At 64.7% G+C, this 44597-nt stretch carries 35 protein-coding genes, 2 other RNA genes and 2 pseudogenes; 18 read left to right on the plus strand and 21 right to left on the minus strand.

Annotated features, from left to right (window positions below):
* The 3 genes from WJW29_RS15540 to grxC form a co-directional block, all read right to left on the minus strand.
* Window positions 1-230, minus strand: a 230-nt coding sequence (locus WJW29_RS15540; RefSeq protein ID WP_146033557.1) for a transposase, incomplete at its 3' end; no start/stop codon positions are given.
* A gap of 150 nt (window positions 231-380) precedes the next feature.
* Complete coding sequence (locus WJW29_RS15545; RefSeq protein WP_011260099.1) at window positions 381-776, minus strand: carboxymuconolactone decarboxylase family protein; 396 nt, start codon at window positions 774-776, stop codon at window positions 381-383.
* Window positions 773-1081, minus strand: coding sequence for a glutaredoxin 3 (gene grxC, locus WJW29_RS15550; protein WP_012445944.1), 309 nt, complete (start codon window positions 1079-1081; stop codon window positions 773-775). The genes WJW29_RS15545 and grxC overlap by 4 nt, the downstream gene beginning before the upstream one ends.
* An 89-nt stretch (window positions 1082-1170) precedes the next feature.
* Here grxC and WJW29_RS15555 point away from each other — a divergent pair, with 89 nt between their 5' ends.
* From WJW29_RS15555 to lpxH, 8 genes are all read left to right on the plus strand, one after another.
* Entirely contained in the window at window positions 1171-2877 is a 1707-nt protein-coding gene (locus WJW29_RS15555) for a M48 family metalloprotease (RefSeq protein ID WP_027703647.1), read from the plus strand.
* Between the two features lie 180 nt (window positions 2878-3057).
* The gene (phoB, locus tag WJW29_RS15560; protein WP_011260102.1) at window positions 3058-3747 is read left to right on the plus strand and encodes a phosphate regulon transcriptional regulator PhoB; all 690 of its coding nucleotides are present in this window, start codon (window positions 3058-3060) and stop codon (window positions 3745-3747) included.
* 72 nt (window positions 3748-3819) lie between these two features.
* Window positions 3820-5148 carry a phosphate regulon sensor histidine kinase PhoR gene (gene phoR / locus WJW29_RS15565; RefSeq protein ID WP_012445946.1) on the plus strand — a complete coding sequence of 443 codons (1329 nt, stop codon included), beginning with the start codon at window positions 3820-3822 and terminating at the stop codon, window positions 5146-5148.
* A gap of 115 nt (window positions 5149-5263) precedes the next feature.
* Window positions 5264-7366, plus strand: a complete 2103-nt coding sequence (gene ppk1, locus WJW29_RS15570) for a polyphosphate kinase 1 (RefSeq protein WP_011260104.1) — start codon at window positions 5264-5266, stop codon at window positions 7364-7366.
* A gap of 177 nt (window positions 7367-7543) precedes the next feature.
* Window positions 7544-9064, plus strand: coding sequence for an exopolyphosphatase (gene ppx, locus WJW29_RS15575; RefSeq protein ID WP_012445948.1), 1521 nt, complete (start codon window positions 7544-7546; stop codon window positions 9062-9064).
* Between the two features lie 204 nt (window positions 9065-9268).
* Window positions 9269-10405 carry a glycosyltransferase family 1 protein gene (locus WJW29_RS15580; protein WP_011260106.1) on the plus strand — a complete coding sequence of 379 codons (1137 nt, stop codon included), beginning with the start codon at window positions 9269-9271 and terminating at the stop codon, window positions 10403-10405.
* The gene (locus WJW29_RS15585; RefSeq protein ID WP_011260107.1) at window positions 10386-10928 is read left to right on the plus strand and encodes a phosphatase PAP2 family protein; all 543 of its coding nucleotides are present in this window, start codon (window positions 10386-10388) and stop codon (window positions 10926-10928) included. The genes WJW29_RS15580 and WJW29_RS15585 overlap by 20 nt, the downstream gene beginning before the upstream one ends.
* 647 nt (window positions 10929-11575) lie before the next feature.
* On the plus strand, window positions 11576-12319 hold the full coding sequence (gene lpxH, locus WJW29_RS15590; protein WP_011260108.1) for a UDP-2,3-diacylglucosamine diphosphatase: 744 nt from the start codon (window positions 11576-11578) through the stop codon (window positions 12317-12319).
* A gap of 179 nt (window positions 12320-12498) precedes the next feature.
* Here the strand turns inward: lpxH and WJW29_RS15595 are convergent, their stop codons facing one another.
* Both WJW29_RS15595 and WJW29_RS15600 read right to left on the minus strand, forming a co-directional pair.
* Window positions 12499-12918 carry a hypothetical protein gene (locus WJW29_RS15595; protein ID WP_011260109.1) on the minus strand — a complete coding sequence of 140 codons (420 nt, stop codon included), beginning with the start codon at window positions 12916-12918 and terminating at the stop codon, window positions 12499-12501.
* Window positions 12919-13184: 266 nt separating this feature from the next.
* Window positions 13185-13310, minus strand: a pseudogene (locus tag WJW29_RS15600) (peptidyl-Asp metalloendopeptidase); the annotation flags it as partial.
* A 564-nt stretch (window positions 13311-13874) separates the two neighbouring features.
* Between WJW29_RS15600 and WJW29_RS15605 the strand changes: the two are divergent.
* Window positions 13875-13952: non-coding RNA, sX9 sRNA (locus tag WJW29_RS15605), on the plus strand.
* Window positions 13953-13986: 34 nt separating this feature from the next.
* Here WJW29_RS15605 and WJW29_RS15610 read toward each other — a convergent pair.
* The 5 genes from WJW29_RS15610 to folC all read right to left on the minus strand — a co-directional run bounded on the left by WJW29_RS15610 (window position 13987) and on the right by folC (window position 19856).
* Window positions 13987-14811, minus strand: a complete 825-nt coding sequence (locus WJW29_RS15610; protein WP_011409297.1) for a ferritin-like domain-containing protein — start codon at window positions 14809-14811, stop codon at window positions 13987-13989.
* Window positions 14812-14949: 138 nt separating this feature from the next.
* Window positions 14950-16416: an amidophosphoribosyltransferase gene (gene purF / locus WJW29_RS15615; RefSeq protein ID WP_011260111.1), complete on the minus strand. Its 1467-nt coding sequence runs from the start codon at window positions 16414-16416 to the stop codon at window positions 14950-14952.
* A 30-nt stretch (window positions 16417-16446) separates the two neighbouring features.
* Complete coding sequence (locus WJW29_RS15620; RefSeq protein WP_011409299.1) at window positions 16447-17193, minus strand: CvpA family protein; 747 nt, start codon at window positions 17191-17193, stop codon at window positions 16447-16449.
* A 214-nt stretch (window positions 17194-17407) separates the two neighbouring features.
* Window positions 17408-18490: an SPOR domain-containing protein gene (locus WJW29_RS15625; RefSeq protein ID WP_011260113.1), complete on the minus strand. Its 1083-nt coding sequence runs from the start codon at window positions 18488-18490 to the stop codon at window positions 17408-17410.
* A gap of 67 nt (window positions 18491-18557) precedes the next feature.
* On the minus strand, window positions 18558-19856 hold the full coding sequence (gene folC, locus WJW29_RS15630; protein WP_011409300.1) for a bifunctional tetrahydrofolate synthase/dihydrofolate synthase: 1299 nt from the start codon (window positions 19854-19856) through the stop codon (window positions 18558-18560).
* A gap of 182 nt (window positions 19857-20038) precedes the next feature.
* Here folC and WJW29_RS15635 point away from each other — a divergent pair.
* Window positions 20039-20115: non-coding RNA, sX9 sRNA (locus WJW29_RS15635), on the plus strand.
* A gap of 712 nt (window positions 20116-20827) precedes the next feature.
* On the opposite strand, the gene WJW29_RS15640 is transcribed toward WJW29_RS15635, so the two are convergent.
* The 3 genes and pseudogenes from WJW29_RS15640 to WJW29_RS15650 form a co-directional block, all read right to left on the minus strand.
* Window positions 20828-21472, minus strand: a complete 645-nt coding sequence (locus WJW29_RS15640) for a histidine phosphatase family protein (protein ID WP_041182256.1) — start codon at window positions 21470-21472, stop codon at window positions 20828-20830.
* Between the two features lie 91 nt (window positions 21473-21563).
* Complete coding sequence (locus tag WJW29_RS15645) at window positions 21564-23639, minus strand: S46 family peptidase (protein ID WP_027703644.1); 2076 nt, start codon at window positions 23637-23639, stop codon at window positions 21564-21566.
* 241 nt (window positions 23640-23880) lie between these two features.
* Window positions 23881-25870 (minus strand): annotated as a pseudogene (locus WJW29_RS15650) (phospholipase C, phosphocholine-specific); the annotation flags it as partial.
* A 55-nt stretch (window positions 25871-25925) separates the two neighbouring features.
* Here WJW29_RS15650 and WJW29_RS15655 point away from each other — a divergent pair.
* Both WJW29_RS15655 and tdh read left to right on the plus strand, forming a co-directional pair.
* Window positions 25926-28259 (plus strand): TonB-dependent receptor, encoded by a 2334-nt coding sequence (locus tag WJW29_RS15655; RefSeq protein ID WP_012445964.1) that lies wholly within the window; start codon window positions 25926-25928, stop codon window positions 28257-28259.
* A 502-nt stretch (window positions 28260-28761) separates the two neighbouring features.
* Window positions 28762-29796 (plus strand): L-threonine 3-dehydrogenase, encoded by a 1035-nt coding sequence (tdh, locus tag WJW29_RS15660; RefSeq protein WP_011260119.1) that lies wholly within the window; start codon window positions 28762-28764, stop codon window positions 29794-29796.
* Window positions 29797-29865: 69 nt separating this feature from the next.
* Here the strand turns inward: tdh and WJW29_RS15665 are convergent, their stop codons facing one another.
* The 5 genes from WJW29_RS15665 to WJW29_RS15685 form a co-directional block, all read right to left on the minus strand.
* Entirely contained in the window at window positions 29866-30579 is a 714-nt protein-coding gene (locus WJW29_RS15665; RefSeq protein ID WP_011260120.1) for a TorF family putative porin, read from the minus strand.
* 353 nt (window positions 30580-30932) lie between these two features.
* Window positions 30933-31967, minus strand: coding sequence for a sulfate/molybdate ABC transporter ATP-binding protein (locus tag WJW29_RS15670; protein WP_027703808.1), 1035 nt, complete (start codon window positions 31965-31967; stop codon window positions 30933-30935).
* Window positions 31968-31974: 7 nt separating this feature from the next.
* Window positions 31975-32928: a sulfate ABC transporter permease subunit CysW gene (cysW, locus tag WJW29_RS15675; protein ID WP_011260122.1), complete on the minus strand. Its 954-nt coding sequence runs from the start codon at window positions 32926-32928 to the stop codon at window positions 31975-31977.
* Entirely contained in the window at window positions 32925-33785 is an 861-nt protein-coding gene (gene cysT, locus WJW29_RS15680) for a sulfate ABC transporter permease subunit CysT (protein WP_011260123.1), read from the minus strand. The genes cysW and cysT overlap by 4 nt, the downstream gene beginning before the upstream one ends.
* A 3-nt stretch (window positions 33786-33788) precedes the next feature.
* Window positions 33789-34886 carry a sulfate ABC transporter substrate-binding protein gene (locus WJW29_RS15685; protein ID WP_011260124.1) on the minus strand — a complete coding sequence of 366 codons (1098 nt, stop codon included), beginning with the start codon at window positions 34884-34886 and terminating at the stop codon, window positions 33789-33791.
* 90 nt (window positions 34887-34976) lie between these two features.
* On the opposite strand from WJW29_RS15685, the gene kbl reads away from it, so the two are divergent.
* Both kbl and WJW29_RS15695 read left to right on the plus strand, forming a co-directional pair.
* The gene (gene kbl / locus WJW29_RS15690) at window positions 34977-36185 is read left to right on the plus strand and encodes a glycine C-acetyltransferase (RefSeq protein ID WP_011260125.1); all 1209 of its coding nucleotides are present in this window, start codon (window positions 34977-34979) and stop codon (window positions 36183-36185) included.
* A gap of 2 nt (window positions 36186-36187) precedes the next feature.
* On the plus strand, window positions 36188-36580 hold the full coding sequence (locus tag WJW29_RS15695) for a hypothetical protein (protein ID WP_011409307.1): 393 nt from the start codon (window positions 36188-36190) through the stop codon (window positions 36578-36580).
* On the opposite strand, the gene WJW29_RS15700 is transcribed toward WJW29_RS15695, so the two are convergent.
* From WJW29_RS15700 to WJW29_RS15710, 3 genes are all read right to left on the minus strand, one after another.
* Window positions 36531-37391 carry a pseudouridine synthase gene (locus tag WJW29_RS15700; protein WP_011260126.1) on the minus strand — a complete coding sequence of 287 codons (861 nt, stop codon included), beginning with the start codon at window positions 37389-37391 and terminating at the stop codon, window positions 36531-36533. The two genes, WJW29_RS15695 and WJW29_RS15700, sit on opposite strands and share 50 nt — an antisense overlap.
* A 19-nt stretch (window positions 37392-37410) precedes the next feature.
* Window positions 37411-37920, minus strand: a complete 510-nt coding sequence (locus WJW29_RS15705) for a hypothetical protein (protein ID WP_011260127.1) — start codon at window positions 37918-37920, stop codon at window positions 37411-37413.
* Between the two features lie 192 nt (window positions 37921-38112).
* The gene (locus tag WJW29_RS15710; RefSeq protein WP_011409308.1) at window positions 38113-39210 is read right to left on the minus strand and encodes an OmpA family protein; all 1098 of its coding nucleotides are present in this window, start codon (window positions 39208-39210) and stop codon (window positions 38113-38115) included.
* Between the two features lie 415 nt (window positions 39211-39625).
* On the opposite strand from WJW29_RS15710, the gene WJW29_RS15715 reads away from it, so the two are divergent.
* The 4 genes from WJW29_RS15715 to WJW29_RS15730 form a co-directional block, all read left to right on the plus strand.
* Window positions 39626-40648 (plus strand): zinc-binding alcohol dehydrogenase family protein, encoded by a 1023-nt coding sequence (locus WJW29_RS15715; protein ID WP_011260129.1) that lies wholly within the window; start codon window positions 39626-39628, stop codon window positions 40646-40648.
* A gap of 207 nt (window positions 40649-40855) precedes the next feature.
* Window positions 40856-42895: an NADPH-dependent 2,4-dienoyl-CoA reductase gene (locus WJW29_RS15720; protein ID WP_011260130.1), complete on the plus strand. Its 2040-nt coding sequence runs from the start codon at window positions 40856-40858 to the stop codon at window positions 42893-42895.
* A 161-nt stretch (window positions 42896-43056) separates the two neighbouring features.
* Window positions 43057-44364: an MFS transporter gene (locus WJW29_RS15725; RefSeq protein ID WP_041182257.1), complete on the plus strand. Its 1308-nt coding sequence runs from the start codon at window positions 43057-43059 to the stop codon at window positions 44362-44364.
* Window positions 44365-44412: 48 nt separating this feature from the next.
* Window positions 44413-44597: transposase (locus WJW29_RS15730; RefSeq protein ID WP_143679512.1), on the plus strand; the 185-nt coding region annotated here is incomplete at its 3' end.

Here is a 44597-nt window from a genome sequence, read left to right on the forward strand (position 1 = left end):
TCCACTTCGCTCCACTTGGCAAAGTAGGAATGCACCGTGCGCCACTTCGGAAAATCACTGGGCAACGCACGCCACGGGCAACCTGTCCGTAGCAGATACAGCACTGCGCACCACACCTCATACATATCCACTGTCACAGGCTTGGTGCGCTTGCGGGCTTGCTCCAGAATCGGGCGGATTTGCTCGAACCGCTCACGGCTCACGTCACTTGGATAGTTCTTCTCGCGCATTCGTGGAGTTTGCATGGTTTGAATAAGATCGTGAACAAGTTCTAAGGGCAGCAAGCGCCCAAGCGCAACGCGCCGTCTCGATGGTCGGCGCGCGCGTCCTGCCGGCTCTTACAAATCCCGAATACCCACCCCCAGGCCTCGGCTACACACTCAGTCGTGCGCGTGCGGGGCCGGCGCCTGCGCGCCGCTTTCGAGCTGGTCGAGGAAATCCACTGCGCGACGCAAGTGCGGGATCACGATGGAGCCGCCGACCACCAGGCCGACCGAAAAGGTTTCGAAGAACTCTTCGCGGCTCACGCCGGCTTCCTTGCACTGGGCCACGTGATAGCTGATGCAGTCGTCGCAGCGCAGCACCATCGAGGCGACCAGGCCGAGCAGCTCCTTGGTCTTCACGTCCAGGGTGCCGGCTTGATAGGTCTGGGTGTCCAGCGCAAAGAAGCGCCGCACCACTTGGTTCGGCTCGGCCAGGATGCGCTGATTCATGCGCTGACGGAATTCGGTGAATTCGCGCAGGCGGTCGGCGCTGCCTTCGTCGGAACCACTCATGCCTGACCGCCCGCGCTGCCGGCCAACAACTGCTCGAGCTTGCCGGCCCGGTGCATGGCCATCATGTCGTCGTAGCCGCCCACATGGACGTCGCCGACGAAGATCTGCGGCACGCTGGTGCGCTTGGCCAGGGCGACCATCTTGTCGCGCTCGGCCGGATCCAGATCGATCCGCACCTCGGTCCAGGTCTTGCCCTTGCTCTTGAGGAAGTTCTTGGCTGCCACGCAATACGGGCAAATGGCCGAGGAATACAGGGTGATCTGCGGACCGGAGGCCGCGCCCTGATCGGTATGGTCTTGGCTCACGGGAAACTCCGTGGTTGGTATGGGGTCTGACACATGGTACCGGGCGACTGGAATTTCCATGTCCTCACCGCAACACTGCGGGTTAACCGATGATTCACGCCGTCGCGCCGTGCTGCCCGCATGCTCCGCGAACTACCTGGGAGTTCCACTTGCGCCTGCTACCGCTCGCCACTGCCCTCACGCTGGCTGTTGCCATGGGTGTGACACCTGCGCAGGAAAACCGCCTGCCCGACATCGGCTCGTCGGCCGGCGAGTTGCTGACCCCGGCGCGTCAGGCCGAGTACGGCAAGATGATGCTGGCCGAGTTGCGCAACTACGACTACGTGCTGGACGACCCGCTGATCACCGACTGGCTGCAGACCATGGGCACCCGGCTGGGCGCCAACAGCGACCAGCCGCAGCAGCCGTTTACGTTTTTCATGCTGCGCGATCGCCAGATCAATGCGTTCGCCACGCTCGGCGGCTATGTCGCGGTCAATGCCGGGCTGGTGTTGACCGCCGAGCGCGAGGACGAAGTGGCGGCGGTGCTGTCGCATGAAATCGCCCACGTCACCCAGCAGCACGTGCTGCGTGCAGTGGAGCGCGCGCAGCGCGACCAGATCCCGATCCTGCTCGGCATGCTGGCGGCGGTGGTGGCGGCGCAGCAGGCCGGTGGCAACTCCAAGGGCGACGCCACCATGGCCACCATCACCAGCGCGATGGGGCTGATGCAGCAGCGGCAGATCGACTACACCCGTTCCAACGAATCCGAAGCCGACCGGCTGGGCATCCGCACGCTGGCGCGCAGCGGTTACGACGTCGATGCGATGGCCGGGTTCTTCGAGCGCATGTCGGTGGCGATGCGGGCCAATGAGGGTGGCTACAGCGCGCCGGATTTCCTGCAGACCCACCCGGTGACCGTCACCCGCATCAGCGAAGCCAAGGCGCGCGCCGAGCAGATGAAAAAGAACACCGTGGTGCTGACCACCTCGGTGCCGGGTGGAAGCCGCCAGGAACGCGTGGACCCGGCCGACCCGTCGCTGTCGGAGCCGCTCAGCCACAACGGCAACGCGCTGCTGCCCTACGCGCTGCGACTGCCGGTGGACGCGCTCAGCCGCGGCGCCGACCAGCAGGGCTTCGATTGGGCGAAAGAACGCCTGCGCGTGCTCAGCGCAGCCACGCCGGATGCAGCCATTCGCGAATACGAAAACCTGCGCCGCAGCGCAAAGCAAGGCTTGAGCGATGCGCAACGTTATGGCCTGGCGCTGGCAAAGCTGCGCAACAGCGGCGGGCGGCCAAGCGAGCCGGTGGCCGAGCTGAGCAGCCTGCTTGAGGCTCATCCGGATAATCTGTGGCTGGCGCTGGGCCTGAGTCAGGCGCAGGCGCGCGTGGGCCAACGCGAGGCGGCCAATGCACGCTTCGATGCGTTGCTCAAGCAATTGCCGAACAACCGTGCGGTGGCGCTGACTTATGCCAGCGCACTCAACGAGCAGGCCAGCAAGGAGTCCGGCCAGCGCGCGCGCCAGGTGCTGGAGCCGTTGGTGCACCGGAGCAGCGACGACCCGCTGCTGCAACAGAGCTACGCCCGTGCCTGCGAGCTCTCCGGCGACCAACTGCGCGCCAGCGAAGCGTATGCGGAAGCGGCGTTCTTGAACGGTCGCGCCGAACAGGCACTGATCCAGCTGGAAGCGCTGAAAAAGAAAGATCTCGACTATGTGACACGGGCGCGCGTGGATGCGCGCATCGCCGCCATCACGCCGACCGTGCTAGAGCTGCGGCGCCAAGGCATTCGCGACCCGGATTTATCCACCCGCTGATCGCTGATGCGCGTTGCCGGCTGTGGGCGGCCGAGCGACCATCTGCCGGCAATGGAACTGCCGAGCCCGCTTCGCCAGGCCATCCCCATCGCCATCGCATAAGCGGCGCGAGCGACGTCACATTAGAGTCACAAAACCGTAGTCTACTGACGATCACCAAAACCAGACGGTAAGCCCCGCGTGCAGAAACGCATTCTGATCGTCGATGACGAACCCGCGATCCGCGACATGGTGGCGTTCGCGCTACGCAAAGGCGAGTTCGAGCCCATCCATGCAGGCGATGCCCGCGAGGCGCAGACCGCCATCGCCGACCGCGTGCCGGATCTGATCCTGCTGGACTGGATGTTGCCGGGCACCAGCGGGCTGGACCTGGCGCGGCGCTGGCGCAAGGAGCAGCTGACCCGCGATATTCCGATCATCATGCTGACCGCGCGCGGTGAGGAAAACGACCGCGTCGGCGGCCTGGAAGCCGGCGTCGACGATTACGTGGTCAAGCCGTTCTCGGCACGCGAGCTGCTGGCACGCATCCGCGCGGTGATGCGGCGCACCCGCGAAGACGACGAAGACGGCAGCGTGGCGGTGGGACGCCTGCGCATCGATGGCGCCGCGCACCGCGTGTTCGCCGGCGATGCGCCTGTGCCGATCGGCCCGACCGAATATCGCCTGCTGCATTTCTTCATGACCCACCCGGAGCGCGTGTATACGCGCACCCAGCTGCTGGACCATGTCTGGGGCGGCAGCGTGTATGTGGAAGAGCGCACCATCGACGTGCATATCCGCCGCCTGCGCAAGACGCTGGAACCATTCGGCCTGGAAAACATGGTGCAGACCGTGCGTGGCTCGGGCTATCGTTTTTCTTCGGCGACCTGACGTGCCGTAAAGCCCCCCGGCCGCGTTCTGGCCGGGTGGCTGCCTACCTGACGCTTCGTGCTAACGCCTTCCATGCCTCAACACATCCGTTCCGCCTGGCTCAAGACGCTTGGCACCCTTGCGCTGTTGTTGGGCGCTGCCGTCTTCGCTGGCGTGCTGATCGGGCATGTGTGGATGGCGCTGACGCTCACCGCGCTGGGCGTGCTGGCCTGGCACTACTGGCGGCTGCGCCAGGTGCTGCGGCGGCTCACCGCGCGTCAACGGGCCGAGCCAGCCGCCGGTATCGGCGCCTGGAACGAACTGGACCGTCTGCTGTATCGCAGCCAGGCCGAAATGCGCGGGCGCAAGCGGCGCCTGATCGAAATGTTGCGCACCTACCGCGCCGCGGCGCAGGCGCTGCCGGATGCGGTAGTGGTGGTGGATCGCAACAGCCAGCGCGTGCAGTGGTTCAACAAGGCGGCGGGCGGTTTGCTCGGCTTGCACCATCCCGGCGACATGGGCGTATCGGTGGTGGAGCGGCTGCAGCCGTTGCCGCTGGCGCATTGGCTGGCAGCCGGGCGCAACGCCGAACCGATGCTGGATGCCGCCTCGCCGGCGGACCCGGATCTGCGCCTGAATCTGCGCCTGATTCCGTATTCCGACGACTACTTGTTGCTGGTGGCACGCGATGTCAGCAAGTTGCTGCGGCTGGAGCAGGTGCGCCGCGATTTCGTCGCCAACGTCTCGCATGAACTGCGTACCCCGCTGACGGTGGTGCATGGCTATCTGGACATGCTCGACCCGGAAGACTTTCCGGAGTCGGGCCCGATGCTGGCGGAGATGCGTAAGCAGTCGCAGCGCATGGCGCAGCTGGTCGAAGATCTGTTGACGCTGTCGCGGCTGGAATCGCAGGAAGAACTCGGCGAAGAGCATGTGGCGATGGCGCCGATGCTGTCGACCCTGCGCCGCGAGGCCGAGGCGCACAGCCAGGGCCGCCACACCGTGGAGGTGATCGACGAGGCCGGCGTGGATCTGCTCGGCTCCAACAAGGAACTGCATAGCGCGTTTTCCAACTTGGTCACCAACGCGGTGCGCTACACGCCCGGCGGCGGCACGGTGACGATCCGCTTTGTGCGCGAAGGCGATGGTGCCGCGCTGGCCGTGCGCGACACCGGCTACGGTATTCCGGCCTCGCATCTGCCGCGCATCACAGAACGTTTCTATCGCGTGTCCAGCAGCCGTTCGCGCGAGAGCGGCGGCACCGGGCTCGGTCTGTCGATCGTCAAGCACATCCTGGGGCTGCATCAAGCGCGCCTGGACATCGAAAGCGAAGTGGGACGCGGCAGCGAATTTTCGTGCCATTTCGTCGCTGCGCGCGTCGTGCAGCGCGAGCCATCGGTGCCACTGTCACACTCGGCGTAATATGTAGTCAGTACGCGTCCAGCGCGACGCAATGGTCGCGTCCCGCGCGCGCCGCATCGCCTGCGCTGCAGTTGCGCGGTAACCACGCACATACTCCGTCTTGATGATCGATTCCATGGGCCACGCCAAAGAACTGCACGACATCACACCCGGCGACGACATCGCCACCGATCCGTTGCGTGATACGGCGCTGTACATCAACCGCGAGTTGTCGCAGCTGGACTTCAACTTCCGGGTGCTGGCGCAGGCGCTCGATGAGCAGGTGCCATTGCTGGAGCGGCTGCGCTTCCTGTGCATCTCGTGTACCAATCTGGACGAGTTTTTCGAGATCCGCGCGGCCACCGTGCGGCATGCGCAGGAGTTCGGGCTGCCGCCGGCACCGGACGGGCTGAGCCCAACCGCCATCCTCAACGCAGTGCACGATCGCGCCGCCAAGTTGGTCGAGCAGCAATACCACGCCTGGAATGAAGTGCTGCGCCCGGCGATGGAAGACGCCGGCGTTGCCGTGCTCAGCCCCTCGGCATGGACCTCGCGCCAGAAACGCTGGCTGCGTGCCTACTTCCGCAACGAGATCATGCCGGTGCTGTCGCCACTGGGGCTGGACCCGGCGCACCCGTTCCCGAAGATCCTCAACAAGACCTTGAACATCGTGGTGGTGCTGGAAGGCCAGGACGCGTTCGGCCGCGCCGGGCATCTGGCCATCGTGCGCGCACCGCGTTCGCTGCCGCGCATCATCCAGCTGCCGGCCAGCCTGTCGCCGGAGGGCGCGCAGAGTTTCGTGTTCCTGTCGTCGGTGTTGTCCGAATTCGTCGACGAACTGTTCCCGGGCATGCAGGTCATGGGCTCGTATCAGTTCCGTGTCACCCGCAATTCCGAACTGGTGGTGGACGAGGAAGAAGTCGAAAACCTGGCGCTGGCCTTGCGCGACGAGTTGGTCACGCGCGGCTACCGGCCGGCGGTGCGGCTGGAGATCGCGCACGACTGCCCGGCGCCCATCCTGCGCACCTTGCTGCAAAATTTCGGACTGAACGAGAACGCGGTGTACCGCATCATCGGGCCGGTCAACCTGAGCCGCGTCACGCAGGTCTATGACCTGGTGCAGCGCCCCGAGCTCAAGTACCACTCGTTCAATCCGCGCACCTTGCGCGACACCGAGGGCATTTTCGAGATCGTCAAAAAAAACGATGTATTGCTGCATCACCCCTTCGATGCCTTCACAGCGGTGCTGGATGTCATCCGCCAAGCTGCGGTCGACCCGAACGTGCTGGCGATCAAGCAGACGCTGTATCGCACCGGAAAGGATTCGCTGATTGTCGATGCACTGATTCTGGCCGCACGCAACGGCAAGGACGTCACCGTGGTGGTGGAGTTGCGTGCGCGCTTCGACGAAGAAGCCAACCTGGGCCTGGCCGACAAGCTGCAGGAAGCCGGCGTGCAGGTGGTCTACGGCGTGGTCGGCTTCAAGACCCACGCCAAGATGCTGCTGATCGTGCGACGCGAGGGTCGCAAGCTCAAACGCTACGTGCACCTGGGCACCGGCAATTACCACAGCGGCACCGCGCGCCTGTATACCGACATCAGCCTGATCACCGCCGATGCCGAGATCGGCAATGACGTGCACATGCTGTTTCAGCAGTTGTCCGGGCTTGCGCCGCGCATGAAGCTGGAGCAGTTGCTGCAGTCGCCGTTTACGCTGCATGCCGGTGTGCTGAAGCGGATCGATCGCGAAACGCGGCTGGCCCGCAAGGGTCGCCCGGGCCGCATCATCGCCAAGATGAATGCCCTCAACGAACCGCAGGTGGTGCGTGCGTTGTACACGGCATCGCAGGCCGGCGTGCAGATCGATCTGATCGTGCGCGGGGCCTGCACGCTGCGCCCCGGCGTGCCGGGCGTGTCGGACAACATCCGCGTGCGCTCGATCGTGGGGCGCTTTCTGGAACACAGCCGCGTGTACTGGTTCGGCAACGACGGCGCCGCCGAGTTGTATTGCGCCAGCGCCGACTGGCTGGAACGCAACCTGCTGCGGCGGGTGGAGACCTGCTTCCCGATCCTGGAACCGGACCTTGCCAAGCGCGTCTACCGCGAAGTGCTGCAGAACTATCTGGACGACAACGTCAGCGCCTGGGAACTGGACGCAGAGGGCGTGTACCACAAGCGCACGCCTGCCCCGGGCGAGCCACCGCATTCGGCGCAGATGACCTTGCTCGATCGGATCTGAGTAACGCTGCAGCAGGCACTGTGGGAAGCCGTTCGCAAAGGCGGGCGTCATGCTCGCACCTGCAGCCTGCAGGTGGCACCCAGCGATTCCGAGCACCGACCGCACCCTGACGCTGAGAGGCCCACGCAGGGCCTCTCACGGGGCCAACGGACCATCGGCTACCATGCGGCCATGCCAATGCCCTCCCCCACGATTCCGCCCCTGCGCGATGGCGATTTTCTTGCCGCCATCGACCTAGGCTCCAACAGTTTCCACATGGTCATTGCGCGCTGCCTGATGGGTCAGCTGCGCGTCGTCGATCGCCTGCGCGAAACCGTGCGCATGGCCGATGGCCTGGATGGCAAAGGTGGGCTCTCCAATGAAGCACGGCAGCGCGCGCTCGAATGCCTGGCGCGGTTCGGCCAGCGCATTCGTGACGTGCCTTCGCTGCGCGTGCGCGCGTTGGCAACCAACACGGTGCGTCAGCTGCGTTCGCCGCAAGCGTTTCTGATGCCGGCCGAAACCGCGCTGGGTCATGCGATCGAGGTGGTCAGCGGGCGTGAGGAAGCGCGCCTGATCTATCTCGGCGTGGCGCATGCGCAGCCGCCCAAGCCCGACCAACGCCGGTTGGTGATCGACATCGGTGGCGGCTCGACCGAGTTCATCATCGGTCGCGGGTTTCAGACGCTGGAACGCGAAAGTCTGCAGGCCGGCTGCATTGCCAGCACGCGGCGGTTTTTTCCCGGCGGTAAATTGTCGAAGAAAAAATGGAAGGATGCGCTGACCGAGATCGGCGCCGAGTTTCAGCAGTTCGCCGGCCAGTACAAGGCGCTGGGCTGGCACGAGGCGATCGGCTCGTCCGGCACGCACAAGGCCATCGGCGAGATGTGCGCGGCAATGAAGCTGACCAAGGGCGCGATCACGGCGCAGGCGCTGCCGGCGCTGCGCGATGAGTTGCTCAAGGCCAAACGCATCGAAGACATCCAGCTGGCCGGCCTGGCGGCCGAACGGCGGCCAATCATCGCCGGTGGCATCTTGGTGCTGGAAGCTGCGTTCCAGGCGCTGGGTCTGGAGAAACTGATGGTCAGCAAGGCGGCGATGCGCGAAGGCATCCTGTACGACATGCTTGGCCGCGGCGGCGAAAACGATCCGCGCGACAGCTCGGTGGCCTCGCTGGTGCAGCGCTACGGGATCGACGAAGTACAGGCAGCACGCGTGGAAGCCACCGCCTGCCGCTTGTTCGACCAAGTCTGCGAATCCTGGCAACTGGATGGCGACGATGCGCAAGTGCTGCGCCGCGCCGCACGCCTGCACGAGCTGGGGCTGATCATTGCGCACAGCCAGTACCACGTGCACGGCAGCTATATCCTCGAGCACTCGGATATCGCGGGGTTTTCACGGCAGGAACAGCAGGTACTGGCCGCGCTGGTGCGCACGCATCGGCGCAATGTGCCCAAGACCGCCTTCGACGCCCTGCCCGACCGCGTGCTGCTGCCGACCCGGCGCAAGGCCGCGCTGCTGCGGCTGGCGGTGTTGCTGCACCGCGCGCATGATCCGGACCCGATTCCGACCCTGGAACTCACCGCCGACGACACCCAGCTGTCGTTGATCCTGTCGCAAAGCTGGATCGACTCGCGCCCGCTGCTGCGCGCCGACCTGATCGGCGAAGTCGACAGCATGGCCGGCCTGGGAATTGCGTTCAAACCGTTTGTGACCTGAGGCCGGGGGCCTCAGGCGGGATTGGAGAATCGGGATTCGCTCGAATCCAAAACTCCACCGTCCTCGCGATTCGTGCTGAAGAAATAATCTTGCTTTTGCGAATCCCTAATCTCCAATCCCGTCGCACGTGTCACTGCCACGTCTTACTAGCGCAACATCAATGCCATCGCCCTCCCGGAAGCTAGCCAAAACGGGAGAACGGGCATGCGCTACGCGATCGTTACCGAAACCTATCCCCCCGAGGTCAACGGTGTTGCGTTGACCGTGCACGGCCTGGAAACCGGCCTGCGCGCGCGCGGACACCAAGTGGATGTCGTGCGTCCACGCCAGAGCGCCGACACCACAGCGACCGATGCGCTACTGGTACGCGGTGCATCGCTGCCGCGCTACCCGGGATTGAAATTCGGCCTGCCGGCCACGCACCGTCTCGTACGTCATTGGCGCAGCACGCAACCGGATGCGATCTATGTGGCCACGGAAGGCCCCCTGGGCTGGTCGGCAATGCGCGCAGCACGCCGGCTCGGCATTCCGGTCGCCACCGGCTTCCACACCCGCTTCGACCAATACCTGCCCGATTACGGCGCCGCGTGGCTGCAGGGCACCGCGCTGCGCTGGATGCGGCGCTTCCACAACCAGGCCGAAGCCACGTTGGTGCCCACGCGCGAATTGCAACAGTTTCTGCGCGAAGACGGCTTCGAGCGCGTGCGATTGCTGGCGCGCGCAGTGGACAGCCAGCAATTCGATCCAGGTCGTCGCGATCTTGCATTGCGCGCGGACTGGGGCATCGAGGGCGAAGGCGTTGCCGCCATCTACGTCGGGCGCATCGCCAACGAAAAGAATCTGCCGCTGGCCGTGCGTGCCTTTCGCAATTTGCAGCAGATTCGCCCGAAAGCGCGCTTCGTGTGGGTGGGCGATGGCCCGGCACGCGAGAAGATTGCCCACGACAATCCGGACTTCATTTTCTGCGGCATCCAGCGTGGCGATGCATTGGCGCGTCACTTCGCCAGCGGTGATCTGTTCCTGTTCCCCAGCCGCAGCGAAACCTTCGGCAATGTGACCCTGGAAGCGATGGCCAGCGGCGTGGCGACAGTCGCTTTCGATTACGGCGCCGCACGCGAGTATCTGCGCAACGGCCATACCGGCGCGGCGGTAGATACCGACGAGGCCTTCATCCAGGCCGCCGTCGCACTCACCGAAGACGATGCACTGCGCCAGCGCATGGGCACGGCAGCGGCACAGGCGATGAAAAAACTGCATCCGGACAATGTGGTGTCCGATTTCGAAGCCTTGTTGCTGGGAATCAGCGCTGCACGGGGGCGTTATGTCGTCAACGCGGCTTGAGGTCTTGCGCGGTCACGAAGCGCGCTGGTGCCGACGCGCCAATCTGTGGTGCCGACGCAACCCGGTACGGCGCGTCTTCGCCTCCATCAGCCGTCTAGGCGACGGCGTGTTCTGGTACGCCTTGATGGGGTTGCTGGTGGTGCTCGACGGCATGCATGGCGTGCGTGCATCGGCGCACATGGCCGCCACCGGCGTGCTTGCATTGACGCTATACAAGGCGCTCAAACGCTGGACCCGGCGTCCGCGCCCGTATGCGGCGGACGTGCGCATTCGCGCCTGGGTGGCACCGCTGGACGAGTTCAGCTTCCCCTCCGGCCACACGTTGCATGCGGTGTCCTTCAGCATCGTGGCACTGGCCTATTATCCCTGGCTCGCCCCTTTGCTGGTGCCGTTTTCGGCCGGCGTGGCGCTTTCGCGCGTGGTACTGGGGCTGCACTATCCCAGCGACGTACTCGCCGCCACGGTGATCGGTGTGCTGCTGGCGAGCCTGTCGCTGTGGGGGCTGCCGGTGGTGTTGGGCTAAGCGCCAGCCATGGCGAGGCGCGGCTGACTGACAGGCAGGCGGAAAGAGAGACCGACGAGCAACCCGGACGGAACCAAGCAGGCAGCAGCGCTTCTTCGCCTCACCCTTCTCCCTGCGGGACATTGTCCTACTTGATGGGGGAGAAGGCGCCCTGCAGGGACGGATGCGGGTAGGTGCGAGGCCTCATGCACTTGCCGTCGATTGGTCTGGCACGATCAATTGTTCTTGCACGGAGGTTGATAATGAAACCGTATGGCGCAGCGGTGCGACTTCAGCGTGTGGCTTCGCCCCGTACCTTCACTCCTACCCTCTCCCGCAGGGAGAGGGGCGAGCTGCGAGCTGCCTTTCGCTCTTGACGATAGCCGCTGCGCATGACGCTCTGGTGCCGAGTCATGCTCACGAGCGCCACGCCTGCGTGACCACTGATCAGAGGCATCAGACGTCGGGCATTGGGCAACTGACACGGATCGCCAGTCGCTTCGAAGCCAATGACTGACGCGTGCCACCAATAGCAGATCGACAAGCCCAACTTCTGATACCAAATCACTTATCAACCGTGATCCGCCAATCTCGACTCTCCACTCCCGAATCACAAATCTCGCATCCTTGCCCCTGACCGCCCCGCGCTGCCGCCGTACAATGGCGCAATGACCACCCTGTTCATTTCCGACCTGCATCTGGATCCGGCCCGGCCGGCGATTACCGAGTTGTTTCTGGATTTCCTGCGCACGCAGGTGCGGGGCAGCGACGCGCTCTACATCCTGGGCGACCTGTTCGAAGCCTGGATCGGCGACGACACCCCGTCCACGGCCGCCGATGCGGTGGCGGTGGCGCTGCATGCGGTCGCCGATGCCGGCGTGCCGGTGTTCTTCATGGCCGGCAACCGCGACTTCCTGGTGGGCGAAACCTACGCACAGCGCGCGGGCTTCCGCATCCTGCCCGACCCCACCGTGATCGATCTATACGGGCACACCACGCTGCTGATGCACGGCGACCTGCTGTGCACCGACGACACTGCCTACCAGGCGTTTCGCGCACAGACGCGCGATCCGGTATTTCAGGCGCAGTTCCTGGCCCAGCCGCTGGCCGCACGCGTGGCGTTCGCGCAGCAGGCGCGCGCGGCCAGCCAGGCGCGCCATGCAGAACTCAAGCAGGGCGACCAGTCGAACGTTGAAACCGTCACCGACGTCTCGCCGGCCGAAGTGGAAGCCACCTTCGTGCGTTACGGGCTGGATCGGCTAATCCACGGCCACACGCATCGCCCTGCCATCCACACCGTACAGGCCGGCGGCAACACCTGCACGCGCATCGTGCTGGGCGACTGGTACGAACAAGGCTCGGTCTTGCGTTTGGATGCCGATGGTGTGTCGCTGGAGCAGTTCGCGCTGTAAGGCAGCGCATCCACACGCTGTGCCTGCAACGCAAGACACCGTGACGCTGAATGACATGCGCGCGCCGGGTCATCTCAAGCGCGCCTTACGCGACCGCCTCGCCGCTACGCAACGGCTGTCGTGGCGCTTGCTGACATCTGCGCGCAGTCAGTCTGCACTGGATCAATGACCACAAAGCATCACTGCATGCTTCGCGCACGCTGCGCGTAGTCGAAGAAATCCGCATTTACTACGTCGTACCACAGCAACGTGCCATCGGCCTGCACGCGGAAACGGTCGCGTACCGGGCTGGTCTGCGGATCACCGGGGCAACCGTCGCCGTGGCGTTCGCGCACTGCAAAATCGAAAGCGTCAGGCGAAGGCGCATCGCCTTCCTCGGCCATGATCCCGATGCAGTTATCCGGGTACACATGGTCGCTCTGCAAACGGGCTTCAAGCACATGCAGCGCGCGGGTTTGCGCGTCCTCACTGGCGGGCGCTGCAGGCGCGGTAACGGCAGGCTTGGGCTGCGTGGCAACGGGCTCGGCCGGTTGCTGCTTGCATCCGGCAACCGCCAGTGCGGCCAGGCAGACAAGCGCATAACGCAGGGGCGTGGACATGAAGGCTCCGCTCGACAAGACAGGGCCGGCAGTGACCGGCGGTGCGCCTAGTCTGCGCGATCCACGCGCGTGGGTGTAGCGTAAAAACGCCCGGCACGTGCGGTGCCGGGCCAGGTTTGGATCACTCCACGAGACTGAACGGAAGCCGGCAATCGTGGCCTTGGTGTTGACCAGCGCGCGTTGGTTGTCGGCGGTGCTGGCATTGCCCATGGGCACGCCGTTGTAGCTGATGTTGGGGTTAGACCAACAGTGCAGCCGGAGCAGTCGGTGGCGGCGGCACTGCGGCTTGGCGCAGGCCCGGTTTGATAGAGCGGTTTGCCGGCAGCGACGGCCGAACCGGCCAGGCACATGACGATCAGACCCACCGCGGTGCACATCGACTTCGACTTCATCGTCTTTCTCTCCTAAGACATGAAAGTTACGGATGTGAAACTCCTGCCCCCTGCCCACGGGACGCCATCAGGGCGCGTTGCACCGGACCGAATGCAGGTTGTTGCAATAGAAAATTACGGTTCTGCGATGTTTGCCGACGCCTGGATGCGATTCCAGCAGCGATCACGCAGGATCCATCGCACAGTCCTGCGGAAAAAAACGCGGTCTATCTGGGCCATGTCGAACAAGCGCTAGCCGCATTGATGCGTAACACAGCGACATCGCGTCGTTATGGAGATCGCTCTGCATGGACCTGTTCGCCTTCGCCACGCGATGGGCTGCGCGAATCTTCCCTATGGTGCAAGACACCGCGGCGCCTGTCGTATCGGCGCCGGCGGCTCGCGCCGGGTCGTCCTGGAAGGATCGAACTCATCCGCCGAGCATCGCCAGGCGCGCTCAGGTGACACGGCGCCAGCGCACGAACGCGCAAGAAAAATTCAGGACATAAGCTACGACTGCTTAGAGCGGCGAATAAAACGACTGCGCTCACCGCCAAGCCGGCGCGGCCGGTGCTCGGAATCGGCATGTACCAACTCGTACACTGCGGTTCTGAGCGCGCCGTCCGCGCCCACCTGACAGCTGCTCGCTTCGTTTTGTGAGCCGCTCTTATTCGCTACGCAGACACCGCCGCCACGCTCAGCCAGCCTGCTCCACCAAATCGGCCAGCTCGTCTTCGTCGAAACCGGCAAGCAGGCGCGCCTGCAGATTGAACGGCCCATGCAGATAGCCGCCAGCGTATTGGCGCAGCAACGCCTTGAAACGTGCGCGTGGCTCGACGCCGGCCTGCTCGCAATACCACCGGTACCAGCGCGAACCCGCGGCGACGTGCGCCACTTCTTCGCGCAGGATGGTTTCGAGCACCTCGGCAGTGGCTGCGTCGCCGAGCAAGCGTAGTTTGACGATCATCGCCGGCGTCACATCCAGGCCGCGCGCTTCGAGCACGCGCGGCACCAGGGCCATGCGGGCCAGGCCGTCGTGCGCGGTTGTCTCGCACATTTCCCACAGCCCGTTATGTGCGGCGAAGTCGCCGTAGTCGCGGTCGTGCGCCTGCAAGCGCGCGCGTAACAGCATGAAATGCCGCGATTCGTCATCGGCCACCGCCACCCAATCGGCGTAGAACGCTTGCGGCAGACCGCGGAAGCGATACACCGCATCCCAGGCCAGATCGATGGCATTGAGTTCGATATGCGCAATGGCATGGATAAATGCGGCGCGCCCTTCTGGCGTACCCAATCCGCGGCGTGGCAACTCGCGCGGATGCACCAGCGGCGGCGTCGGCGGACGGCCCGGCATGCGAATCGGATCCGGCGCAGGCGCTGTCGGATTGATCGCAAGACGGCCTGCGCGAAAGGCTGCTGCGTAGTGTTGGGTCAACGCGACTTTCTGCAGCGGGTCGGCCTGGTCAAGACACAGGCGAGCAGCATCGAACACATCGGTGCTTTCGAATAGACCGATGCTCATGATGTCGGCCACAGCAGATGATGGCCCGCTGCAGAAACGCAGCGCACCGGCATGCGCTTACACGCGTTTTGCCTTGCACAGCCAGCCGGCAGCGCCAGCCCGGCGGGCGCGACCAATCGGCCGCGTCGCCGCGGTAATTCAGGCGCGACGACGCTTCTTGGCATCGTCCGAGCGCAGCTGCTGGATGCGTTCGAAATATCCCGGCTCGATGCCGGTGATGTACTCGCCGTTGAAGCACGAAGAGTCGAACTGCTTGATGTCCGGATTCCCTTCGCGCACCGCCACTTCCAGGTCTTCCAGATCCTGGTAGATCAGCCAGTCGCAGCCCAGAAACTCCTGGATTTCCAGCTCGCTGCGGCCATGCGCGATGAGCTCTTCGGCCGCCGGCATGTCGATGCCGTAGATGTTGGGGTAACGCACCGGCGGCGCAGCCGAGGCCAGGTACACCTTGCGCGCGCCGGCGTCGCGCGCCATCTGCACGATCTGCCGGCTGGTGGTGCCGCGCACGATCGAATCGTCGACCAGCAACACCACACGGTTGCGGAATTCCAGGTGGATCGGGTTGAGCTTGCGGCGTACCGATTTCTGCCGTTCGCCCTGCCCCGGCATGATGAAGGTGCGGCCCACGTAACGGTTCTTGACGAAGCCCTCGCGGTACTTCACGCCGAGCACGTTGGACATCTCCAGCGCCACATCGCGCGAGGTGTCCGGGATCGGAATGATGGTGTCGATATCATGATTCGGGCGCAGGCGCAGGATCTTTTCGCCCAGCTTCAGGCCCATGCGCATGCGCGCCTTGTGCACCGAGATGTTGTCGATCATCGAATCGGGACGGGCGAAATACACGTACTCGAAAATGCACGGCGCGTTGTTGGTCGGCGAAGCGCAGATTTCCGAAAACAGCTCGCCGCGCGCCGTAATCACCAACGCTTCGCCCGGGCGCACGTCGCGCACGCGCTGATACCCCAGGATGTCGAGCGCTGCCGATTCGGAAGACACGATGTATTCGGCGCCTTCGGCATGCTCGCGCTTGCCCAGCACCAGCGGGCGGATGCCGTGCGGGTCGCGGAACGCGACCAGGCCCAGGCCCAACACCACGCTGACCACCGCGTAGCCGCCCTTGCAGCGGCGGTGCACGCCGGCCACCGCGCGGATGGCCGCTTCGGGGGTAAGCATGCGCTGCGCGTCCAGCTCGTAGGCGAACACGTTCAACAGCACTTCGCTGTCCGAATCGGTATTGATGTTGCGGCGGTCGGCTTCGAACACTTGCTGGCGCAAGGCCTCGGTGTTGATCAGGTTGCCGTTGTGCGCCAGCGCGATGCCATAAGGCGAGTTGACATAGAACGGCTGCGCCTCGTCCATGCCTTCCGAACCTGCGGTCGGGTAACGGCAATGCGCGATACCGACGCGGCCTTCCAGCACCGCCATTTTCTTTTCGTCGAAGACGTCGCGGACCAGGCCATTGGCCTTCTGCACCCGCAGGCGCGTGCCATCTGCGGTGGCGATGCCTGCGGCGTCCTGCCCACGATGCTGCAGGACGGTCAGGCCGTCATACAGCTGCCCGGCGACGTTCTGGTTGCCGACAATACCGACGATGCCACACATGGTGCGCGTTCTCCGCTTCGGCTTGCGCCGTTACTGTGAAGGTGGCCGTGCCTGGCCTGGGGACTCGACCCGAGCCGGGTCGCTTTCTCCGCCGCGAACCTGCGCCGGATCGATGTTGGCCGGCATCGCCTGGGTCGAATCGCGTCCGTCGCGAGCCGTCTTGGCGGGTTTGCCGAGCGCACGCGTGATGGTGTCGCTCAGCCCGGAACCGCCAAGTGCCTTGCCCAGGTCCGTATTATCGCCTGCCGAATGCAACTTCCCCAACTCCGTTGGCAAGTCGCCGAGCTCCATTGATGGCATTTCCATCGACGGCATCCGCCAGGCCGGCAATTGCGCCCGCATCCAGCCTGCGCCCGGCTGCAGCATGGGCAGCAGCACCGACTGGCGCCATGCCGCCTCGCGCGGCAGTGGGGTGAAGCCCATCAGCAGCACCAGCACGCTGGCCAGAAACGCCCCGCGCACCACGCCCAGGACGAAGCCGAGCATGCGGTCGGTGCCGCCGAGCTTGATCGCCTCCACGCCCGCGCGGATCACCATGCCGATCACCGCAACGCTGATCAACACGCCGACGAACACCATCGCGTAACCGCCGAACGATTCGGTGGCAGAGGGATGCTTGCCATCGGCCAGCCAGTGCGCGGCCGCGCCGCCGAACATGAACGTGGCCCAGCCGGCCAGCAACCAGGACAAGGTGCCGACCACGATGGCCACAAAACCGCGCAGCAAGCCCAACAACGCCGACACCAGAATGATCACGCCCAGCACCATGTCGATCATCGGCAAGCTCTCAGCGCGGCGCGTACGCCGCTAGTGCAATCTGGCTCGGTAGTCATTGCCCTCCCCTCCATGGGTGCGAGGCGTTCGCAATTCCAGTGCCTGCGGGCTGCGCAGTGCAGGCAGTTAGCCGACACATGACGGCGCGCCAGCAACGCAGTGGACGGGCGGCTGCCACGTCCGCAGTGGCCGCGTGTGCTTGCAGCTGGTACAGACATTACGGATGTGGCCGCACCATGCCGGAAATCCCGACCTTGGCTGCCACCTGGGCACGCAACTGTTCGGCATCGCCGCGATTGGCGACCGGGCCGACACGCACGCGGTTGAGCGCGCCCTTGTCGGTCCGCACCTGTTCGACGAAGGCGCTGAAGCCGGCAGCGCGCACACGGTCGCGCAAGGCGTCGGCGTCTTCGGCGCGCGCGAACGCACCCAGCTGTACTGCAAAACCGACCGCACTGGCCGCAGGCGCTGCCGGTGCGGTGGCCACCGGCTTGGCAGGCTCAGGCTTGGCAGCCACTTCCGGCTTGGCGGCTGCAGGCGGAGCGGTTGAAGGCTTGGTGACTTCAGGCTTGGCCGGCACGGGCTTGGGCGCTTCAGCCGGCTTGGGCGCGGCGGCGATCGGCTTGGCAGGCTCCGGCGGCAGGCTTTCGGTCTTGGTCGGTGCCGTGGTGCTCGCGGCGGCTACGCTGCTGCTTGGCTTGGTGGCCGGTGCGTGCACGGGCGGGGTGGCCACAGGCGCCGGAGCGGCGGCGTTGGCATCCAACGTCACCACCTGGGCGTTCACGTCGCTGCGCACTTTCACTGCCTGCAGGCGCGCCGATTCGGCCTGGGCCTGGTCGGCGTACGGCCCAACGCGCACGCGCCAGGCCGGGCGGCCGTTGATCTGGGTTTTTTCGCTGAAGCCGGGCAACTGCGCCTGCTTGAGTCGCGCAATCACCGCATCGGCATCGGCACTGGTGGCGTAGGCGCCGAAATTGACCGCGTAATTGCCGGCGGCCACTTCCGGTGCGGAAGGCGTGCTGGACGGGGCGGCCAGATCGGCGGCATCGGGGTTGTTCTGCACCGACGCCGGCGCACCGGCCATGCCCAGCGCGCCACCGGCCGGCGCATTGCCAGGGGTGACCAGCGGCAATTCGTGGGTTTCGAACTCGCCCTTGGCAGGTGCTGCAGGTGCCTGGAGCGGCACATCGGCCACACCGCTCGACGGCGCGGGGCCCTTGACCAGCATCGGCAGGAAGATCACGGCAAGCGCCACCAGAACGATGGCGCCAATCAGTCGCTGTTTCAGAGCAGTATCCACGGAAGAGACGAGAGGCGGCGTGGCGGGGTGCCGCGGCGATTATAAGGCCGGCGCCACCTCGACGACCTCAACAGGCTGAATGAAGTGCGCTAAGCGCGTCGGCCACGGTGTGAAACGAGCCGAACACCAGCACGCGGTCGCCGGGGCTGGCTGTGGCCAGGACCGCCTCCACTGCGCTGGCAACGTCGCGGTGACACAGCGCCTGCGCGGCGGCAGTCCCTTGCAGGCGTGCGTGCAGCGCCTGCGCCGATTGTCCACGCGCGCCCTCCAGCCCCGCCAATGCCCAGTGGTCGATTTGCGCAGCGACTGCCTCCACCACGCCCACGACATCCTTGTCGGCAAGAGCAGCGTAGATCGCGTAGGTGCTGCCGGCGTGCGCCTGCGCACCGAGCGCGGCGGCCAGCGCGCGTGCGGCCTGTGGGTTGTGGCCGACATCCAGCAACACCTGAAGGCCATCGACCGCAAGGCGCTGCAATCGCCCGGCCACTTGCGCGTTGCCGATGCCCTGCACCCAAGCTGCAGCGGGCACCTCCACCGGCAACGCCTGCAATGCGGCGATCGCAGCGGCTGCGTTGGCCAGCTGTACCGGCGCGTGCAATGCCGGCATCGGCAATTCCAATGTCACTGCCACATCGCGCCAGCGCCATTGCGGCGCGTCGGATTGCGGGTTTTCGGGGTGCTGCACCTCAATCGGCTCGAAGAAATAATCGCTGCCGGCACGGATCGCATTGGCACCCAGCTGGTAGGCGCGCCGCAACACGCTGGATGGCGGGTCGATCTCGCCCAGCACCACCGGCTTCCAGGCGCGCATGATGCCGGCCTTCTCGGTGCCGATGGCCTCGCGGTCTTCGCCCAGCCAATCGGTATGGTCGATGTCGACGGTGGTGATCACCGCCACATCCGCATCGACGATGTTGACCGCATCCAGGCGCCCGCCCAGGCCGATTTCCAGCACCGTCAGATCCAGCGCGGCGCTCTGGAACAGCCACAAGGCCGCCAACGTGCCGAATTCGAAATAGGTCAGCGCGGTGTCGCCGCGCGCTGCCTCTACCGCAGCAAACGCATCGACCAGCTGCGCGTCGCTGGCCTCCTCGCCGTCGATACGCACGCGCTCGTTGTAGCGCAGCAGATGCGGCGAGGTGTAGGCACCGATCTTCCAGCCGGCAGCACGCCCGATCGCCTCGATAAAGGCCACGGTCGAGCCCTTGCCATTGGTCCCGCCCACGACGATGGCATGCTTGGCTGGCGCTGCGATCTGCAGGCGCGCAGCCACCTCGCGCACGCGCTCCAATCCCATCGCGATACTGCTGGGGTGTTGCTGCTCGATGTAGGCGAGCCACTCGGAGAGTGTGGTGGGGGTGGTCATGGGGTTACCTGATGCCGTGCGAGCGAGATTATCGCGCGCGTGACGCCAGCGTGGCCTACCAACGGTCGCAACACTGGATGCATTGCCTGGGCAGATGGCGCTGGCGAGGCAACGCACCTTAGAGCGGCTAACAAAGCTACTGCACAGCCGTCAGGCGGGCGCGGTCGGTGCTCGGAATCGGGATGGACCACGCGTCCACTGCGGTTCTGAGCGCGCCGCCCACACCCAACTGACGACTGCTCGCTACGTCCTGCCAGCCGCTCTTGGTTTGCTGACGGGCACTGGTGCGCATGAGGCAAAGATGAAATCGCAAGCCATGGCTTGAGCGACCACCTCACGCCATCCGTCAGGACGGCAGGTCACGACCCAATCACTGATGGGTGGCATTGAGATGAAGATTGCGCACTGTGGAGCCAGCAGCGGAGCGTTTTCCCTCGATCACTGCCTGTCCATGTCCGCCACCCAAATCAGGAGCTTCACCAACCAACATGCAAAGCCGTTGCGGGGCCCCACGCGGCAGGGGTCCACGGTTACCGCATGCGGGCATGGCAAACTCCCGGACGCCGAGCGGACCACGACATCTTCTGAGGACACATCGCCAAAGACTTCTGTCCATACCCAGGGACCGAGTCTGACGATCAATGCCCATCCCAGCATCGCAACGACGCTGCCCAGCAACGACCATCGGAACACGACGCTGCCGACACCATGTCCTTCGATCTGACGTTGAAGCCGGCCAGTTGCATTGGCCCAGAGCAACAAGGAAAAAACATCGCAACTGCAACACATGCGACCACAAAGGTCAGATCGACCAATGCATTCGTCGGCGGAAGAACCCTGGAGTAGTGGACCAACAGAAAAAAACGAGAATGCCAGAAAGAGGCAGACGCGCTGCAGACGTCCTGTGTCTCGCAACATGCCTATGATGACTCGTCTCCGTCCTGGTAGACCTGCGCTGAGGTTGCCAGAGGCTACAACGCCCGATGCTTGGCCTCACCAAAGAACGGTGTGTGGTGGGCGCAGTCGTTGAGGCGGACCACTTCGAGGTGCTCGACGTCATCGCCTTCGAGCAGATTGAGCGTGGTCGGGGCCTGGCGGAAGCTCCACAGCTTGCACAGCGGCAGCCCCAGGATATTGCACAGGATCACGCGATTGACCGCATCGTGTGCGACCACCAGCAAGGTGTCGTCGGCGCCCAGTCCATCGGCGGCGCGCACCAGGCCGCGCCAGCTGCGGTCCAGCACCTGACGCAACGATTCGCCGCCCGGCATCAGCACGGTGTCGGGCTCTTCGCGCCAGGCGCGCAAACGTGCTGGATCCTTGTCGTTGATCTCGCTGGCCAGCAGGCCCTCCCACTCGCCGTGCGCAATTTCCTGCAGATCGGCATCGGTCTGCAACAGCGCCTCGCGCGACGCGCCCAGCGCAGCCTTGGCAGTGGCCTGCGCACGCGACAGCGGCGACGCCACTGCGCGATCGATCTGCAGCGCGTGTAGCCGTTCGCCCAACGCGCGCGCCTGACCTTCGCCAACCGGCGACAGCGGAATATCGATCTGGCCCTGGTAACGGCCTTCGGCGTTCCACGGCGTCTCGCCGTGACGAGCAAGCAGGATGCGCATGCGCTGGGAGTTCCTTGGGGGGAGGGACCGGCTCGCCGCAGCGAAACCGGACCGCATCATACCCCTGACGCCGCCCCGCCGGCCGCCCGCGTCAGCGCACGCCGAGTTCCTTCAACAGCTGTGGCGCCGGGGCGACTTCGGTCATGATCCAGCGCAGATAACGACTATCTACGGCGATCATGCGGGTCATTGCCGGGTCGAAGACCCAGTTGCTGCTCACCGACTCCCAATTTCCGTCGAACGCCAGGCCGACCAGCTTGCCCTGCGCGTCCATGACTGGCGAACCGGAGTTGCCGCCGGTGATGTCCAGGTCCGACAGGAAGTTGACCGGCACCGTGCCCAGGCGCTTATCTTCCAGGCCGGCATAGCGCTTGGCCTTGACCGCATCCAGCAGGGCCTTGGGCGAATCGAACGGATCGGCGCCGGTGTCCTTGGCGGCCACTCCCTCCAGGGTGGTGAACGGCGTGTAGGCCACACCATCCTTGGGGGTGTAGCCCTTGACGTTACCGAAGGTGATGCGCAGCGAGGAATTGGCGTCCGGATAGACGAACTCACCCTGGCTCTTCTTGTAGTCCGCCAGCGCCTGCAGATAGCGCGGACGCGCCAGCAGTTCTTCGCCTTCACGGCGCTTTTCGTCGCGCTCGATCTGCAGTAGCGACGGCATCAGCGCCACCGCATAGCGCAGCGCCGGATCGTCGCTGGCCTCGAACGCGGCGCGGTCGGCATGCAGCCACTTCAAGCGTTCTTCCGTGCTGCCAAGCTTGGTGCCGGTCAGTCGCGCCGCAGCGGCCTGCGCGTCGGCGCCGGCCAGCCATTGGTCCAGCGCCGGCAAGCGCTGCGCGGCGGGCAGCTTCAGGTACTGATCGAACCAGTAGCGCTGCAACTGCCCATCCATCGAGGCAACGTAACGACGCTCCATCTGCTTCTGCGCGCCCTCGATCTCCGGCAAGTCGCGCGCTTGGTAGCCTGGTTCGCGCTCGGCGTCAGGCTTGGCGCGTTCGATTGCCAGGCGGTACAGCGACAGCGCGCTGCCGAGCACACCGGTACGGCGCATCTGGCGCAGGATCAAGTCGCGGTCGCGGGTGGCCTTGGCCTGCTCGTCCAGTGCCAGCAGTTGCGTATGTGCCTGCAGCGCGGCGCGGCCGTCGCGGCCCTGGCGCTTGAGCCAGGCCAGCACCGCGCGTTCTTCGGCCTGCTTCTGCCTGGCCGCGTCGATGCGCTTGAAACCCTGCAGCTGGCCTTCGTAGTTCTTGGCGGCGTTGTTCCAGCTGGCCATGGCTGCGGCGTACTTCACCTGGATGTCCGGGTCCTGCTTGCCGGCCTGCTCGACCAGCGCAATCAGCTCGCGGTACTGCCGTCCGGCGGTGGGATACGCCCAGTTGGCGGTGTTGTCGAATTCGGCGGCCAGCGCGTAGCGATTGGTGCGGCCGGGATAGCCGGCCACCATCACGAAGTCGCCAGCGCCCAGCGGCTGGTCGGCAAATTTCAGGAAGTGCTGGGGCCGGTACGGCACGTTGTCCTTGGCATAGGCGGCGGGCTTGCCGTCCTTGCCGACATAGGCGCGGTAGAACGAGAAATCGCCCGTGTGGCGCGGCCACATCCAATTGTCGATGTCGCCGCCGAATTTGCCGATCCCCGATGGCGGCGCGTAGGCCAGGCGCACGTCGCGGATCTCCAGGGTGCGGAACAAGCGGTAGGTATTGCCGCCTGAAAAGCTATACAGCTCGCAGCGGTAACCGGTCTCGGACTCGCAGGCCGCGACCTGTGCCTTGTCGAACGTTTCCAGCGCCTGGGTACGCTTGAGCGCATCGCTGCCGGCGCCGACGATCGCCGCCTTCGCCTGCGCGGTGACGTCGGTGATGCGGTCCAGCACGTAGATGCGCGCGTTCGGTCCGGCGCTCAGTTCCGCGCCGGCACTGGTGGCGCTAAAACCGTCGCGTATCAAATTCTTCTGCGCAGTGGAGTTGAGCTGGATCGCGCCGTAGGCGCAATGGTGGTTCGTCACCACCAGCCCTTGCGGCGACACGAAACTGGCGGTGCAGCCGCCCAGCGACACCACGGCGCCCATCGGATCGCCGGTCAGGTCGGCCAGTTGTTGCGGCGACAGACGCAGGCCGGCTTGCTGCAGTGGGCCGGCAATCTCCGGCAGTTGTTGTGGAACCCACATTCCCTCGCCGGCTTGTGCAGATGACGCCACTGCCAGCGTGGCCAGCATGGAAACAGCGAACAGGTTTGGACGCATCGAAAGCCCCAGAGTCATTTTCGTTACAGTGTAACGCCAGTGTCTGCGGCGCAACCCATGACTGATGGCAGGGTCTGCGCGCACGCTCTCGACACGCAGATACGGCGGCGCGCAGCACGCGCCAGTTGATCGGCCTGCAGCGTGCGGGGCTGGGCGTGGGCCGCGCTTAGACGCGGCAGAACGCGGGATCGCTGCGACCGGGCCTGCCGGTTTCCAGATGCCCGGCCAGCCGGCGACGGAAGGCGCTACCCGGTTGCTCGACTACAAGGTCGTACCAGTGGTCGCTGGCGGCGAGCGCGAAGCGAATGGTCTCGCGCTGACCTGCGGCCAGCCGCAACGTGCGCGCGGTTGGATCTGCGTAGTCCAGCGCACGCAGCTGCAAGGTGCATGCGCGCTGCCCCGCATTGCCGATCTCCAGCACCAAGGCGTCGCCATCCTGCCGCGCGTCCACCCACGGCACTGCCGATGGAGGGGAAGCCTGCGACACCTCGCCCGCGAATTCGCGCAAAAAGCCATTCGGCCCATGCAAACGCATGGGCGTACGCACCGTTCTGCGTGGCATCGACCGGCGCATCATCCAGCTGCGTGCCGGGTAGCACCGTGTAGTACCACGGGCCGCCGTTGGCAGCGCTGCTGTAAACGTTGAACGCCGCTGCAGCTGCGCCGCTGTTGACGAACTGCAATTGCAGGCCGGTGGCAGCGTGCACGCGTGCGTGCACTTGCAATGCGTATGGCAATGCGCGCGCGGGACGTTGTCCTGACTCCTGTTTCGGCATCGTTGCGGCGGTGGGCGGAACCGGCAGCGGTTTATCGCGCACGGCAGCTGTGCGTGCGCGATAGTCATCGACCGACGGCAACGCACTCAATGCCGAATCGTCCGGCTTGCGAAAGTCGAACACACTGGTGAGATCGCCACTGACCGCACGCCGCCATGGGCTGATGTTCGGCTCGGCCACGCCGAAGCGCCGTTCCAGCAAGCGCAACACCGAGGTGTGATTGAACACCTGCGAGTTGACCCAGCCACCGCGCGTCCAAGGTGAAATCACCAGCATCGGCACGCGAATGCCCAGGCCGATCGGCAAGCCGTCGTAGACCTCGCCACGCGTGTCGACATTGCTGCGCCCCATGCGTGCGTCCAGTGCCGGCAATGGCGCGGGCACATGATCGAAGAAGCCGTCGTTTTCGTCGTAGTTGATGATCAGCGCGGTCTTTGCCCACACCTCGGGGTTGGCGGTGAGCGCAGCGATCAAACGCGCCACCAGCGACTCGCCATACGCAGGCGGTGCTTCCGGATGTTCGCAATATGCGGTGGGCGGAATGACCCACGATACTTGCGGCAAACGATTGGCCTGCACATCGGCAGCGATTGCGGCAACCAGATGCTCGGCCTGGGTGATGACGGCATTTTCAGCAGTGGAACCGGGAACGCATGCACGGGCACGCTGGTAACGTTCGTCGTCGGTGTGCAGATCGCGATAGTGCGAAAAATACGCCAGCGAATTGCAGCCGAAGTTGTCGTATTCCTGATAGACGCGCCAGTCCACGCCGGCCGCCTGCAGATGCTGCGCGTACGTGGTCCACTCCAACGCCGCGTAACCGGGCTTGTCGCGCGCCATATCGGCGGTCCAGTTGCTGTCGTCGGCGTTGGTCACTGCTTGCGCACCGAAGTTGCCCATGCTCTGGCCGCTGGTACCGGTGAACAGATACATGCGATTAGGATTGGTCGGCCCGTGCAGCGAGCAGTAGTAGCCATCGCAAATGGTGAACGCGTCGGCAAGCGCGTGGTAGTACGGGATGTCATGACGCTGGAAATATCCCATCGTCAATTCGCCCTTGTACGGCACCCACGCATCGTATTCGGCCCAGCGTGCCGGGTCTTGCCCATGGCCGGCCTTCCAGGAGTGATCCAGGCTTTTGATCAAGGGCGCGCAGGTAGTTTGCGAATCGAACGCAAACGGCAGCAGACGTCGTCCATCGGCTGCGGGCTGACTCCATACCGGGTGACCGTCGCGCAGCTGCAGCGCGCGCGGATCGCCGAACCCACGCACGCCACGTAACACGCCAAAGTAATGATCGAACGAGCGGTTTTCCTGCATCAGGATCACCACATGCTCGAGATCGCGCAGCGTGCCGGTACGCGCGTTGGCTGGCAGCGCAAACGCATTGCACCGTGCGTCCGCTCTCAGCCGTGCCCGAACAGGACTCCCCCCCATGATTTCCACTCGTCGCTTTCATGTCACTCCGCTGGCGCTCGCCCTGGCAACGCTGCTTCCCGTCGTCGCGCAGGCCGCGTCGCCGGCCGAACCGTTTACTGTTGCTCCTGCAGCGGAAGCAGCGGCGCCCGCCGATGCCGCCACCAATGCCACGCAGCTGGATGCAATCAATGTGGTATCGCAAGGCAGCACGCGCCAGGTGCAGCGCATCAGCCGGCAGGATATCGAGCAGCTGACACCCGGCAGCAGCGCATTCAAGGCGGTGGAGAAACTACCGGGCGTGCAGTTCCAGTCGGCCGATCCGTTTGGCACGTACGAGTGGTCCACACAGGTCACCTTGCATGGCTTCGATCAAAGCCGCCTGGGTCATACGCTCGACGGCATTCCGCTCGGCAACATGAGCTACGGCGTGACCAATGGCTTGCACATCACGCGCGCCATCATTTCGGAAAACCTCGGTTCGGTGGAGATTGCGCAAGGCGCCGGCGCACTTGGCACAGCGTCCAACACCAATCTCGGCGGCACGATGCAGTTCTACTCGGCCGATCCGCAGACCACCCCGGGTGCGCGGTTGGTACAGACGATGGGCAGCGACGCAACGCGGCGTACCTTCGTGCGCGCTGACACCGGCGATCGCGATGGGCTGTCGGCATATCTGTCTTACGCCAATGCCAGCACCGACAAGTGGAAGGGCGACGGCGATCAAACATCCGAGCAGGCCAATCTCAAGACGGTATACCAATGGGGCGACGGCAACCGTCTGAGCCTGTTCGTGGATACCTCGCGGCGCAAGGAATACGACTACATGGATCTGTCGTTGACCAGCCAGCGCGCGCTTGGCTGGGACTACGATTACCTGCAGCCGGATTGGGCCACCGCCGTGCAGATGGCACGCGCGTATCAGAACACCGGCGCCACCAGCGGCGTGGCGAACGGCTACCCGCAATCGCTGGCCGGCCTGCCCAGCGACTACAGCTGGCTCGATGCCATGTATTACGCCGGCGGCGGCTTGCGTCGCGACAACCTGGCGGGCTTGTCGGGCACGTTCGTGTTTGGCGGCGCCACGCTCGATGGCAGTGGGTACTACCACGGTAATCGTGGCGAAGGCCAATGGGTGACGCCGTACGTGCGCACCTCCGCAGACATTCCATTGTCGATGCGCACCACCGACTACCGCCTGGATCGCTTCGGCGGCACCAGCGCATTGAAATGGTCATGGGGTAATCACGACCTGGAAGTGGGCGCCTGGGCAGAGAACGCGCGCACCTCGCAGGGCCGCAATTACTTCGCGCTTGGCAACGAGGGGCAGACCTCGCTGTACAACGTTTACGAAGCACAGATCCCGTTCCGCCGCGATTTCCTGCAGCGCTACACCACGCAGACGCGCATGCTGTATCTGCAGGACACCGTGCGCCTGCTCGACGATCGCCTTACGCTGAATTACGGCGCAAAAGCGCTCAGTACCACCACGCGCGCGCAATCGCTGGTGCCGACCACCGCACTGGCGCAAGGCCGCATTCCCGCCGAAGATCATTTCCTGCCGCAGGTGGGCGTGAACTACAAACTCGACGAGCGCCAGGACCTCTACGCGTCCTTTAGCAAGAACATCGCCGCCTTCGGCTTCACCCCGTTCGCCACCTCGCAGGCCGCCTTCGACCGCAGCCGCTCCACGCTGGAGCCGGAAGAATCGCAGACCGTGCAGGTGGGCTATCGCGTGCAGGATGCGCAGTTCCAGCTGTCGGCCGATGCCTACTTCACCAGGTTCTCCAATCGCCTGCTGACCACCTCGCCGTGCACCGCGGTGCAGACCTGCGCCGCGATCCTCAGCAACATCGGCGCAGTGCATAGCGCCGGTGCGGATCTGGCACTGATGTGGCACCCGACCGAAGGCTTGAGCTGGTTGAACTCGCTCTCCTGGAACCGCTCGCGTTACCAGGACAATTACCTCAACAACGGTGTGGTCGCGACATCCGGCAAGGATGTGGTCGGCATCCCGGCGTTGATGTTCTCTTCCAGCGCCAGCTACCAGATCGGCAATCTGCGTCTGGATCTGGATGGCAAGTACGTGGACAAGCGCTACATCACGTTCCTCAACGACTCGCAGGTGCCGTCGTACTGGCTGTTGAATGCCGGCGCGCGGTACGACTTCGGCCGCGTCGGCGGCGTGGCGGATGTCGCCCTGGCGCTCAACGTCAGTAACCTCACCGACAAGCGCTACTTCGCCAGCACCGGCACCAACGGCTATGTCGCCTCCGATCCGGATGGCTACAACCAGACCATGGTGGTCGGCGCCCCACGGCAGTACTTCATGAGTCTGGATGTGAAGTTCTAAGCGCGGCCGAGCAACGTCGCGAGCAGCGGGCAGATGGCCATGGACGGCGCGCTCACCACCGGAATGTACGCGTGGTACACGCCGATTCGGAGTGGCGGGCGCGCCCGCATGGCGACGGTGCAGTGGTTTTTTAGCTGCTCTGGCCCCGCTGCCTGCTCCTTGCGCCTGCCGGGCCAAAAAGACCAGGCTGCGCGCCATGCATCCAAGCCAGCGCTGCCGCGCCGTCGATGGGGCCGTAGCGCGGAGCAAGGGCATTGGAGCGATGCAGGCGCCGATGACTCACGCCTGCGATGTTTGGCGAACGCGCTACCCGCGCAGGCGGCGACAGGTGTGGGCGGCGGCTCTCATCCTGTGCTGAGGTGCCAACGTCGTCTCAACGGGCACGGGCCAGATCGGCCCTGCCCTACCGTGGATCCAGGGCGGCATCATTGCACCGCCGCATGGCATAGAGGCCGCGACGCCTATAATCGCCGGCTTACGTTCACTCAGCAGGTTCCGCCAGATGGCGCAGACGATGAAGGCGCTGGTCAAGCGCGAAACGAACAAGGGCATCTGGCTGGAACAGGTGCCAGTGCCGACGCCCGGCCCCAACGAGGTGCTGATCAAGCTGGAAAAGACCGCCATTTGCGGCACCGATCTGCACATCTACCTGTGGGACGAGTGGAGCCAGCGCACGATCAAGCCGGGCCTGACCATCGGCCATGAATTCGTCGGTCGCGTGGCCGAGCTCGGTTCGGCAGTGACCGGCTATCAGGTCGGTCAACGGGTGTCGGCCGAAGGCCACATCGTGTGCGGCCATTGCCGCAACTGCCGTGGCGGCCGCCCGCACCTGTGCCCCAACACCATGGGCATCGGCGTCAACGTCAATGGTGCCTTCGCCGAATACATGGTGATGCCGGCCAGCAACCTGTGGCCGATCCCGGACCAGATTCCGTCCGAGTTGGCGGCATTCTTCGACCCCTACGGCAATGCCGCGCATTGCGCGCTGGAATTCGACGTCATCGGCGAGGACGTACTGATCACCGGCGCCGGCCCGATCGGCATCATTGCGGCCGGCATCTGCAAGCATATCGGTGCGCGCAATGTGGTGGTCACCGATGTCAATGATTTCCGTCTCAAGCTGGCCGCCGATATGGGTGCCACGCGCGTGGTCAACGTGTCAAAGACCTCGCTCAAGGACGTCATGGCCGACCTGCACATGGAAGGCTTCGACGTGGGCCTGGAAATGAGCGGCAACCCGCGCGCGTTCAACGACATGCTCGATTGCATGTACCACGGCGGCAAGATCGCCATGCTCGGCATCATGCCGCGCGGCGCCGGTTGCGACTGGGACAAGATCATCTTCAAGGGCCTCACCGTGCAGGGCATCTACGGCCGCAAGATGTACGAGACCTGGTACAAGATGACGCAGCTGGTGCTGTCGGGTTTTCCGCTGCACAAGGTGCTGACCCATCAGCTGCCGATCGACGATTTCCAGAAGGGCTTCGACCTGATGGAAGCAGGCAAGGCCGGCAAGGTCGTGCTGAGCTGGAATTGACCGCACAAACCGCTTGAACGCAAAAGGCGCCCGAGGGCGCCTTTTGCGTGTTCGCTCAGTGCAGCCGTGTCACGGCCAGGTCACCGTGGCGGTGGCGACGGTCCGGCCTTCGGTATTAGGACGACCGAAACCGAATTCGGCAGGCTCGCTGGTGTCGTAGTAGCCGATGTTCAACGCAAGCGGGCCAAAGCTCTTGCCGACGGTGATCGCGTAATCGTTGTAGTCGTGATCCACCTGCTTCAGCGCCGATGTGTAGCGGGTGTGCCCGACATGCGCACCGATGCTGAACTTGTGCGGCAACGGCCAGTTGGCATCCAGCGCATAGTAATAGCCGTCGGTCTTGGTGCCGTACAGATCGTTGGTGTATCCGACGGTGAGGCTGTAGGTCTTCAGGAACGTCGTCTTGGTGACCAGTTCGTTGTAGTTCGTCTTGCCCGCGCCCGGATAGTTGTAGCGGGTGACCGCGACATCGAGGTCCCACTGCTTGCCCAGTTCGACACCATAGCCGACCGTGGTATCCACTTCCCAATCCGGATCGCCTTCGCCGGGATCGACGTTGGATGTCCAGGCGGCCACGTAGAAGCCGGAAGGATGCTTGTAGGTCAGCCCGGCCTGGAATGCAGGATCCCCGTTGGTCTGGGACACACCGCGGAACACGTAGTCGCTGGTGACTGCAAAGGTGCCGGTGAACGGCGACAGGGGGGCTTCCTCTTCCTGCGCCTGCGCCAACGGCGCGGCACTCAGCGACAGCAAGAGACAACAAGCAAGCGTAGACATCTTCATCGGGCATCTCCTAGAGCGATGGGTGATCGAATCGCGCGAATCGGAATTGCCTTCACTTCATAGTTGGAATGCCATAGCAGCACAACATAAAAGTATCGCTCGCTTGACACAGCGCACACCTTCGGCGCGTCAGAGGCCGATAGGAGTGCTACCGGCAACGTCATCGACGCCAGAAACCGCTTCTTGAGACGCAGTCTGCATCGCCGCATTCCCCTACACCATGTCAGGCCAGACCGCAGTCCGCCAGGTTCCGGTATCGTCGCCGCTTGCGCCCGTCTGCTGGTCGAGCCAAGCGCTTCACCCATTCGCACGGCGGGTATCCTCGCCCATGCGCGGGAGAGCATCGCTGACGATCAAACGGCAGGAAAGACCCCGTACTGCCGCGCCGCCAGCCGCAACTGTTGCCCTGGCTGAAAGCTACCGGCCGAGGCAGGCAGTTCCACTTCCACTTCGTTGCCTGCCGGCTCCAGCGTTGCGCGTAGACGCAGGCGTGCCCCGCTGCGCTGCGACCACGCCACCGTCGCCGGCCAGCCGGCCTCATCGGGCACCAGATCTTCCGGCCGCACGTACACCTCCACCGGCCCTGCAGCCAGCGCGGCATTGGCCAAGGGAAGTGCGTGCCCAGCCACCTGGATCTGGCCCTGCGCCAGCACCCCGGGGATCCGGTTCACTGCCCCAACGAACGAATACACGAAAGGCGAGGCCGGCTTGTCGTAGATCATTGCCGGTGTGTCGAGCTGCTCGATGCGGCCGCGGTTGAGGATGGCCACCCGATCGGCCAGTTCCAGCGCTTCTTCCTGATCGTGGGTGACGAATACCGTGGTCAGGCCGGTGCGTTCATGCAGCTCGCGGAGCCAGCGGCGCAGATCGCGGCGCACTTGCGCATCCAGCGCGCCGAACGGCTCGTCGAGCAACAACACGCACGGCTCGATTGCCAGCGCACGCGCCAACGCCACGCGCTGCCGCTGGCCGCCGGAGAGCTGGGTGGGATAACGCTGTTCCAGACCCTGCAGCTGCACCAGCGCCAGCAGTTCCTCCACGCGTGCACGGATGCGCGCTTCGGCCCAACGCTCGTTGCCGCGGCGTACGCGCAAGCCGAACGCGATGTTCTCGAACACGTCCATATGCTTGAACAGTGCGTAATGCTGGAACACGAAGCCGACCCGACGCGATTGCACGCTCATGCGGGTGGCATCTTCATCGCCGAACAGCACCTGCCCGCCATCTGCATGCTCCAGCCCGGCCATGATGCGCAGCAGCGTGGTCTTGCCCGAGCCGGAGGGTCCGAGCAACGCCAGCAACTCGCCCTGGCGCACATCCAGGGTGATGTCGTCCAGCGCGGTAAAGGTCTCGAACTGCTTGCGCAGATGGTGGATGCGGATGCCCATGGTCACCTCAGTGGCGGTGGTTGGCGGCCAGCGAATCGCCGTGCCGCCATTCCAGATACGTCTTCAGCGCCAAGGTCAGCAGCGCGGTCAGTGCCAGCAGCGAGGCGCAGGCGAATGCGGCGCTGTAGGCATATTCGTTGTAGAGAATTTCCACATGCAGCGGCAGCGTGTTGGTGCGTCCACGGATATGCCCGGACACCACCGACACAGCGCCGAATTCGCCCATCGCACGCGCCGCACACAGCAGCACGCCATACAACAGGCCCCAACGGATATTGGGCAGCGTCACTCGCCAGAACATCTGCCAGCCGTTCGCGCCCAGACTCAGTGCCGCCAGTTCTTCGTCGCTGCCCTGCTGCTCCATCAGCGGCATCAGTTCGCGCGCGATGAAGGGGAAGGTCACGAACGTGGTCGCCAGCACGATGCCCGGCAACGCGAACACGATCCGCGGCAGCTGGATCACACATTCGCCCAGCGCCGGCAACTGCACATGCCAGCCTTCGTCGATCAATGGCCAGGCCCAGCCGCTGCGGCCGAAGATCAGCACGAAGATCAAGCCCGCCACCACCGGCGACACCGAAAACGGCAGGTCGATCAGGCTGACCAGCAGACGTTTGCCCCAGAACTGGTGCTTGCTGATGGCCCACGCAGCGGCCACGCCGAATATCAGATTCAATGGCAGCACGATCGCCGTCACCAGCAAGGTCAGCTTGATCGCCGACAACGCGTCCGGGTCGACCACTACGCGCAGGAAGGTCTCCCAACCGCCACGCAACGCCTCGGCAAACACCAGCACCAGCGGCAGCAGCAAAAACGCCAACAAAAAGAGTACCGCGCCGAACATCATCAGCCATTGCACCCAACGCGGCTCGTTGCTGGCCGACTCGGTGATGCGACGCGCCTGCCTGGTCATGGCATGGGTCGGCAACATGGAGGGCAGCGAGGAAACAGCATCGCTCATGCGGGCCTCCGTTGATACTGCAGCAGGCGTGCCTGCAAGGTATTGACCACCAGCAAAATGACGAATGACAGTAATAACATCGCCGCGGCAATGGCAGTCGCGCCCGCATAGTCGAACTCTTCCAGCCGGATGGTGATCAGCAGCGGCGCGATCTCGGTGGAATTGGGCAAGTTGCCGGCGATGAAGATCACCGAACCGTACTCACCCACGCCACGTGCGAACGCCAGCGCGAATCCGGTCAGGACCGCTGGCCACACGCCTGGCAGCACTACCCGCCATACCGTTTGCCAGCGCGAGGCGCCCAATGTGGCAGCGGCAGCCTCTACTTCGCGATCGCTCTCGGCCAGCACCGGCTGCACCACGCGCACCACGAACGGTAAGCCGACGAACACCAGCGCCAGCACGATGCCCAGCTGCGTGTAAGCCACCTTGATACCGATTGCTTCCAGCCAGCGGCCGACCCAACCCTTGCCGCCATACAGCGCGGTCAGCGCAATGCCGGCCACCGCCGTCGGCAACGCAAACGGCAGATCGATCACCGCATCCAGGAAGCGCTTGCCCGGAAACTGGTAGCGCACGAACACCCACGCCACCCACGTGCCCATCACCGCATTGAAAGCGCCAGCCGCAAGCGCCGTACCGAAGCTCACCCGCAATGCCGACAGCACGCGCGGCTCGCTCCATATCCGCCACAGACCCTCCCAACCCAGGCCGCTGGTCTTGATAAAGATCCCCAGCAGCGGGATCAGCACGATCAGGCCAAGCCAGGTCAGGGTGATACCCAAACTCAGGCCCAGCCCCGGCATCACGCGTCGGCGCGATGACGGCGCTGAGTGGGGTGCAACCGACATCGCCATCGCCTACTTGTTGGCCTGGATCTGGTCGAACACACCACCGTCGGCGAAGTGCTCCTGTTGCGCCTTGTCCCAAGAGCCAAACGCCTGCTGGATGGTCACCAGCTGGATATCCGGGAAACGCGCCATGTCGGCGGGGTCGGCAAATTCCGGATGCCGCGGGCGATAGAAATGCTTGGCTGCCAGCTTCTGGCCTTCCGGCGCGTACAGATAGCGCAGGTAGGCTTCGGCCACCTCGCGGGTGCCATGCTTGTCGACGTTCTTGTCGACCAGCGCCACCGATGGCTCGGCCAGGATCGACAACTTCGGTACCACGATCTCGAACTTGTCCTTGCCCAATTCCTCGCGCGCCAGCAGCGCCTCGTTTTCCCAGGCCAGCAGCACATCACCGATCCCACGCTGCACGAACGTGGTGGTTGCGCCGCGCGCGCCGGTATCCAGCACCGGCACATTGCGGAACAAGGCCTGCATGTAGCGCAGGGTGCGCTCGCGGTCGCCCTTGAAGATATGGTCGGCGTACGCCCAGGCGGCCAGATAGTTCCAGCGCGCGCCACCGGAGGTCTTCGGATTCGGGGTCACCACCGACACGCCCGAGCGCAGCAGGTCCGGCCAGTCATGGATGTTCTTGGGGTTGCCCTTGCGCACCAGAAACACAATGGTCGAGGTGTACGGCGCACTGTTGTCGGGCAGGCGCGCTTCCCAATCGGTATCGATCAGCTTGGCCTTTTGCGCGATGGCATCCACGTCGTAGGCCAGCGCCAACGTCACCACGTCGGCCTCGATGCCATCGATCACCGCGCGCGCCTGCTTGCCCGAGCCGCCGTGCGAGGTTTCCACGGTGACGGCGTCCTGCGGGTGCTGCTGTTTCCAGTGCGCGGCAAAAGCGGTGTTGTAGTCGCGGTAGAACTCGCGGGTGGGGTCGTAGCTCACGTTAAGCAGCCCGATCTCGCGTGCGCCTGCCGGGCCGGCCAGGACCAGCAGGGTGCAAAGAAGGCAAGCAAGACGGATACGGGGGTATGTCACGACAATCTCCTGGCCGGTTGAGCACAGCTGAACAGCAAGCATGCCATGCTGCGCAGCGTCACGCAGGCGGTGAAATGACATCAGCGCCGCCGCTTATGCCGATTTTGTATGACGTAGTGGTATGCCACCGTGATCGTTAACATTGCGCTTCTTTCTGCCACTGCGACCGCCATGACCACCGCTCCCGCCGCGCTGACCGCCCATTACGCCGCCGAACTGGACGCGATCCAGGCCCAGGGCCTGTTCAAGTCCGAGCGCATCATCACCGGCCCGCAGTCGGCCCAGATCACCCTGGCCGATGGCCGCCGCGTGCTGAATTTCTGCGCCAACAATTATCTGGGCCTGGCCGATCACCCGGACATCATCCAGGCCGCCAAGGACGCGCTGGATAGCCACGGCTTCGGCATGGCCTCGGTGCGCTTCATCTGCGGCACCCAGGATCTGCACAAGCAGCTCGAACGCACCATCGCCGAGTTCTTCGGTACCGAAGACACCATCCTCTACGCGGCCTGCTTCGATGCCAACGGCGGCCTGTTCGAGCCGCTGCTCGGCGAGCACGACGCGATCATTTCCGACGCGCTCAACCATGCGTCCATCATCGACGGCGTGCGCCTGTGCAAGGCCAAGCGCTTCCGCTACGCCAACTGCGACATGGTCGACCTGGAGGCGCAGTTGCAGGCCGCCGACGCCGCCGGCTGCAAGACCAAGCTGATCACCAGCGACGGTGTGTTCTCGATGGACGGCTTCATCGCGCCGTTGGACGAAATCACTGCCCTGGCCCGCAAGTACAACGCGCTGGTGCATATCGACGAATGCCACGCCACCGGCTTCCTCGGTGCCACCGGCCGCGGCTCGGCCGAGGTCAAGGGCGTACTCGACCAGATCGATATCTTCACCGGCACCCTGGGCAAGGCCATGGGTGGCGCTCTCGGTGGCTTCACCACCGCCAAGCGAGAGGTGATCGAGCTGCTGCGCCAACGTTCGCGCCCCTACCTGTTCTCCAACTCGTTGCCACCGCACGTGGTGGCCGCCGGCATCAAGGCCTTCGAGATGCTGGATGCCGCCGGCGAGCTGCGCACGCAGCTGGTCGACAACACCACGTATTTCCGCGCACGCATGACCGCCGCCGGTTTCGACGTCAAACCCGGCGTGCATCCGATCAGCCCAGTGATGCTGTACGAGGCACCGCTGGCGCAAAAATTCGCCGAGCGTTTGCTGGAAGAAGGCATCTACGCCATTGGTTTTTTCTTCCCGGTGGTACCCAACGGGCAAGCGCGTATCCGCACTCAGATCAGCGCGGCGCATACGCGCGAGCACCTGGATCAAGCGATCGCCGCATTCATCAAGATCGGGCGCGAACTGAAGGTGATCGACGCCTGAGCATGCGCACGGCGCTGCGCCAACGGCTGCTGCTGGCGGCGCAGACCGATGCGCAGGCGCAACTGCTCGACGGTCATTGGCATACGCGCTGCCTGCACTGCCGCCTGCATCTGCAGGTGCGCGCCGACGGCGAGCCGCTTGGCCACACCACGCTGGAACACGTGGTGCCGCAAGCCTGGTTCGGGCGGCACGCAGCGGCGGCGCTGTGCGCGTTGGTGGGCGACGATGCCAACGATGCGCGCGATCTGGCGCTGGCCTGCGCCGGCTGCAATCACGCCAAAGGCCGCCGTCACGATGCCAACGGCGCCGGCGACCCGCGCGCTTACGAGGTGGTCAGCGCCCTGCTCAGCGCGCGTCTGGCGCGCTGGCGTGCGCCGCCGGTACCAACGCCCTGACTTCTTCGGCACTCAGCATCCGCCACGCGCCTTTGCCGAGCTCGCCCATCGCCAGCGGACCGATCGCCACGCGCATCAGCCGCAGCACACCGATGTCCACGGCAGCCAATAGCCGGCGGATCTGCCGATTACGGCCTTCGTCCAGCACGATTTCCAGCCAGGCATTGCGCTCGCCTTCGCGCAGCACGCTGACCTGCTTGGCGCGCAACAGCATACCCTCGCCCTCAGGATCCGGGTCGACCACACCGGCCTGCAGCTGCGCCAGTTGCGCGACATTAGGCAGGCAATCGATCTGCACGTGATAGGTCTTGTCCGGCCCGGTCGCCGGGTCGGTCACCGTCGCCGCCCACTGCGGATCGTTGCTGAAGAGCAGCAGGCCTTCGCTGGCCTTGTCCAAGCGCCCGACCGGGGCGATCCACGGCAAACCGGCACCATCGAAACAGCGATAGACCGTGTCCCTGCCCTGCTCATCGCGCACGGTAGTGACCACGCCGCGCGGCTTGTTGAGCATCAAATAGCAACGCGCCGGCCCTGTCAGCGGCTGCCCGTCGACGGTGATTGAGAATTGCTGATCGGCGCGGATTGGAAATTCGGGATCGCGCACCACGCGTGCCGAGACGCTGACGCGGCCATCGGCGATCCAACGCGCCGCCTCGGTGCGCGAACACACACCGAGCTTGGACAACACGCGCGCCAGCCCATGGCGTGGCGCGGCATTGGCGGGTGCAGCAACGTGGGCACGCGTTGCGCCTGCCGCTCCCGGACCACGCTGACGTTGCCGGGACGTTGCCGGCGGTGGCCGCCGGGGCATGCCGTCCCGACCGCGCGGCTTACTTATTCTCGACCGGCTTGGCGTCGGCCGCAGGTGCGGCGGGCGCTGCCGGTGCCGCGCCAGCGGCCGGACGTGCCTTGACCACGCGCACACCGCGCGCCTTCATCCAGGCATCGAATTCTTCTGCCGTCATGCGCTTGCCGTTCTGGCTCATGTCGAAGCGCCACGGGGTGTTGTCGAACGCCGTCTTGGCCTTGTAGGCCGCCGGATCGTTCGGGTTGACGGTGCCGCCGGGCGGAATGACCTTGGCCAGATCCTGGCAACCTTCCACGCGCAGGCGCAGCAGTACGCGGTCCACCGACTGGTCGCTGCTGTAGGGCTGTGCCAGCACGCCGGTGGGCATACCCAACTGCACGCTGCGGGTGTAGAACTCGGCAGCCGCCGGTGCGACGACGGTAGCGGGCAACGGCAGTGGCTGGGACACCGTGCTGCCAGCGCAGTTCGTAGCGGCGTAGGCGGCGGGAATCAGAGCGAGACAGAGCAGTCCTGCCGTAGCGGTACGCAGCATCGGGTTCTTCCAAGTATGAGTGTGGTTTTGACGCGGCGAGTGTAGGCAGCGATGAACGCTGTTTCAACAGGAACCGTGCCGGGATGACAACACAGACAGGATCAGCAGCGCTTGAGCGCGCTTTTCCAGGGCCTGCATAGACAAAACCCGGCGCAAGGCCGGGTTTTGTCTGCAACAACGCTAGCGGTCCAATTAGTTCTGGACGTTCAACTCGGTACGACGGTTCTTCGCACGGCCTTCCGGATTGTCGGAACCATCCGGGTTGGTGTTCGGAGCAATCGGACGGCTCTTGCCGTAGCCGATCGGACCGACCAGACGCGACGCATCGACGCCGTTCTTGGTCAGGTAGTCGTACACGGTGGTCGCACGACGCTCGGACAGCTTCTGGTTGTACGCGTCGGTACCCTTCGAGTCGGTGTGACCGGCAACCTCGACCTTCAGGTCGGGGTAGCGCTTCAGGATTTCGGTCGCTTCGCTCAGGATCGAGATCGCGTCCGGACGCAGGGTCGACTTGTTGAAGTCGAAGTTCACGCCCTTCAGGTCGATCGAGACAGGCACCGGGCAACCGTCCGGACCGATGGTCTGGCCAGGCTGCGAGTTCGGGCACTTGTCGTCGCAGTTGTTGACGCCGTCACCGTCGTCATCCAGATCGGCGCAGCTCGGAGCAACCGGAGCCGGAGCCGGCGGCGGAGCGGTCGACGGAGCCGGTCCCAACGGGATCACGACGCCGACCGAAGCCAGCACGTCGCCGAACCAGTTTTCGCGCGGAGCGGCGACGCTCTGGTCGTTGAAGTCAGCGCGATAGGCCAACTCGGCACGCACGGCGACGCGCTTGTCGAAGGTGGTCTGCAGACCGACACCAGCCTTGGCGGCAAAGTTGCCGTCCTTACGCTGGCCCGGCGACACCGGGTTCGGGGTCGCGTCGAATTCTTCTTCCGAACGCTGATAGCCCAGACCGAACAGCAGGTAGGGGTTCCAGCCGCGGCCTTCCTGGATGAAGTGGCGACGCAGGTCGAACGAGATGCCGTACTGGCTCCAGTTCAGATCCTGGTTGGCGTCGAAGTTCGGGTTCTGATAGTTCAGTTCACCGTCGATCGACCAGTTCGGGCTCACGAACTTGCCCAGGCCCAGGGTCACGAACGGGGCATCATTGGTCAAACGATCGCGGTCCTGGAAATTGAAGCCAGCGCTACCGGTCAGGTACCAACGGTCGTCGAACTCCTGCGCGGAAGCAGCCTGGGCAACTGCCAGACCGCCAAGCAACGCGGCAGTGAGAATTTTCTTGTTCATTTATACAGCTCCTTCTTTGGGAGATAAAACCGATAGAGACATTGTTCTTGGTAAAGATGCTCGTCACATCCAGAGCCATCGGGGCGCAGATTAAGCCGGCCTCGGTGAAGATCGCGTTAACGGTCATATAACATGTGAAAGCAATCACCAGGTCCCGCAATCCCACGCAATACTACGTATACAGTTTCATGAAGGAAAGGACCGGGCATCCAATTCGGGGGTCGGACCTGCATGAACGGCAGCCCAATTAAGCTGACTGAAGAGGCTTCCAGACCGACTGATATTTAGCGTTCCAAGCGCTGCCGAAAACCACATTGGTGAACGCCAAGCCCCGTTCGAGCTGAAGTGTGGGGTTGATGGTTGCAGACGACTTACTCCACAACGCACCCTGAACTTCCCGCTCCGGAGCGCCCCGATGAAAGCCGTCGCCCTCACCCGCCATCTTCCGATCGATGACCCCGAGTCGTTACTCGACCTGGAACTTCCGACGCCTGCAGCGCCATCGGGGTATGACTTGTTGGTGCGGGTGGAAGCGATCTCGGTGAATCCAGTCGATACAAAGGTGCGCGCGCCCAAGCCACAGCCGCTGCAGGCGCCGAAGATCCTGGGCTACGACGCAGCCGGGGTGGTCGAGGCGGTGGGCCCGGAGGTCACGGCGTTCGCCGTCGGCGACGAGGTCTACTACGCAGGCGATATCGGTCGGCAAGGCAGTAACGCGCAGTACCAGCTGGTGGATGCACGCATCGCCGGATGCAAGCCGACCTCACTGAGCTTCGCGCAGGCGGCCGCGCTGCCGCTGACCACCCTGACCGCATGGGAGCTGCTGTTCCAGCGCATGCCGTTTGCCTTCGACGGTGCGCGCAATCGCGGCAGGCATCTGTTGATCATCGGCGGCGCTGGCGGCGTGGGCTCCATCGCGATCCAGTTGGCGCGGCATGCCGGCTTCACGGTGATTGCCACCGCATCGCGGCCGGAGAGCATCGAATGGGTACGTCAAATGGGCGCGCACCACGTGATCGATCATCACCAACCACTGCAACCGCAGCTGCAGGCGCTGGGGATGGAGACAGTGGATGCAGCGCTCAATCTGGCCGACACCGACCGCTACTGGCAGCAACTGGGTGAAGTGCTCGCGCCGCAGGGGCATGTGGGCTTGATCGTGGAGCCGCGCGGGCCGCTATCGATCGGCGACCCCTACAAGTCCAAGTGCATCGGCATCCATTGGGAACTGATGTTCACCCGCGCGCGCTACGCGACCGAGGATATGGTCGAGCAGCACCGCATCCTCAACCGGGCCGCCAGCCTGATTGATGCCGGCGAGCTGCGCACCACGCATACGCAAACGCTGTCGCCGATCAATGCGCAACACCTGCGCGAGGCGCACCGCCGTCTGGAAAGTGGCAACACGATCGGTAAGTTAGTCCTGGCCGGTTGGTAATGCACCGGCCGGGCAGGGTTGGCCGGCGCTCTGCGCCTCGGTGCGCAGAGCGCCGGCGCATCGGGGCGCGGTTTGTGCAGGCGGCAGCGAAGGCGTATTGCTGACCGAGCCCCGCGGCGCCCAACGGCAGCGCTGGATGCCTGAGGACTTGCCGCCTGCCGCGTTTGACGGCATCGTGCGCACTCCGTACGCAAGCGTATCCACATCATGTCGCCCGCCACCGGCCCGTCCGTCTCACCCTTCCCGCACCTGTTCACCCCGCTCGACCTGGGCTTCACCCAACTCCGCAACCGCGTTCTGATGGGCTCGATGCACACAGGCCTGGAAGATCGTGCGCGCGATTTCCCCAAGCTGGCGGCGTATTTCGCCGAGCGCGCTGCCGGCGGCGTGGGCCTGATCGTCACCGGCGGGTTCTCGCCGAACGTGGTGGGTTGGCTCAAGCCATTCGGTGGCAAGTTGTCCTGGCCGTGGGAAGTGCGCCCACATCGCCAGGTCACCCGCGCCGTCCACGAACACGGGGCCAAGATCTGCCTGCAACTGCTGCATGCCGGGCGCTATGCCTACCACCCGCTGTCGGTGGCGCCGTCCAAGCTCAAGGCACCGATCACCCCGTTTACCCCACGCGCCTTGTCGGCCAGCGCCGTGGACCGGCAGGTCGTCGCCTATGCACGCGCCGCGCGGCTGGCACGCGAGGCCGGCTACGACGGCGTCGAGGTGATGGGCTCGGAAGGCTATCTGATCAACGAATTCACCGCCGCGCGCACCAATCAGCGCAGCGACGCGTGGGGCGGCGATGCCAGCAAGCGCATGCGTTTTGCCGTGGAGATCGTGCGGCGCATCCGCGAGGCCTGTGGACCGGATTTCATGATCATCTATCGGCTGTCGCTGGTGGATCTGGTCGAAAACGGCAATCAATGGCAGGAAATCCTGGCGCAGGCGCAAGCGATCGAAGCGGCCGGCGCGACCATCATCAATTCCGGTATCGGCTGGCACGAAGCGCGCATCCCCACCATCGCCACTTCGGTGCCGCGCGCCGCGTTTGCCGGCGTCACCGCCAAGCTCAAGCCGCATCTGCGCATTCCGGTGGTCGCAACCAACCGCATCAACATGCCGGACGTGGCCGAACGCCTCCTGGCCGACGGTGCGGCAGACATGGTGTCGCTGGCGCGCCCGCTGCTGGCCGACCCGCAGTGGACCAACAAGGCGCGCGCCGGGCAGTCGCACGCCATCAATACGTGCATCGCCTGCAACCAGGCCTGCCTGGACCACGTCTTCGACAACAAGTTGGCCACCTGCCTGGTCAATCCACGCGCTGCGCACGAGACCGAACTCAACTACACGCCGACCACCACGCCCAAGCGCATCGCCGTGGTCGGCGCAGGCCCGGCTGGCTTGGCCTGCGCGACAGTGGCAGCAGAACGGGGGCACCGGGTGACCTTGTTCGATGCAAGCGATGCGATCGGTGGGCAATTCAATGTCGCCAAACGCATCCCGGGCAAGGAGGAATTCAACGAGACCTTGCGCTATTTCGGCCATCGCATCGAGGCGACCGGCGTGCAACTGCGCTTGAGTACCCGCGTGCAGGCGGCTGATCTGAAAGACTTCGACGAGATCGTGCTGGCGACCGGCATCGAGCCACGCAAGGTGGATTTCCCCGGCGCCGATCATCCGATGGTGGTGAGCTATCTCGATGTCGTGCTGGGCCGCCACGTGGCCGCCGACAAGGTGGCGATCATCGGTGCGGGCGGTATTGGCTTTGATGTCGGTGAATTTCTGGTACACACGGGTGAATCGCCGTCGCTGGACCCGCAACGCTGGATGGCCGAATGGGGCGTGGACCCGAGCTTCGAAACACGCGGCGCGTTGACCAAACCGCAGCCGGCGCGCCCTGCCCGCCAGGTCTGGTTGTTGCAGCGCAGCCCCGGCAAGCCCGGTGCGCGCCTGGGCAAGACCACCGGCTGGATCCACCGCGCCACGCTCAAGGCCAAGGGCGTCAAGATGCTCGGCAGCGTGGAATACCTGGGCGTGGACGATGCCGGTCTGCGCATTCGCGCGGAAGGCAGCGAGCAGTTGCTCGACGTCGGCACGGTGGTGGTATGCGCCGGGCAGGAGCCGCGTCGCGCATTGTTAGCCGCGCTGCAAGCCAACGGCCAGCAGCCGCATTTGATCGGTGGCGCGGATGTGGCGGCCGAACTGGACGCCAAACGCGCGATCAACCAGGCGAGCCGGCTGGCCGCGACGTTGTAAGGGTTTCGCCAGGACGGGGTCACGACGCCGCCGCTGCGGTCGGGTCTGGTTGCAATGCTGACCTGCATGCGGCGTGACCAACGCCAACATGCGCGCGGATGCCCTGGTCCGCACTGGCCGCCTTCTTTTTCCTGTCGTGCGGCTCGGCTATAACCACTCGCATGTCATTGCCACCGCACGCATTACCTCCTGCACTACCGTCTGCCGCATTGCTTGCCTACGCGGCAGCGCATTTCGGCAAGAGCCTGCTCTGGTACATCGGCGAATTGCTGCTGATTTTTGCGTTGACCGAATATGTTGGACTGAGTTCTGTGGCGGCGGGCTTCTCAGTGGCCGCCGGCCTGCTGATCAGCGCAGCGATGGGCGTCTTCGCGGCGCGCCGCTGGCGCCCGGGGGCCAATCTGGCTTGGGCCGGACGATCGCAATGGCACGGCATTGCCTGGGCCGCGATTGCGTTATCGCTGCTGTTTCTGACGCCGCTGCTGCCACCGGCAATGCGCTTGGTCTGCGTGCTCCTTGTCAGCCTGCCCTTCCGTATCGCTTACGCGGTCGGCGATGTCGCCCAGAACACCTTGATCGGGTTGGCGCGTTGGCCTTGGCGGGGCGCGCGCGGCGTCAGCGCACTGCGCCTGATCGGCAGCGGATTGGCTGCGTTGTCGATCAGTGCGGCAATCGGCTTGTTGTTGCGCGCCGGCGAACAGACATCCGCATCGATTGCGCTGGCCTTCGTGGCGACCGTCAGCGCGATCGCACTGCTGTCTGCATGGTGGCTTCGGCAGTCTCTGCAGACGCATGTGGTGGCAACCACTGGTGCGCCCTCGCCGGCTCCGACGCTGCGCTGGCAACGACAGCGTCTGCTGCCGCCATCGGTGATTGCGGCGCTGTCGCTGGCCCTGCCGACCTTTACCAAGCTCGCGCCGTATCTGGCACAAACCGGTCGCAGCTCGCCGGGCTGGAGCTGCGCGGTGCTGACCGGTTATGCGGCAGGCACGATCCTGGTGCAGCCGCTGGCGTCACGCTGGCTCACCACCGCCTTGCGGCGCCTAGGAGCCAGCGGCGTCGTGCTGACGGCCTTCGGGCTGCTGTTTGCGCTGGATGCGGCCAGGCACGTGTGGCTGGATGGAGCGCTCGCGTTGGGCATGGGCATGGCGGCCGGCACCGCTGGGCACTGGGTCTGGGCACGGCATGCTGAACTGGCCTGCAGCCACTCGGCCGCTCAGCAGGCCAACAGCATCGCCATCCTCACCGCCAGCGCGCAGGTGGCGCTGGCGATCGGCAGCGCACTGATCGGTCTGTTGTTGAGTGCCTGCGACTCCAGCGACCGTCGCCACGAGGCGCTAGCATGGGCGATGGCGTTGGGTCCGGTGGTGTGCGGCCTTTTGTGCGTGCTGTTGGCCTGGGCCGGTAGCCTGGCCTTGCCGCTCAGACGAAAAACGCCCGCTGCAGCGGCGACGTCCCCCCAAGTTTGAGTAGCACCTCAGTTTGGAGTCCAATTCCCTAACCCGAGGAGATTGGACGTGAAGAAGCGTTTTTCCGAAGAGCAGATCATCGGCTTCCTGCGCGAAGCCGAGGCCGGCATGCCGATCAAGGACCTGTGCCGACGGCATGGCTTCAGTGAGGCGTCCTACTACCTGTGGCGCAGCAAGTTCGGCGGCATGAGCGTGCCCGATGCCAAGCGGCTCAAGGACCTGGAGGCCGAGAA

Source organism: Xanthomonas sp. JL1 (assembly GCF_038405005.1).

Excerpts from the sequence above, each read along its gene's own strand:
- WJW29_RS15545 (WP_011260099.1), bottom strand. The coding sequence starts at position 776 with ATGAGTGGTTCCGACGAAGGCAGCGCCGACCGCCTGCGCGAATTCACC.
- WJW29_RS15555 (WP_027703647.1), top strand. The coding sequence starts at position 1,171 with ATGATTCACGCCGTCGCGCCGTGCTGCCCGCATGCTCCGCGAACTACC.
- phoR (WP_012445946.1), top strand. The coding sequence starts at position 3,820 with ATGCCTCAACACATCCGTTCCGCCTGGCTCAAGACGCTTGGCACCCTT.
- ppk1 (WP_011260104.1), top strand. The coding sequence starts at position 5,264 with ATGGGCCACGCCAAAGAACTGCACGACATCACACCCGGCGACGACATC.
- ppx (WP_012445948.1), top strand. The coding sequence starts at position 7,544 with ATGCCCTCCCCCACGATTCCGCCCCTGCGCGATGGCGATTTTCTTGCC.
- WJW29_RS15580 (WP_011260106.1), top strand. The coding sequence starts at position 9,269 with ATGCGCTACGCGATCGTTACCGAAACCTATCCCCCCGAGGTCAACGGT.
- WJW29_RS15585 (WP_011260107.1), top strand. The coding sequence starts at position 10,386 with ATGTCGTCAACGCGGCTTGAGGTCTTGCGCGGTCACGAAGCGCGCTGG.
- lpxH (WP_011260108.1), top strand. The coding sequence starts at position 11,576 with ATGACCACCCTGTTCATTTCCGACCTGCATCTGGATCCGGCCCGGCCG.
- WJW29_RS15595 (WP_011260109.1), bottom strand. The coding sequence starts at position 12,918 with ATGTCCACGCCCCTGCGTTATGCGCTTGTCTGCCTGGCCGCACTGGCG.
- WJW29_RS15610 (WP_011409297.1), bottom strand. The coding sequence starts at position 14,811 with ATGAGCATCGGTCTATTCGAAAGCACCGATGTGTTCGATGCTGCTCGC.
- purF (WP_011260111.1), bottom strand. The coding sequence starts at position 16,416 with ATGTGTGGCATCGTCGGTATTGTCGGCAACCAGAACGTCGCCGGGCAG.
- WJW29_RS15620 (WP_011409299.1), bottom strand. The coding sequence starts at position 17,193 with ATGATCGACATGGTGCTGGGCGTGATCATTCTGGTGTCGGCGTTGTTG.
- folC (WP_011409300.1), bottom strand. The coding sequence starts at position 19,856 with ATGACCACCCCCACCACACTCTCCGAGTGGCTCGCCTACATCGAGCAG.
- WJW29_RS15640 (WP_041182256.1), bottom strand. The coding sequence starts at position 21,472 with ATGCGCATCCTGCTTGCTCGTCACGGCGAGACGCCGTGGAACGCCGAA.
- WJW29_RS15645 (WP_027703644.1), bottom strand. The coding sequence starts at position 23,639 with ATGTGGGTTCCACAACAACTGCCGGAGATTGCCGGCCCACTGCAGCAA.
- WJW29_RS15655 (WP_012445964.1), top strand. The coding sequence starts at position 25,926 with ATGATTTCCACTCGTCGCTTTCATGTCACTCCGCTGGCGCTCGCCCTG.
- tdh (WP_011260119.1), top strand. The coding sequence starts at position 28,762 with ATGGCGCAGACGATGAAGGCGCTGGTCAAGCGCGAAACGAACAAGGGC.
- WJW29_RS15665 (WP_011260120.1), bottom strand. The coding sequence starts at position 30,579 with ATGAAGATGTCTACGCTTGCTTGTTGTCTCTTGCTGTCGCTGAGTGCC.
- WJW29_RS15670 (WP_027703808.1), bottom strand. The coding sequence starts at position 31,967 with ATGGGCATCCGCATCCACCATCTGCGCAAGCAGTTCGAGACCTTTACC.
- cysW (WP_011260122.1), bottom strand. The coding sequence starts at position 32,928 with ATGAGCGATGCTGTTTCCTCGCTGCCCTCCATGTTGCCGACCCATGCC.
- cysT (WP_011260123.1), bottom strand. The coding sequence starts at position 33,785 with ATGGCGATGTCGGTTGCACCCCACTCAGCGCCGTCATCGCGCCGACGC.
- WJW29_RS15685 (WP_011260124.1), bottom strand. The coding sequence starts at position 34,886 with ATGTCATTTCACCGCCTGCGTGACGCTGCGCAGCATGGCATGCTTGCT.
- kbl (WP_011260125.1), top strand. The coding sequence starts at position 34,977 with ATGACCACCGCTCCCGCCGCGCTGACCGCCCATTACGCCGCCGAACTG.
- WJW29_RS15695 (WP_011409307.1), top strand. The coding sequence starts at position 36,188 with ATGCGCACGGCGCTGCGCCAACGGCTGCTGCTGGCGGCGCAGACCGAT.
- WJW29_RS15700 (WP_011260126.1), bottom strand. The coding sequence starts at position 37,391 with ATGCCCCGGCGGCCACCGCCGGCAACGTCCCGGCAACGTCAGCGTGGT.
- WJW29_RS15705 (WP_011260127.1), bottom strand. The coding sequence starts at position 37,920 with ATGCTGCGTACCGCTACGGCAGGACTGCTCTGTCTCGCTCTGATTCCC.
- WJW29_RS15710 (WP_011409308.1), bottom strand. The coding sequence starts at position 39,210 with ATGAACAAGAAAATTCTCACTGCCGCGTTGCTTGGCGGTCTGGCAGTT.
- WJW29_RS15715 (WP_011260129.1), top strand. The coding sequence starts at position 39,626 with ATGAAAGCCGTCGCCCTCACCCGCCATCTTCCGATCGATGACCCCGAG.
- WJW29_RS15720 (WP_011260130.1), top strand. The coding sequence starts at position 40,856 with ATGTCGCCCGCCACCGGCCCGTCCGTCTCACCCTTCCCGCACCTGTTC.
- WJW29_RS15725 (WP_041182257.1), top strand. The coding sequence starts at position 43,057 with ATGTCATTGCCACCGCACGCATTACCTCCTGCACTACCGTCTGCCGCA.